Origin of the sequence: Variovorax sp. V35 (assembly GCF_041154465.1) — a bacterium.
Taxonomy (GTDB): domain Bacteria; phylum Pseudomonadota; class Gammaproteobacteria; order Burkholderiales; family Burkholderiaceae_C; genus Variovorax; species Variovorax boronicumulans.
Map to the genome: position 1 here is coordinate 3,897,494 of NZ_AP028666.1, position 54,898 is coordinate 3,952,391.

Annotated in this window: 59 protein-coding genes (2 of these 59 cut by a window edge); 25 read left to right on the forward strand and 34 right to left on the reverse strand. The window is 68.5% G+C overall.

Annotated features, from left to right (window positions below; genetic code table 11):
- The 5 genes in view from ACAM42_RS18025 to ACAM42_RS18045 are tightly spaced (at most 16 nt apart) and all read right to left on the reverse strand, a layout consistent with a single transcriptional unit that may run on beyond the window.
- Positions 1-135 carry the beginning of a LolA-related protein gene (locus ACAM42_RS18025; RefSeq protein WP_369628930.1) on the reverse strand. 501 nt of this gene lie to the left of the window's left edge, so only the first 135 of its 636 coding nucleotides appear in the window; the start codon lies at positions 133-135; its stop codon lies off the left edge, out of view.
- Positions 107-1,117, reverse strand: a complete 1,011-nt coding sequence (locus ACAM42_RS18030; protein WP_369628931.1) for an acyl-CoA synthetase — start codon at positions 1,115-1,117, stop codon at positions 107-109. The genes ACAM42_RS18025 and ACAM42_RS18030 overlap by 29 nt, the downstream gene beginning before the upstream one ends.
- Positions 1,114-2,829: an AMP-binding protein gene (locus ACAM42_RS18035; protein WP_369628932.1), complete on the reverse strand. Its 1,716-nt coding sequence runs from the start codon at positions 2,827-2,829 to the stop codon at positions 1,114-1,116. The genes ACAM42_RS18030 and ACAM42_RS18035 overlap by 4 nt, the downstream gene beginning before the upstream one ends.
- Positions 2,830-2,845: 16 nt before the next feature.
- On the reverse strand, positions 2,846-3,490 hold the full coding sequence (locus ACAM42_RS18040; RefSeq protein WP_070060740.1) for a hypothetical protein: 645 nt from the start codon (positions 3,488-3,490) through the stop codon (positions 2,846-2,848).
- A gap of 3 nt (positions 3,491-3,493) precedes the next feature.
- Positions 3,494-3,805: a phosphopantetheine-binding protein gene (locus ACAM42_RS18045; protein ID WP_062482694.1), complete on the reverse strand. Its 312-nt coding sequence runs from the start codon at positions 3,803-3,805 to the stop codon at positions 3,494-3,496.
- 102 nt (positions 3,806-3,907) lie between these two features.
- Between ACAM42_RS18045 and ACAM42_RS18050 the strand changes: the two genes are divergently transcribed.
- On the forward strand, positions 3,908-5,419 hold the full coding sequence (locus ACAM42_RS18050; protein WP_307693558.1) for a helicase HerA-like C-terminal domain-containing protein: 1,512 nt from the start codon (positions 3,908-3,910) through the stop codon (positions 5,417-5,419).
- Positions 5,420-5,434: 15 nt separating this feature from the next.
- Here the strand turns inward: ACAM42_RS18050 and ACAM42_RS18055 are convergent, their stop codons facing one another.
- Together ACAM42_RS18055 and ACAM42_RS18060 are read right to left on the reverse strand one after the other, a co-directional pair.
- Positions 5,435-6,076, reverse strand: coding sequence for a DUF1109 domain-containing protein (locus ACAM42_RS18055; RefSeq protein ID WP_369628933.1), 642 nt, complete (start codon positions 6,074-6,076; stop codon positions 5,435-5,437).
- Positions 6,073-6,657 carry a sigma-70 family RNA polymerase sigma factor gene (locus ACAM42_RS18060; protein ID WP_369628934.1) on the reverse strand — a complete coding sequence of 195 codons (585 nt, stop codon included), beginning with the start codon at positions 6,655-6,657 and terminating at the stop codon, positions 6,073-6,075. The genes ACAM42_RS18055 and ACAM42_RS18060 overlap by 4 nt, the downstream gene beginning before the upstream one ends.
- Positions 6,658-6,743: 86 nt before the next feature.
- On the opposite strand from ACAM42_RS18060, the gene ACAM42_RS18065 reads away from it, so the two are divergent.
- From ACAM42_RS18065 to ACAM42_RS18135, 15 genes are all read left to right on the forward strand, one after another.
- The gene (locus ACAM42_RS18065) at positions 6,744-7,163 is read left to right on the forward strand and encodes a hypothetical protein (RefSeq protein ID WP_070060743.1); all 420 of its coding nucleotides are present in this window, start codon (positions 6,744-6,746) and stop codon (positions 7,161-7,163) included.
- Between the two features lie 14 nt (positions 7,164-7,177).
- Positions 7,178-7,645, forward strand: a complete 468-nt coding sequence (locus ACAM42_RS18070; protein ID WP_070060744.1) for a DUF6152 family protein — start codon at positions 7,178-7,180, stop codon at positions 7,643-7,645.
- 82 nt (positions 7,646-7,727) lie between these two features.
- A complete protein-coding gene (locus ACAM42_RS18075; protein ID WP_159271758.1) occupies positions 7,728-9,053 on the forward strand; it encodes a GTP cyclohydrolase II in 1,326 nt (441 codons plus the stop codon).
- Complete coding sequence (locus ACAM42_RS18080) at positions 9,050-10,453, forward strand: URC4/urg3 family protein (RefSeq protein WP_369628935.1); 1,404 nt, start codon at positions 9,050-9,052, stop codon at positions 10,451-10,453. The genes ACAM42_RS18075 and ACAM42_RS18080 overlap by 4 nt, the downstream gene beginning before the upstream one ends.
- Positions 10,454-10,504: 51 nt before the next feature.
- Positions 10,505-11,134, forward strand: coding sequence for a uracil phosphoribosyltransferase (gene upp / locus ACAM42_RS18085; RefSeq protein WP_159276920.1), 630 nt, complete (start codon positions 10,505-10,507; stop codon positions 11,132-11,134).
- A gap of 189 nt (positions 11,135-11,323) precedes the next feature.
- Positions 11,324-12,325: a BMP family protein gene (locus ACAM42_RS18090; protein WP_369628936.1), complete on the forward strand. Its 1,002-nt coding sequence runs from the start codon at positions 11,324-11,326 to the stop codon at positions 12,323-12,325.
- A 33-nt stretch (positions 12,326-12,358) separates the two neighbouring features.
- Positions 12,359-15,187, forward strand: coding sequence for a polysaccharide deacetylase family protein (locus ACAM42_RS18095; protein WP_369628937.1), 2,829 nt, complete (start codon positions 12,359-12,361; stop codon positions 15,185-15,187).
- A gap of 5 nt (positions 15,188-15,192) precedes the next feature.
- Positions 15,193-16,158 carry a 5'-methylthioadenosine/S-adenosylhomocysteine nucleosidase gene (locus ACAM42_RS18100; protein ID WP_307588341.1) on the forward strand — a complete coding sequence of 322 codons (966 nt, stop codon included), beginning with the start codon at positions 15,193-15,195 and terminating at the stop codon, positions 16,156-16,158.
- Positions 16,149-16,895 carry an alpha/beta fold hydrolase gene (locus tag ACAM42_RS18105; protein WP_369628938.1) on the forward strand — a complete coding sequence of 249 codons (747 nt, stop codon included), beginning with the start codon at positions 16,149-16,151 and terminating at the stop codon, positions 16,893-16,895. Before ACAM42_RS18100 ends, ACAM42_RS18105 begins: the two co-directional genes overlap by 10 nt.
- On the forward strand, positions 16,892-18,481 hold the full coding sequence (locus ACAM42_RS18110; RefSeq protein ID WP_159276918.1) for an ABC transporter ATP-binding protein: 1,590 nt from the start codon (positions 16,892-16,894) through the stop codon (positions 18,479-18,481). The genes ACAM42_RS18105 and ACAM42_RS18110 overlap by 4 nt, the downstream gene beginning before the upstream one ends.
- Positions 18,481-19,545 carry an ABC transporter permease gene (locus tag ACAM42_RS18115; protein WP_369632781.1) on the forward strand — a complete coding sequence of 355 codons (1,065 nt, stop codon included), beginning with the start codon at positions 18,481-18,483 and terminating at the stop codon, positions 19,543-19,545. Before ACAM42_RS18110 ends, ACAM42_RS18115 begins: the two co-directional genes overlap by 1 nt.
- Positions 19,542-20,465 carry an ABC transporter permease gene (locus ACAM42_RS18120; RefSeq protein ID WP_099789232.1) on the forward strand — a complete coding sequence of 308 codons (924 nt, stop codon included), beginning with the start codon at positions 19,542-19,544 and terminating at the stop codon, positions 20,463-20,465. The genes ACAM42_RS18115 and ACAM42_RS18120 overlap by 4 nt, the downstream gene beginning before the upstream one ends.
- A 7-nt stretch (positions 20,466-20,472) precedes the next feature.
- On the forward strand, positions 20,473-20,937 hold the full coding sequence (locus ACAM42_RS18125) for a hypothetical protein (protein WP_369628939.1): 465 nt from the start codon (positions 20,473-20,475) through the stop codon (positions 20,935-20,937).
- Positions 20,938-20,965: 28 nt separating this feature from the next.
- Entirely contained in the window at positions 20,966-22,246 is a 1,281-nt protein-coding gene (locus ACAM42_RS18130) for an amidohydrolase family protein (protein WP_369628940.1), read from the forward strand.
- Positions 22,247-22,317: 71 nt separating this feature from the next.
- Positions 22,318-22,827 (forward strand): DinB family protein, encoded by a 510-nt coding sequence (locus tag ACAM42_RS18135; protein ID WP_307588350.1) that lies wholly within the window; start codon positions 22,318-22,320, stop codon positions 22,825-22,827.
- A 1-nt stretch (position 22,828) separates the two neighbouring features.
- Here the strand turns inward: ACAM42_RS18135 and ACAM42_RS18140 are convergent, their stop codons facing one another.
- The 7 genes from ACAM42_RS18140 to ACAM42_RS18170 form a co-directional block, all read right to left on the reverse strand.
- Entirely contained in the window at positions 22,829-23,320 is a 492-nt protein-coding gene (locus ACAM42_RS18140) for a RidA family protein (RefSeq protein WP_095745366.1), read from the reverse strand.
- An 86-nt stretch (positions 23,321-23,406) separates the two neighbouring features.
- Entirely contained in the window at positions 23,407-23,727 is a 321-nt protein-coding gene (locus tag ACAM42_RS18145; RefSeq protein WP_369628941.1) for a non-heme iron oxygenase ferredoxin subunit, read from the reverse strand.
- A 16-nt stretch (positions 23,728-23,743) separates the two neighbouring features.
- On the reverse strand, positions 23,744-24,709 hold the full coding sequence (locus ACAM42_RS18150) for a Bug family tripartite tricarboxylate transporter substrate binding protein (RefSeq protein ID WP_369628942.1): 966 nt from the start codon (positions 24,707-24,709) through the stop codon (positions 23,744-23,746).
- Positions 24,706-25,074 (reverse strand): chorismate mutase, encoded by a 369-nt coding sequence (locus tag ACAM42_RS18155; RefSeq protein ID WP_062477800.1) that lies wholly within the window; start codon positions 25,072-25,074, stop codon positions 24,706-24,708. Before ACAM42_RS18155 ends, ACAM42_RS18150 begins: the two co-directional genes overlap by 4 nt.
- A gap of 9 nt (positions 25,075-25,083) precedes the next feature.
- A complete protein-coding gene (locus tag ACAM42_RS18160) occupies positions 25,084-25,566 on the reverse strand; it encodes a nuclear transport factor 2 family protein (RefSeq protein WP_056580648.1) in 483 nt (160 codons plus the stop codon).
- On the reverse strand, positions 25,563-26,822 hold the full coding sequence (locus ACAM42_RS18165) for an aromatic ring-hydroxylating dioxygenase subunit alpha (protein ID WP_369628943.1): 1,260 nt from the start codon (positions 26,820-26,822) through the stop codon (positions 25,563-25,565). The genes ACAM42_RS18160 and ACAM42_RS18165 overlap by 4 nt, the downstream gene beginning before the upstream one ends.
- A 28-nt stretch (positions 26,823-26,850) precedes the next feature.
- Entirely contained in the window at positions 26,851-27,840 is a 990-nt protein-coding gene (locus ACAM42_RS18170) for a 2Fe-2S iron-sulfur cluster-binding protein (RefSeq protein WP_369628944.1), read from the reverse strand.
- A 133-nt stretch (positions 27,841-27,973) separates the two neighbouring features.
- Here ACAM42_RS18170 and ACAM42_RS18175 point away from each other — a divergent pair, with 133 nt between their 5' ends.
- The gene (locus ACAM42_RS18175) at positions 27,974-28,894 is read left to right on the forward strand and encodes a LysR family transcriptional regulator (RefSeq protein WP_369628945.1); all 921 of its coding nucleotides are present in this window, start codon (positions 27,974-27,976) and stop codon (positions 28,892-28,894) included.
- On the opposite strand, the gene ACAM42_RS18180 is transcribed toward ACAM42_RS18175, so the two are convergent.
- Positions 28,891-29,340 carry a 2'-5' RNA ligase family protein gene (locus ACAM42_RS18180; RefSeq protein WP_369628946.1) on the reverse strand — a complete coding sequence of 150 codons (450 nt, stop codon included), beginning with the start codon at positions 29,338-29,340 and terminating at the stop codon, positions 28,891-28,893. The two genes, ACAM42_RS18175 and ACAM42_RS18180, sit on opposite strands and share 4 nt — an antisense overlap.
- Positions 29,341-29,675: 335 nt before the next feature.
- Between ACAM42_RS18180 and ACAM42_RS18185 the strand changes: the two genes are divergently transcribed.
- Positions 29,676-30,290 (forward strand): porin family protein, encoded by a 615-nt coding sequence (locus tag ACAM42_RS18185; protein ID WP_062477817.1) that lies wholly within the window; start codon positions 29,676-29,678, stop codon positions 30,288-30,290.
- On the opposite strand, the gene argE is transcribed toward ACAM42_RS18185, so the two are convergent.
- From argE to guaB, 8 genes are all read right to left on the reverse strand, one after another.
- Positions 30,287-31,393 (reverse strand): acetylornithine deacetylase, encoded by a 1,107-nt coding sequence (gene argE, locus ACAM42_RS18190; RefSeq protein WP_062477820.1) that lies wholly within the window; start codon positions 31,391-31,393, stop codon positions 30,287-30,289. The genes ACAM42_RS18185 and argE overlap by 4 nt on opposite strands.
- A gap of 4 nt (positions 31,394-31,397) precedes the next feature.
- Positions 31,398-32,321 (reverse strand): DMT family transporter, encoded by a 924-nt coding sequence (locus tag ACAM42_RS18195; protein WP_062477823.1) that lies wholly within the window; start codon positions 32,319-32,321, stop codon positions 31,398-31,400.
- A gap of 2 nt (positions 32,322-32,323) precedes the next feature.
- Entirely contained in the window at positions 32,324-33,043 is a 720-nt protein-coding gene (locus tag ACAM42_RS18200; protein WP_369628947.1) for an alanyl-tRNA editing protein, read from the reverse strand.
- Between the two features lie 77 nt (positions 33,044-33,120).
- Positions 33,121-33,951 (reverse strand): AraC family transcriptional regulator, encoded by an 831-nt coding sequence (locus ACAM42_RS18205; RefSeq protein WP_369628948.1) that lies wholly within the window; start codon positions 33,949-33,951, stop codon positions 33,121-33,123.
- Between the two features lie 106 nt (positions 33,952-34,057).
- The gene (gene guaA / locus ACAM42_RS18210) at positions 34,058-35,674 is read right to left on the reverse strand and encodes a glutamine-hydrolyzing GMP synthase (protein ID WP_159271746.1); all 1,617 of its coding nucleotides are present in this window, start codon (positions 35,672-35,674) and stop codon (positions 34,058-34,060) included.
- A gap of 11 nt (positions 35,675-35,685) precedes the next feature.
- Complete coding sequence (locus ACAM42_RS18215) at positions 35,686-36,120, reverse strand: type II toxin-antitoxin system VapC family toxin (RefSeq protein WP_070060761.1); 435 nt, start codon at positions 36,118-36,120, stop codon at positions 35,686-35,688.
- Positions 36,117-36,365 carry a type II toxin-antitoxin system Phd/YefM family antitoxin gene (locus ACAM42_RS18220; protein WP_070060762.1) on the reverse strand — a complete coding sequence of 83 codons (249 nt, stop codon included), beginning with the start codon at positions 36,363-36,365 and terminating at the stop codon, positions 36,117-36,119. Before ACAM42_RS18220 ends, ACAM42_RS18215 begins: the two co-directional genes overlap by 4 nt.
- A 77-nt stretch (positions 36,366-36,442) precedes the next feature.
- On the reverse strand, positions 36,443-37,912 hold the full coding sequence (gene guaB / locus ACAM42_RS18225) for an IMP dehydrogenase (protein WP_062477841.1): 1,470 nt from the start codon (positions 37,910-37,912) through the stop codon (positions 36,443-36,445).
- Between the two features lie 128 nt (positions 37,913-38,040).
- On the opposite strand from guaB, the gene ACAM42_RS18230 reads away from it, so the two are divergent.
- Entirely contained in the window at positions 38,041-38,559 is a 519-nt protein-coding gene (locus ACAM42_RS18230) for a DUF4124 domain-containing protein (RefSeq protein WP_369628949.1), read from the forward strand.
- Between the two features lie 15 nt (positions 38,560-38,574).
- Here the strand turns inward: ACAM42_RS18230 and ACAM42_RS18235 are convergent, their stop codons facing one another.
- Both ACAM42_RS18235 and ACAM42_RS18240 read right to left on the reverse strand, forming a co-directional pair.
- Positions 38,575-38,922, reverse strand: coding sequence for an RnfH family protein (locus ACAM42_RS18235; RefSeq protein WP_369628950.1), 348 nt, complete (start codon positions 38,920-38,922; stop codon positions 38,575-38,577).
- Positions 38,922-39,368 (reverse strand): type II toxin-antitoxin system RatA family toxin, encoded by a 447-nt coding sequence (locus ACAM42_RS18240; protein WP_062477851.1) that lies wholly within the window; start codon positions 39,366-39,368, stop codon positions 38,922-38,924. The genes ACAM42_RS18235 and ACAM42_RS18240 overlap by 1 nt, the downstream gene beginning before the upstream one ends.
- Positions 39,369-39,430: 62 nt before the next feature.
- On the opposite strand from ACAM42_RS18240, the gene smpB reads away from it, so the two are divergent.
- From smpB to ACAM42_RS18270, 6 genes are all read left to right on the forward strand, one after another.
- Positions 39,431-39,907: an SsrA-binding protein SmpB gene (smpB, locus tag ACAM42_RS18245; protein ID WP_062477854.1), complete on the forward strand. Its 477-nt coding sequence runs from the start codon at positions 39,431-39,433 to the stop codon at positions 39,905-39,907.
- A gap of 95 nt (positions 39,908-40,002) precedes the next feature.
- The gene (locus tag ACAM42_RS18250; protein ID WP_159276896.1) at positions 40,003-40,383 is read left to right on the forward strand and encodes a hypothetical protein; all 381 of its coding nucleotides are present in this window, start codon (positions 40,003-40,005) and stop codon (positions 40,381-40,383) included.
- 24 nt (positions 40,384-40,407) lie between these two features.
- Positions 40,408-40,914: an RNA polymerase sigma factor gene (locus tag ACAM42_RS18255; protein WP_307635791.1), complete on the forward strand. Its 507-nt coding sequence runs from the start codon at positions 40,408-40,410 to the stop codon at positions 40,912-40,914.
- A 15-nt stretch (positions 40,915-40,929) separates the two neighbouring features.
- Complete coding sequence (locus ACAM42_RS18260; protein WP_369628951.1) at positions 40,930-41,754, forward strand: anti-sigma factor; 825 nt, start codon at positions 40,930-40,932, stop codon at positions 41,752-41,754.
- A 77-nt stretch (positions 41,755-41,831) separates the two neighbouring features.
- Positions 41,832-42,227: an ATP-binding protein gene (locus tag ACAM42_RS18265; protein WP_062479812.1), complete on the forward strand. Its 396-nt coding sequence runs from the start codon at positions 41,832-41,834 to the stop codon at positions 42,225-42,227.
- A 99-nt stretch (positions 42,228-42,326) separates the two neighbouring features.
- Positions 42,327-43,004 carry a hypothetical protein gene (locus ACAM42_RS18270; protein ID WP_369628952.1) on the forward strand — a complete coding sequence of 226 codons (678 nt, stop codon included), beginning with the start codon at positions 42,327-42,329 and terminating at the stop codon, positions 43,002-43,004.
- Positions 43,005-43,017: 13 nt separating this feature from the next.
- Here ACAM42_RS18270 and ACAM42_RS18275 read toward each other — a convergent pair whose 3' ends face one another.
- The 9 genes from ACAM42_RS18275 to ACAM42_RS18315 form a co-directional block, all read right to left on the reverse strand.
- Positions 43,018-43,935, reverse strand: a complete 918-nt coding sequence (locus tag ACAM42_RS18275; protein WP_369628953.1) for a DMT family transporter — start codon at positions 43,933-43,935, stop codon at positions 43,018-43,020.
- A gap of 19 nt (positions 43,936-43,954) precedes the next feature.
- The gene (gene typA / locus ACAM42_RS18280) at positions 43,955-45,790 is read right to left on the reverse strand and encodes a translational GTPase TypA (protein WP_062479817.1); all 1,836 of its coding nucleotides are present in this window, start codon (positions 45,788-45,790) and stop codon (positions 43,955-43,957) included.
- The gene (gene truB, locus ACAM42_RS18285; protein ID WP_369628954.1) at positions 45,787-46,743 is read right to left on the reverse strand and encodes a tRNA pseudouridine(55) synthase TruB; all 957 of its coding nucleotides are present in this window, start codon (positions 46,741-46,743) and stop codon (positions 45,787-45,789) included. Before truB ends, typA begins: the two co-directional genes overlap by 4 nt.
- A gap of 2 nt (positions 46,744-46,745) precedes the next feature.
- The gene (gene rbfA / locus ACAM42_RS18290; RefSeq protein WP_070060772.1) at positions 46,746-47,117 is read right to left on the reverse strand and encodes a 30S ribosome-binding factor RbfA; all 372 of its coding nucleotides are present in this window, start codon (positions 47,115-47,117) and stop codon (positions 46,746-46,748) included.
- A gap of 21 nt (positions 47,118-47,138) precedes the next feature.
- Positions 47,139-50,126: a translation initiation factor IF-2 gene (gene infB / locus ACAM42_RS18295; protein WP_062479820.1), complete on the reverse strand. Its 2,988-nt coding sequence runs from the start codon at positions 50,124-50,126 to the stop codon at positions 47,139-47,141.
- A gap of 23 nt (positions 50,127-50,149) precedes the next feature.
- Positions 50,150-51,634, reverse strand: coding sequence for a transcription termination factor NusA (gene nusA / locus ACAM42_RS18300; RefSeq protein WP_062479821.1), 1,485 nt, complete (start codon positions 51,632-51,634; stop codon positions 50,150-50,152).
- 17 nt (positions 51,635-51,651) lie between these two features.
- Entirely contained in the window at positions 51,652-52,281 is a 630-nt protein-coding gene (gene rimP / locus ACAM42_RS18305; RefSeq protein WP_369628955.1) for a ribosome maturation factor RimP, read from the reverse strand.
- A 178-nt stretch (positions 52,282-52,459) separates the two neighbouring features.
- Entirely contained in the window at positions 52,460-53,668 is a 1,209-nt protein-coding gene (locus ACAM42_RS18310; RefSeq protein WP_369628956.1) for a YbfB/YjiJ family MFS transporter, read from the reverse strand.
- A gap of 19 nt (positions 53,669-53,687) precedes the next feature.
- A protein-coding gene (locus tag ACAM42_RS18315) for an ABC transporter ATP-binding protein (protein ID WP_369628957.1) crosses the window boundary here: on the reverse strand, positions 53,688-54,898 show its 3' portion. Its footprint extends 430 nt past the window's final position; 1,211 of the gene's 1,641 nt are visible here — the last part of the coding sequence; the start codon falls outside the window, past its right edge — the gene reads right to left on this strand; its stop codon occupies positions 53,688-53,690.

Below are 54,898 nucleotides of genomic sequence, written 5' to 3' on the forward strand. Positions count from 1 at the left end.
GCTCTTCTGCCGGGCCAGCAGGCCCATCAGTTCGGGCAGGTCGAACGCCGCCCAGGCCGGCGCGGCACAGAAAGCCACCGCCAGCACCACCACCCTGCAAAGCCGATCAAGCCGCATCTTCGAGCCAGAAATCATGAAAGTTGAACCAGTTGTACGGGTAGGCGCGGCACAGCGCCTCCAGGCGGGCCACATAGGCTTCGACCGCGCTTCGGATGCGGCGTTCACGCTCCGCGGCGTCGACGAACGGCGTGCCGAAGTCGGCCAGCGGGTCGAACCGGACATCGTAGCGGGCACCGCCGCCGTACATGCCGGCCATGAAGAACACCTTGCGGCGCAGCAGCGCCGCCAGCCGGAACGGGCCGTCGTTGAAGACGGCCGGCTGGCCCAGGAAAGGCAGCACGATGTTGTTGCCGCGCTGGTTTGCCGGCTGTTCCTCGCTGCCCGGCAAGGTGCGGTCGGCCAGCATGCCGCCGAGGCCGCCGCCGTCGAGCCAGTCGCGCAGCGCGAGCATGGAATGCGGCCGGCCCAGCGCGATCACGTGGGGCCGCATCTCGGGCAGCGCGATGGCATTCAGGATGGCGGTGATGCGCTGCGCGTTGTCCGGGTACATCAGCATCGCCAGCCGCATGCGGTTCTGGTGCTTCTGCTGCTTGCAGGCGCCGAGCACCTCGAAGCTGCCGATGTGGGCGCCGAGCAGGAAGGCGCCCCGCCCTTCGGCCGCCTCCGCCTCGATCGGGCCGTTGCCTTCGATCTTCAGCTTGAACAGGTCCATGCGCCCGCGCAGGAAGTACACGCGGTCGAGCACGGTGGAGGAAAACGCGTGCAGCAGGCGGTAGCCGTCGACCCAGCCCGCGCGCGGGCCGATGGCCCGGAACAGGTAGCGCTTGATGTAGCGGCGCGGCGCCGGCGCGAACAGCAGGAAGTACAGGCTGATCGGCGGCAGCAGCAGCCGCGTGACGTGCCGTCCGCACACCAGCGCCATGAGGCAGATGAAGCGCAGCGCCAGCATGTTGCTGCGCTCGGGCGCGCGCGCCCAGTCGCCCTGCTGGGCCGCCGGGCGGGCAGTCTGCCGCGCCGCTTCGTCCACGGCGCGCGTTTCGGCGTCGGTGTGCTTCATCCCGCCGACTCTGGCACAGCCGTCCAGCGGCCGGTGACAGCCGCCACGCCGTCACAGCGCACGTCGAAACGCACGCCGCGGCCGGTTCCGGCCTCGGGATGCAGCTCGATGGACAGCGTGCTGCCGGGCCGCACGGGCGCCAGGAACTTGGCGGCCGCGAGCGTCGGGCTCTGGCCGAGCCGTGCCGACAGCGCCGGCACGCGTCGCACGACCTCCATGACCTCGGCCAGCAGCAACGCGCCGGGCACCAGCGGCTGGCCGGGGAAATGACCCGCAAAGACCGGATGGTCGACCGGCACCGTGTGCGCCATCTGCACCGGGGTCTGGTCGTCGGCCAGCTGCGCCAGCGCAAATTCGCGCAGCGCCCGCACCGTGAGCTTGCCCGTGCCTTCGCGCGGGAAGGCCTTGACCTGCACCACGCGGCGCGGCACGAACACCGGCTCCAGGCGTTGCCGCAGTGCAGCAATGATGTCCGCCGCCGTCAGCGTGGGCGCGACCACGAACGCCACCGGCCGCACCACGCCGTCGGCCACCTCGTCGGGCAGCCAGAAGGCGCCGTCCTCGACGCCGGCGATGCTGTTGAGGTGGTAGTTCAGGTGCGCGAGCGAACTGCGCCGGCCGGCGACGTGGATCAGGTCGTTGGCTCGGCCGAACAGGCGAAAGCGCCGCGCATCGAGCAGCTCGAGCACGTCGGCCATCGGCGTCGGCTCGGGAATGAAGTCGCCGCTGAAGATGAAGCGCTCGGGGCCGTCACCCTCCCCCGGTTCCGCATGCACGCGGATCTCGCCGAAGGTTTCCCAGATTTCGCTCTCGGTCGTGCGGCGCGTGGCCACCTGGCCCGATTCGGTGCTGCCGTAGATTTCGAGCAGCACGCCGCCCAGCGCCTGCTCGGCCTGCGCGGCCAGCTGTGGTGACAGCGGCGCGGTGGCCGACAGGATCAGGTCGACCGGTGGCAACTCGATGCCCGACAGCAGCAGCGTCTTCAGGTGGAACGGCGTGGTCACCAGCGCGCGCGGGCGCGGCACCGAGGCCAGCGCCTTCGCGACGTCGGCCGGAAAGAACGGCCGTCCGGTTTCGAAGGCGGCGCCACCGAGCATCGCAAGCAGCACCGACGACTCCAGGCCGTAGCTGTGCTGCACCGGCACGGTCGCCACCAGCGTGAGCCCTTCGAGCGTGGGCCGCTGCAGCACGCGGCACAGCCGCTCGACCGCCACTTCGACGTCGCCGACCAGCGTGCGCCAGGCCTTGGCATGGGGTTGCGGCACGCCGGTGGAGCCCGACGTGAGCAGGCTGGCCGCATGCCGGCCGCCGTCGATGGCGGGCACCGGCGCATCGCCGGCCGGGCCGGGCACGGCCTCGACCTGCAGGCGCCGCATGCCGGGGGTGTCGAGCTTCGCGTCGTCGGTCAGCGCGAACAGGTGGGCGCCGCCGGTTTCGGTCAGGCGCGCCAGCGTGTCCGGCCGCGCATCGGGCGGCAGCAGGCTGGCGTGGCCGCGCACCAGCGCGGCACCCAGGCTCACGGCGAAAGCGTAACGATCGAGGCACAGATTGACGGCAGGCCCTTCGGCGGGCAGTGCGGGCGCCAGGCGTGCGACGTCGGCCAGGAACTGGCGCGTGCTGACCGGCTGGCCGGCGCGCCAGGCCAGGGGCGCGTCGGGGTTGCGGTCCGCGAGCAGCGGCAGGAAGGAAGAAGAAGCGGTGTCGGGGGTCACGCGGGCTGCGCCTGTGTCATTGGCCGCCAGCGCCGTTGTCCACCGTCGAGGTGCCGTAGAACGCGCGCACCGCATCGACGAGGCGCGTGCGTTCGAATTCGGGATGCAGGCGGTAGCGCACGAGGTGCTCGCCCACGAAAAGCAGCGCCACGCTCAGCGGCGACAGCACGTTGGCCAGCAGCGACCAGGCCGAGAACGGCATCGTCAGGTAGACCACGATCGACGAGACGACCACCACGGCGAAATACACCGTCCACACCTGCGTGAGGTGCGTCGTGTACGACAGCATGTGCCCCTTCAGCGGGTGCACGCGCTGCGCGAACTGGGTGATCAGCGGCAGGCCCTTGCCACGCAGCGTCGAGCCGAACCAGCCGCACAAGGCTCCGTTGATGCCGATGTGCTGCAGCACATACAGGCGGTTCGTGTCGCCCGCCTCACCGAGGAAGACGAGCGAGAAGCCGCCGATGCCCAGCGCCGCCGCAATGGCCAGGCCCCAGCGGCCGAACCAGCTGGCCGCGCAGCCCATGGCCGCGATCCACAACGGGCCGAGCAACACCACCACAGCCCAGGGCTCGGTGGCGTGGAACAGCGTCATCCAGTGGGAGAGGCCGGCATACGTGACCCCTACCAGCAGCAGGAGGACGAGTCGCCATCGGGACATGGATCAGGTGGCGCTGCGGTGCTCGGCGACGTGGGTCGCGAGCGTACGCAGCGACTGGAAGATCTGCTGGTTGCGCTCGTCGTCCGAGCGCAGCTGGAAACCGTAGCGGCGCGAGACTTCGAGCGCGACTTCGAGGATGTCGATGGAGTCGAGGCCCAGACCTTCGCCGTACAGCGGGTCGGTGGGAACGATCTCTTCAGGTGCGACCTCGAGATTGAGCGCGTTCACGAGCAACACGGCCAGCTCTTTTTCGATCGGCGACTGTTCGGATGCATCGCCAGTGGCGGGAATGGGGGGCTGAGCAGTCGATGACAAAAAAACCTCCTGAACTTTTTTCCTGAACGACCGTGCGGGGTCGTGAATTATAGGAGTGGCGGTTGATTAGACTGCGCGCTTCGATACGACCCGGAGCGCCCCATGGCCGACCCCCTTCTGATCGCACGCCACGACACCATCGAGTGCACCCTCCTGCCCGGCCTAGCCAACCGCCACGGCCTGATCACCGGCGCCACCGGCACCGGCAAGACCGTCTCGCTCCAGACCATCGCCGAACAACTGTCGAACATCGGCGTGCCGGTGTTCATGGCCGACGTCAAGGGCGACCTGACCGGCATCAGCCAGAAAGGCAGCGTGGGCGAAAAACTGGCCGCCACGCTCAAGGAACGCGGCATCGACGTGCCCGAACCCGCCGCCTGCCCCGTCACGCTGTGGGACGTGTTCGGCGAACAGGGCCACCCGGTGCGCGCCACCGTGTCCGACATGGGCCCGCTGCTGCTGGGCCGCATGCTCGACGTGAACGAAACCCAGGCCGGCGTGCTGAACCTGGTGTTCAAGATCGCCGACGACAGCGGCATGCTGCTGCTCGACCTGAAAGACCTGCGCGCCATGCTGCAGTACGTGGGCGAGAACGCGAGCCAGTTCACCACCGAGTACGGCAATATCAGCGCCGCCAGCGTGGGGGCGATCCAGCGCGGCCTGCTGCAGATCGAGACCCAGGGCGGCGACAAGTTCTTCGGCGAGCCGATGCTCAACATCACCGACTTCATGCAGACGGTGGGCGGCAAGGGGGTGGTGAACATCCTGGCGGCCGACAAGCTCATGAACTCGCCGCGCCTGTACGCCACCTTCCTGCTGTGGATGCTGTCGGAGCTGTTCGAGCAGCTGCCCGAAATCGGCGACCCCGAGAAGCCGAAGCTGGCCTTCTTCTTCGACGAGGCCCACCTGCTGTTCAACGAGGCGCCCAAGGCGCTGGTCGAACGCATCGAGCTCGTGGTGCGGCTGGTGCGCTCCAAGGGCGTCGGCGTGTATTTCGTCACGCAAAACCCGCTGGACATTCCCGATTCGGTGCTGGCCCAGCTGGGCAACCGGGTGCAACACGCGCTGCGCGCCTTTACCCCGCGCGACCAGAAGGCCGTGAAGGCCGCTGCCAGCACCATGCGCCAGAAGCCCGGCCTGGACATCGAGACCGCCATCACCGAACTTGCCGTGGGTGAGGCGCTGGTGAGCTTCCTGGACGCCAAGGGGCGCCCGAGCATCACCGAGCGCGTGTACGTGCTGCCGCCGGGCAGCCAGCTCGGCCCGATCACGCCCGAGCAGCGCAAGGCGCTGATCGCGGGCTCGCTGGTGGCGGGCGTGTACGAAAAGACGGTCGACCGCGAATCGGCCTACGAAAAGCTCAAGGGCCGCGCCGAGAGCGCGCCCGATGCACCGGCCGCCGGCGCCAAGGGCGGGGCCGCCGCCGAAGAATCGTCCGGCATGGGCGGCATGCTCAACGACATGCTCTTCGGCAGCACCGGCCCGCGCGGCGGCAAGCGCGACGGCCTCGTGCAGACCATGGCCAAGTCGGCGGTGCGCACCATGGGCACGTCGGTGGGCAAGGAGATCCTGCGCGGCGTGCTGGGCGGGATCTTCGGCAGCAAGAAGCGCTAGGAGAAAGCGGCTGCGCTACCAACGCAGCAGGCGCGGCCCCAGTGCCGCGCCCAGCAGCACCGGCACCGCGATCCCGCTCACGTACCAGACCGCGAGGAACGGCGCGGTCAGCTCCATGCAGTGCAGCGCGTAGACCGACGCGCCCACGCCGCCGGCCAGCGCGCCGGCGGCGGCCCCGGCCAGCGCGGGCCGCGTCGGTGCCAGCCCCCGCAGCGCCGCGAAGGTGGCCGCGAACACCGGCAGCGCCATGAAGCCGATGCTCAGGGCACAGATGCGCCACGACTGGCCCATCAGCAAGGGCATGCGCTCCTCGATCGGCACCGAGAACCAGACGAACGCCGCCAGCCCCCAGATCCCCAGCACCGGCAGCACCCCGCCCCACCACGCGTGGCGCATCCGCACGCCGGGCCGGGCCAGCCGCTGCACCGTCACGAAGGCCGCCGCCGCGATGCACAGCGGAAACAGCACCTTGACCCAGAACATCGGCCAGAACATCGCCTGCACCAGGTCGGGCCGCAGCCCGTACTCGCCGAACAGGATCACGAAGGACACCGGCAGCGCGGCCAGCACCGCCAGCCCGATGCGCCCGCTGGCGCTGCGCCGCGGCACCGCCACCTCGCCGGTGGCCAGCAGATTGACGAGGTCGTCGGTCTTCATGGCGCGGCGCCTCCCCCGAACTTCGCGGCCAGGGCCTTCAGGCCCCGGTGGATGCCGACCTTCACCGCCGACTCCGACATGCCCGTGAGGCTCGCCGTCTCGGCCACCGAGAGGCCTTCGATCTTCACGTGCACGATGGGCAGGCGCTGGCGTTCGGGCAGGGTCTGCAGCAGCCCGCCGAGGTCGCGCTTCGCATCGCTGGCTTCGGTGGCCGACGCGGCGAACACGGCCAGGTCGTCGTCCAGGGGGTCATGCAGGTCCTCGCGGACCGACTTGGCGCGCAGCAGATCGATCATCTTGTAGCGCGCAATGGCATACACCCAGGCCGTCAGCGGCTGGTCGCTCTGGTAGGTGTGGCGCTGGTTGTGCATGGCGAGCAGGCATTCCTGGACGAGGTCTTCCACTTCATCGGGCCAGCCGAACAGGCGCTTGCCCAGAAAAGCGCGCAGGTGCGCGCTCAGTTTCTGCAGGAACTCGCGGTACGCGCCGGCGTCGCCGTCGAGGCCGCGAAGGAACAGGCGGCGCAAGGCCGCTTCCGCGTCGCTCGGTGTCGTCCTGCTGCCTACGGTGTTTCGTGCCATCGGGCCGGCCGGTTACAGCCTGGTGAAAAAAGATTGCAAGGGATTGTGCCGCGCCCCCGGGGCGAGGCTTGGGCTAAGCTGCGCCGATGCTGGCCGGACTCGTCTCCCACCCCTGGGCCTACCCGGCGCTGGAGGCGGCGCACATCGTGGGCATCGCGCTGCTGTTCGGCGGCCTGCTGGTGTTCGAGCTGCGCGCCCTCGGCCTGGCCCGCGAGCTGCCGGCGCCGCTGCTGGCGCGCCTCACGCTGCGCCCCGCCCTGCTGGGCTTCGGCCTGTGCGCGCTGACCGGCCTGACCATGTTCGCCAGCCAGCCGGGCGAGTTGCTGAACAACACGGCCTTTCGCGTCAAGCTGCTGCTGATCCTGCTGGCCGGTCTCAACGCCGCCTGGTTCCACCTGCGCGGTGACCTCGGCGGGCAGAGCGGGTTCGCCAGGTTTCAATGCCTCCTGTCTTTGGGGTTTTGGCTCGCTGTCATCATCTGCGGGCGCTGGATTGCCTATGTCTGACCAAGGAGAACGCGATGCTGCATCGACGCATGTTCGTGACCGGTTCGATCGCACTGGCCCTGCCCGCCTGGGCCCACCACGGCTGGAGCAGTTTTGACCAGGAGCGCCCGCTCTATCTGGAAGGCCGCGCCACCAAGGTGAGCTGGCGCAATCCGCACGGCGAGCTGGAGATCGAGCTGCCCGAGAACCTCGCGCTGCCGCCCGACCTGAAGCAGCGGCCCCTGCCCAAGCAAAGCGCCACGGTCGACGGCGCGGCGCTGCTGGCCAAGGCGCAGCTGCCGACACGGCGCGACCGCAAGTGGCAGATCGAGCTGGCCCCGCTCACGCGGCTGCAGGCCTGGGGCGTCGAGGAGATCAAGCCCGGCACGCCGGTGGCCGTGCTGGGCTTCACCTTCACCGGCGAGAAAGGCGACGCGGTGCTGCGCGCCGAGTACCTGTTCGTGCACGGCAAGACCTACGGCCTGCGCTCCTCGCCTGCATGAATGCCAGTGCGGCCGGACCGCGCGGGCCCTCGCTTGCCAGCCGCACAAGTGCTCGGTACATTGCATTTTTTGAGGGCCTCAAATGTCTGCAGACAGTACCGCGCTCCCTTCCGCCTTGCCGACCGCGACCGGTGCCAGCCCGGCGCAGAGCCCTCCGCTCCACCCCTCGTCCTCGACCGGCCACATCCGCCTGACCTCGCATGCCGGCGGCTTCGGCGCGCTGCCCATCCACTGGGGCGCGGCCACCGCCACCGAGCGCGGGCCCGTGGTCGGCACCACCACCAAGCGCGCGCACCGCAACGTGATCGGCACGCACAGCGGCTCGTACAGCGTGTACCGCGCGCTCGCCGTGGCGGCCGGCGCGCTCAAGCGCGAACACAAGGCCGACCTCACCAACACCGCGCCCACCGACGTCATCGGCCCGTATCCCCAGTGGAGCGAGCCCGGGCGCATCGTCTCGCTCGACCCCTGGGGCGCGCTCGTGGCGGACGTGTTCTCCACCGAACTCGCGGCCGGCTACGACATCCGCCCGACCATCGCGATCACCAAGGCGCATGTGATCCTGCCCGAGGTGATCGAGGCGCTGCAGAGCGGGCGCCTGAAGGCCGACGGCCATTTCCTCACCACGGGCGGCGCCGCGATGGTGACCAAGGCAGCCATCGAACCCGTGTGGTACCTGCCCGAGGTGGCGCGCCGCTTCGGCTGCTCCGAGACCGACCTGCGCCGCACGCTGTTCGAGGAAACCGGCGGCATGTACCCCGAACTCGTCACCCGCTCCGACCTCGAGGTGTTTTTGCCGCCCATCGGCGGGCAGACGCTCTACATCTTCGGCAACCCGCGCGACCTGGCCAACCCGGAGGTTGAACTCACCGCCCGCATCCACGACGAGTGCAACGGCTCCGACGTGTTCGGCTCCGACATCTGCACCTGCCGCCCCTACCTCACGCACGCCATCGAAGAATGCATCCAGGGTGCGCAGCGCGGTGGCGTGGGCCTCATCGCCTACTCGCGCAAGGAAGGCCGTGCGCTCGGCGAGGTGACCAAGTTCCTGGTCTACAACGCACGCAAGCGCCAGGTGGGCGGCGACACGGCCGACCAGTATTTCGCGCGCACCGAGTGCGTGGCCGGCGTGCAGGACATGCGCTTCCAGGAGCTGATGCCCGACGTCTTCCACTGGCTGGGCATCAAGAAGATCCACCGCCTCGTGTCGATGAGCAACATGAAGTTCGACGCCATCACCGGCTCGGGCATCGAGATCGGCGAACGCGTGAACATTCCCGACGAACTGATCCCGGCCGACGCCCGCGTCGAGATGGACGCCAAGATGGCGGCCGGCTACTTCACGCCCGGCCCGGTGCCGGACGCAGAGGAACTGAAAAAGGCCAAGGGCCGGGGATTGAGCGAATGAGCCGAAGCACCGACATCGACCTGCCCGCCGACGGTTCCGGCAGCCTGCGCCCCGGCGGCGCGGGCGCTGTCGATCCGTCGATCGAGTTCGCGCCCGACACCGCCCACCCGGCCGGCGCCGCCACCTTGCTGCGCACCACCACCGCCATCCGCCAGCGCGCGGGCGCCCTGCTGGCGCGGGCGCGCCGCGGCGAATCGCAGTGGTTCCGCATCGGCAGCGACGACGCGCTCGAAGACGCGGCGCGCACCGTGGCCGAGGTCACGCGCGAGCGCTACCCCTGGGACACCATCCCGTATCACAGCCGCTGGCGCCACTTCGAGGCCGGCGGCGTCGACCGCCGCCAGCAGCTCGATGCGCTGCTCGGCAAAGGCCTCGACGCCCGCCAGCGCGCCCGCGCCCACATCGACCTCACGCTGGTGAGCGTGCTGCTCGACGCCGGCGCCGGCCCGACCTGGCACTACACCGAACCGGCCACCGGCCTGCGCTTCACGCGCTCCGAAGGCCTGGGCGTGGCGTGCTTCCATGCGTTCACGAGCGGGCTCTTTTCCTCCGACCCGAACCACCCGCTGCAGGCCGACGCGGCCGGCCTGCGCGGCCTCGTGACCGAGCGCCTGGGCGACGCCTTCCAGGTGAGCGAGGTCAATCCGCTGGTCGGCCTGTCCGGGCGCGCCGTGCTGCTGCGCCGCTTGGGCGAGGCCATGAGCGAGCAGCCCGAGACCTTCGGCGACGACGGCCGGCCCGCCGGCCTTTTCGACGCGCTCGTGGCCCCGCTGGGCGCGGCCTCGCCGCCGACGGCCGAGATCACGGCGCACCAGATCCTGTCGCTGCTGCTCGACACGCTGTCGCACATCTGGCCCTCGGCCAACGCCATCGACAGCCTGGCGGCCGACGGCAGCGACAACGCGGGCGGCATCGGCTCGGGCGACCCGGCCTTCGCGCTGGGCGACTGCTGGCGCCACAGCGCCGTCGCCGGCCCCGGGCTCACCAACGGCTGGATGCCGTTCCACAAGCTGTCGCAGTGGCTCACGTACTCGCTGCTCGAGCCCTTCGAATGGGCCGGCGTGAAGGTGCGCCACCTCGACGCGCTCACGGCCCTGCCCGAGTACCGCAACGGCGGCCTGCTGATCGACAACGGCGTGATCGTGCCGCGCGAGCCGGCCTTTCTCACCCGCCGCTGGAAGGCCGGCGACGAGTTCATCGTCGAATGGCGCGCCCTCACCGTCGCGCTGCTCGACGAAATCGCCCCGCGCGTGCGCAAGGTGCTCGACCGCACCGAGGAAGAGCTGCCCCTGGCCTGTGTGCTCGAAGGCGGCACCTGGGCCGCGGGCCGGGTGCTGGCACAGCGCTTGCGAAACGGTGCGCCACCGCTGCAGATCGAGAGCGACGGCACCGTCTTCTAGTCTTTTAGACTCTCCTGTTTTTCCGCAACGGCACACCAAAAGAAGACTCCAATGAGCAACGTCCACCTCGTCGACCACCCCCTCGTCCAGCACAAGCTCACACTGATGCGCCGCAAGGACGCCTCCACCAACAGCTTCCGCCGGCTCTTGAACGAAATCAGCATGCTCATGGCCTACGAGGTCACGCGCGACATGCCGATGCAGGACATCGAGGTCGAGACCCCGCTGGAGACCATGCAGGCCAAGGTCATCGACGGCAAGAAGGTGGTGCTGGTGTCGATCCTGCGGGCCGGCACGGGCATCCTGGACGGCATGCTCACGGTGGTGCCGGGCGCGCGCGTCGGCCACATCGGCCTGTACCGCGACCCCAAGACGCTCACGGCCGTCGAGTACTACTTCAAGATGCCCGGCGAGATGGAGAACCGCGACGTGATCGTGGTCGACCCCATGCTCGCCACCGGCAACTCGGCCGTGGCCGCGGTCGAACGGCTGAAGGAACTCAACCCCAAGTCGATCAAGTTCGTCTGCCTGCTGACCTGCCCCGAAGGCGTGAAGACGATGCAGGCAGCGCACCCCGACGTGCCGATCTACACCGCCGCCATCGACCGCGAGCTGGACAGCCACGGCTACATCCTGCCGGGCCTGGGCGACGCCGGCGACCGCATCTTCGGCACTAAGTAGGCTCGCCCCCAGGCTTCGCGCACTTCGTGTCGCTTCGCCAACCCCCTACCGGGGGCAACACCTGAGGCCCGGCGGAGCCGGTTCCTCGGTGTTTGCTGGAAGGGAGCCGGCCGCTCGCGGCCGGCTCGATTCGGTGGGTGGGCATGGGGATTGCAGGGCTGGTTCTTTCATTTCATCGAGGAGAAGACCGTGACAGCACGCCGTCAATTGATCGTTCGTTCCATCGCCGTTGCCGCAGCGCTTGCGGCGGGCGCCCCGGGCCTTGCGCTCGCGCAGGCCAAGCTCAAGGTGGCTGCCGTGTACACGGTGCCGTTCGAGCAGCAATGGGTGGGCCGCATCCACAAGGCGCTGAAGGCGGCCGAGGCGCGTGGGGAGATCGAATACAAGGCGACCGAGAACGTGAGCAATGCCGACTACGAGCGCGTGATGCGCGAGTACGCCACGGGCGGCAACCAGCTGATCCTGGGCGAGGTGTTCGGGGTGGAAGCGGCGGCGCGCAAGGTCGCGAAGGACTTCCCCAAGGTGGCGTTCCTCATGGGTTCGTCGCTGAAGCCACAGGCGCCCAACTTCTCGGTGTTCGACAACTACATCCAGGAACCGGCCTACCTCAGCGGCATGGTCGCGGGCGGCATGACCAAGAGCAACCGCATCGGCATGGTCGGCGGCTTCCCGATTCCCGAGGTGAACCGGCTCATGAACGCATTCATGGCGGGCGCGAAGGAAACGAACCCGAAGGTGGAGTTCAGCGTGAGCTTCATCAACAGCTGGTTTGACCCACCGAAGGCCAAGGAAGCGGCCTTCGCGATGATCGACAAGGGCGCCGACATCATGTACGCCGAGCGCTTCGGCGTGTCGGACGCGGCCAAGGAAAAGGGCAAGCTCGCCATCGGCAACGTGATCGACACGCAGGCCCAGTACCCCGACACGGTGATCGCCTCGGCGCTGTGGAACTTCGAGCCCTCGGCCGACCGCGCCATCAAGCTGGTGAAGGAAGGCAAGTTCGCCGCCGAAGACTACGGCGTGTACTCGCACATGAAGCACAAGGGCTCCGAACTCGCGCCGCTGGGCACCTTCGAGAAGAAGGTGCCGGCCGACATCGTGGCCAAGGTGAAGGCGAAGCAGGCCGACATCCTGGCCGGCAAGTTCACCGTGAAGGTGGACGACGCCCAGCCGAAGTCCACCGCCAAGTAACCAGCAGACAGACAAGCGAGCAGACCCGAACCCATGAAGCGTGCGCGATGGCAGACCGCAATCCATGGCATGGCCATCGCGGCGTTGGCCGCCGGGCTCGCCGCCTGTCAACCTGAGCCGGCGGCCACGGCCACCGCCCCGGCGGCCGAGGTGCCCGCATCGGCCGCCTCGGCACCCGCTGCCGTTGCGCCGCCGGTGGTCGCGGCGCCGGTCGGCATTCCAACCGCGCTGCAGGCACGCGCCGACGCCCTGCTCGCCGCGCACCGCCAGATGATCGTGCTGATGACCGGCGAGCGTGCGCTCGAGGCGGCCGAGAAGCGCGCCGTCAGCGCCGTCGGGCAGCAGCTGTTCCACGAGATGCAGGAGCGCCAGCAGGCGCTGATCGCCCAGGCCGCGGACATGACGGACCCCGCCGCCGTGGCGGGCCTGAACGCGCTGCTCGACCGCATCGAGAGCGAGCCCAGCTGGTTCGACGCCGACCGGCTGGCGTTCAAGGAATTCCTGTCCGAGCTGAGCACGCGCTACAGCCAGGCGCAGTCGCTGTCCGGGCTCAAGCTCGGCCGGCGCGCCAGCGAGGACCTGGCCGTGCTCGCCGAGATCGAGCAGGCCTACGACCGCGAGCTGAAAGACGTGTTCGGCCGATTCGCGCAGCGCGGCATCGAGCCCAAGCGCGAGAAGTGGGCCGACTACGTGGCCAAGCTGCAGGGCCTGTACTCGCGCGAACAGATCCTGAAAGACTTCGGCGCCATCGTTCCCTACACGCAGCCCCCGGGCGGCGCCAAGGAAAAGGACAGCGCGGACGCACGCGAGATCTTCGGCACCTCGCTGCCCGCCAAGACCGTCGTGCTGACCTTCGACGACGGCCCGCACGCCAAGCACACAGACGAGATCCTGGAGATATTGAAGCGCTACGACGCGCCCGCCATCTTCTTCCAGCTCGGGCGCAACCTGGGCAAGCTCGACGCGCAGGGCAAGGCCCAGCTCAGCGCCACCGGCGCGGCGGCCAAGCGGGTGCTGGCCGCCGGCCACGTGCTCGCCAACCACAGCTTCAGCCACGGCATGATGGCCAAGATGACCGACGACGCGGTGCGCGTGGAAGCCAGCGAGACCGAAGCGCTGCTCGACGCCACCGGCCGGCCGCAGTCCACCCTCTTTCGCTTTCCGTATGGCGCGCGCAACGAAGCCAAGCTGAGCACGGTCGAGGCGCTCAAGCTGCGCTCCATGATGTGGACCGTCGACTCGATGGACTGGGCCGACCCGGTGCCCAAGTCGATCGCCGACCGCGTGCTGGCCGAGGTCGACAAGGCCAAGCGCGGCGTCATCCTGTTCCACGACATCCAGGGCCGCACCGTGCAGGCCCTGCCCACGGTGCTCGACCAGCTGGTGGCCGACGGCTACCGCTTCGCCACTTGGCGCGACGGCAAGTTCGTCGTGAGCGCATCGAAAAAGGCGGCGCCCGACGACGGCGTGGCGGCCACCTCGGGCGACACGCTCTACCGCGAGAGCCACGCGCTGGTGATCGGCATCGACAAGTACGCCAAATGGCCCGGCCTGCACCACGCGGTGCCCGACGCCAAGGCGATGGAGCAGCTGCTCGTGACGCGCTTCGGCTTCAAGCCCGAGAACATCACGGCGCTGTACGACGACCAGGCCACGCGCGCCAACATCCTGCGCGCGCTGAACGAAAAGCTGACCGACGGCAAGCGCGTGAAGCGCGACGACCGCGTGCTGGTGTTCTTTGCCGGCCATGGCAGCACCCGCAAGCTCGCGAGCGGGCGCGACGTGGGCTACATCGTGCCGGTCGATGCCACGCTGGACAACCTGCCGTCCGACGCCATCTCGATGCCGCAGCTGCAGGAGGTGGCCGAGGCGCTGTCGGCCAAGCACGTGCTGTTCCTCGTGGACGCCTGCTACTCGGGCCTGGGCCTCACGCGCGGCGGCGCGGCGCAGGGCAACAAGAATTTCCTGACCGACAACGCGCGCCGCATCGGCCGCCAGATGCTCACCGCCGGCGGCGCCGACCAGCAGGTGGCCGACGACGGTCCCGGCGGCCACTCGGTCTTCACCTGGACGATGCTGCAGGCGCTGTCGGGCAAGGCCGACCTGAATGGCGACAACGTCATCACCGGCACCGAACTCGCGGCCTACGTGGCGCCGGCGGTCTCGGCCATCGCGCGGCAGACGCCGGCCTTCGGCAGCCTGCCGGGCTCGGAGGGCGGCGAGTTCGTGTTCGCGTTGCCCGTCGAACGTGAAGGCCTCAGCGGCGACAGCCTGCAGCTCGACGCCGCCGCCAGCCAGGTCAACAAGCGCATCGACCAGGCCAACGAGCAGGCCGTGCATGCGGCGGCCGTACCCAAGACGGCCAAGGCGGCCAAGGCCGGCCCGGCTGCCGTCGAAGTGGTGGTGAAGAACCTCGAAGGCGCCGACACCAAGCTGACCATGCCGGCCGCCGCGCCGCTCACGCCGCGCGTGGCCGCCCAGCGCGCCAACGACCGCGGCCTGCAGCTGTACCGCGAGCGCCGCTACGACGAGGCCGAAGCCGCCTTCACCGAGGCGCTGAAGCTGCAGCCGCGTTTTGCACTCGCGGCCAACAACCTGGGCTTCGTGTACTTCAAGCGCGGCAAACCGGTCGAGGCCGCGCGCTGGTTCGAGCAGGCCATCGACATGGACGGCAGCCGCGCCCTCGCCTACCTGAACCTGGGCGACGCCTACCTGCAGGCCGGCAACGACGCCAAGGCGCTCGCCGCCTACACCACCTTCGTCGGCCTGGCACCGAAGCACGCGCGCGTCGCCGCGCTGCAAGCCTGGATCGCCACGCCCGACGCCGCACACCGCCCCTCACTCCCGCCCACCAACTCCTGATGACCATGACGAACACTTCCTCGCTTCTCCAGCGCCTGCGCGGCCCGGTCCTGGCCGCCGCGCTCGGTCTCGTGCTGACGGGCTGCGTCGGCGTCTACAAGTCGGACGTCGTCAGCATCAACAGCAGCACGCGGCTGGACGACACGCCGCGCCTGGCCGTGATCTCGGCCTTCGAGCCCGAGCTCAAGCTGCTGCTCACGCGCCTGCAGGGTCCCCGCAAACACAGCGTGAACGGCGTCGAGTTCACCACCGGCACGCTCGAAGGCAAGCCCGTGGTGCTGTTCCTCTCGGGCATCAGCATGACGAACGCGACCATGAACACGCAACTGGTGCTCAACCGCTTTCGCATCAGCGGCATCGTGTTCAGCGGCATCGCGGGCGGCGTGAACCCGTCGCTGCACGTGGGCGACGTGACGGTGCCGGCCCAGTGGGGCCAGTACCTCGAGGTGCTCATGGCACGCGAGACCGCACCCGGCAAGTACAGCGCGCCGCCCTTCATCACCGACGCCACGCTGCCCAACTTCGGCATGAACTTCCCGCGCCCGGTCGAGGTGCGCTCGGCCGCCAAGCCGGGCATCGAGCGCAAGTTCTGGTTCGCGGCCGATCCGAAGATGCTCGAGGTGGCGCGCAGCATCCGCAACGTCGAGCTGGCGAACTGCGGCGCCGGCAAGTGCCTGCCGCGCAAGCCGCAGCTGGTGGTGGGTGGCAACGGCGTCTCGGGCCAGGCCTTCATGGACAACAAGGCCTACCGCGAATACACCTACAAGACCTTCCAGGCCAACGTGCTCGACATGGAAACCGCCGCCGTGGGCATGGTCGCCTACAGCAACGGCGTGCCCTACATCGCCTTCCGCTCGCTCAGCGACCTCGCGGGCGGCGGCGACGGCGAGAACGAGATGGGCACCTTCATGAGCATCGCGGCCGACAACTCGGCCAAGGTCATGCTGGCCTTCCTGGCCGCGTGGAAGTGACGGTGGCGCCCGGGCGCCTGCCTCGTCTGGTCTTGCTGCCGGGCATGGACGGCACCGGCGATCTCTTCGCGCCGCTGGCGCAGGCCCTGGGGCCGCAGGCCACCATCGACGTCGTGCGCTACCCGGGCCGCCAGGTGCTGGGCTACGACGAACTCGAGCCGCTGGTGCGCGCGCAACTGCCGACGCATCAGCCTTTCGTGCTGCTCGGCGAGTCGTTTTCCGGGCCGCTGGCCATCTCCCTCGCAGCCTCGCGCCCACCGGGGCTGCGCGGCCTCATCCTGTGCTGCAGTTTCGCTCGCCGGCCCGCGCCCGGCCTGGCGCTGATGCGCGCAGGCCTGCTCGACCTGTCGATGCGCCTGCTGCATTCGAAGCTCATGCGCGCGCCGATGCGGCACCTGCTGCTGGGCGGCTCGGCGTCGCCGCACCTGTCGGACATGCTCCAGGCTTCGCTGAAGCAGGTGTCGGTCGCGGTCATGACCCACCGCATGAAGGAAGTGCAGCGCGTCGACGTGCGCGACAAGCTGCCGTTGGTGCGTGTGCCGGCGATGTACCTGCAGGCGCTGCAGGACCGCGTGGTGCCGCGCCGCGCGGTGGCCGCCATTCAGCGCGGGTTGTCGGCGTTGCACCTGGTGCAGCTCGACGGCCCCCACGGCCTGCTGCAGGCCTCGCCCGCCGCCTCCGCCCGGGCCATCGAGAATTTCTGCCGCGACCTGCCGTCGCCACCTGTCTGCCCATGAACCCCACCGTGCTCCGCCTCCAGGGCATCACCAAGCGCTTCGGCCCGCTCGTGGCCAACGACGCCATCTCCCTCGACCTGCAGGCCGGCGAAGTGCTCGCGCTGCTCGGCGAGAACGGCGCCGGCAAGTCGACGCTGATGTCGATCCTGTTCGGCCACTACGTCGCCGACGAAGGCCGAATCGAAGTGTTCGGCTCGCCCCTGCCGCCCGGCAACCCCAAGGCCGCGCTGGCCGCCGGCGTGGGCATGGTGCACCAGCACTTCACGCTGGCCGACAACCTCAGCGTGCTCGACAACGTGACGATGGGCACCGAGCCGCTGTGGCGCCCGGTCTCACGCCGCGCGGCGGCCCGTGCGCGGCTGCTCGAGGTGGCGCAGCGCTTCGGCCTGCCGGTGCAGCCCGACGCGACCATCGGCAGCCTCTCGGTCGGCGAGCGCCAGCGCGTGGAAATTCTCAAGGCGCTGTACCGCGGCGCGCGCATCCTGATCCTCGACGAGCCGACGGCCGTGCTCACGCCGCAGGAGAGCGAGGCGCTGTTCGCCACGCTCGCGCAGATGGTGGCGCAAGGCCTGTCGGTCATCTTCATCAGCCACAAGCTCGGCGAGGTGCTGCGCGTGTCGCAACGCATCGCGGTGCTGCGCGGCGGCAAGCTCGTCGCCGAGGCGCGCACGGCCGACACCACGCAGGCGCAGCTCGCGCTGTGGATGGTCGGCCACGCAGTCGAGGCGCCGCAGCGCCGGCCCGCGAAATCGGTGGGCGACGCGGTCTGCGTGCTCGACCATGTGAGCACCGCATCGACCAAAGACGGCGGGCAGGACCGCCTGCGCGAGGTGTCGCTCACGCTGCGCGCGGGCGAAATCACCGCCATCGCCGGCGTCTCCGGCAACGGCCAGGTCGCGCTGGCCGAGCTGCTGAGCGGCACGCGCCGCGCCGTCTCCGGCAGCGCGCAGTTCATGGGCCGCGCGCTGCCGCCCTCGCCCGCCCGCCTGGTGCAACGCGGCGTGGCGCGCATCCCCGAAGACCGGCACGCGGTCGGCGTGGTCGGCGACCTGCCGGTGTGGGAGAACGCCGTGTCCGAGCGGCTGCGCAGCCCCGTCTTTTCACGCTGGTCGTTCATCGTCCGGCGCGCCGCCGCGCGGCTGCACGCCCGGCGCATCGAGAAAGCCTTCGACGTGCGCGGCGCCGGCCTGATGTCGCCGGCCCGTTCGCTCTCGGGCGGCAACATGCAGAAACTGATCCTGGGGCGGGCGCTGCTGGCGCCCGAGCAAGTGGAACAAGACACCGACAACAAGAAGTACCCGAACCGCGCCCCGCGCCTCATCGTGGCGCACCAGCCGACCTGGGGCCTGGACATCGGCGCCGTCGCCTATGTGCAGCAGCAGCTCATTGCCGCGCGCGACGCCGGCGCGGCGGTGCTCGTCATTTCCGACGACCTCGACGAAGTGCTCGCGCTCGGCGACCGCGTGGCCGTGATGCACGGCGGCCACCTCGGCGAGGCGCGCCCGGCCGCGGCCTGGACACGCGAGGCCATCGGCCTGGCGATGGCCGGCGCCACCGCGCCGCAACGCCCGGGAGCCGCCGCATGATGCGCCTCGAACGACGCCACGAAAGCTCGCGCGCTGCGCTGGTGCTGGCCCCGATCGGCGCGGTCGTGTTCACGCTGCTGGTGAGCGCGCTGCTCGTGCGCTGGGCCGGCGCGCCGGTCGGGCGCACCTACGCGCTGCTGCTGCAGGGCGGCTTCGGTTCGGTGTTCGCATGGAGCGAGACGCTGACGCGGGCCATTCCGCTCATCCTCACCGGCCTGGCCGCGACGGTCGCGTTCAAGGCCCGGCTCTTCAACATCGGCGCCGAGGGGCAGCTGTTTGCGGGCGCGCTGGCTGCCGTGGCCGTGGGCGGCATGCACGGCAGCACGGGCTTCGAGCTGTCGCCGTGGGTGCTGTTCCCGCTGATGATGCTGGCCGCTGCGGTGGCCGGCGCGCTGATGCTGCTGGGCCCGGCGCTCATGAAGAACAAGCTCGGCGTGGACGAGGTGGTGACCACGTTGCTGATCAACTTCATCGTGCTGCTCGGCGTTTCCGCATTGCTCGACGGGCCGATGAAAGACCCGACGGCGATGGGCTGGCCGCAGAGCGTGTCGCTGCAGTCCGACCTCGAACTTGGCAAGCTCATCGCCCAAACGCGCGTGCACACCGGGCTGCTGTGGGCCGTGTCGCTCGCGGTGATCGTGTGGGCGATCTTCAAGTACACGGTGCTGGGCTTCGACATCCGCGCCGTGGGCGCCAACGCGCGCGCCGCCGCCTTCGCCGGCGTGCCGGTGACGCGCACCGTGGTCATGGTGGCGCTGCTCTCGGGCGCGCTGGCCGGGCTGGCCGGCGCCATCGAGGTGGCGGGCCGCACGAGCTACGTCACGCTCGACATGTCGCCGGGCTACGGCTACACGGGCATCGTGATCGCGATGCTCGCCGGCCTGCACCCGCTGGGCGTGATCGCCGCCGGCGTGTTCGTGGCCGGCGTGCTGGTCGGCGCCGACACCATGAGCCGCGCCGTGGGCGTGCCGACCTACATCGCCGACGTGATCGTCGCGGCCTCGCTGATCGCGGTGCTGGTGGCCACGCTGCTCACGCAGTACCGCGTGCGGGTGACGAAATGACCGATCTGCTCGACATTCTTTCCAACCCCGCCTTCTGGGTCGCGGTGCTGCGCATCGCCACGCCGCTCATCCTGGGCACGCTGGGCGTGCTGCTGTGCGAGCGCGCGGGCGTGCTCAACCTGGGCATCGAGGGGATCATGGTCGCGGGCGCCTTCACCGGCTGGCTCGCGGTGTACGCCGGCGCGCCGCTGTGGGCCGGCGTCGGCGTGGCCGCGCTCACGGGCATGGTGTTCGGGTTGCTGCACGCCTTTTTGACCGTCGGGCTCGCGCTGTCGCAGCACGTCTCGGGGCTGGGCATCACGTTATTGGCCACGGCGCTGAGCTACTTCGGCTACCGCGTGAGCTTTCCGAAGGTGAACACGCCGCCGACCATCACGCCCTTCGCGCCGATGGACTGGCTGCCCGTGCCCATCCTCAACGCGCAGACCGCGCTCACGCTGTTCGCGCTGCTGCTGGTGCCGGCGGTGGCCTGGGTGCTGTACCGCACGCCGCTGGGTCTGGCGCTGCGCATGGTGGGCGAGAACCCGCAGGCGGCCGAGAGCCAGGGCGTGTCGGTCGCAGCCACGCGCACCGGCGCCATCGTGGCAGGCTCGGCGCTGATGGGCGTGGCCGGCGCGTTCCTCACGCTGTCGGCCTTCAACGCCTTCTTCTTCAACATGGTGAACGGGCGCGGCTGGATCTGCGTGGCGCTGGTGGTGTTCGCCTCGTGGCGGCCCGGCAAGGCCCTGCTCGGCGCGTTGCTGTTCGCGTTCTTCGACGCGCTGCAGCTGCGGCTGCAACAATCGGGCGATGCCGTGCTGCCTTACCAGCTGTACCTGATGCTGCCCTACCTGCTGTCGATCCTGGCGCTGGTGCTGGTGGCACGCAAGGCCAGCTACCCGCAGGCGCTGATGAAACCCTACCGCAAGGGAGAACGCTGACATGCCGATGACGCGGCCCCGCCTCCGTCGCCTGCTGGCCACCGCGCTGCTCGCCCTGGCCGGCAATGGCGCTCATGCATTGGGTGCCGACTACGGCCCCGAGCGCTTCGCCACCCACGACGCCGTCACCTGGGTGCAGACCTGCGGCACCTGGGGCACCGACCACCACGGCACCTACCGCGTGATCCACGCCGAAGCCTTCGCGCAGTCGTTCCTCTACGTGCAGTGGATGGCGCGCGGCGAGGCCGACCGCAGCTACAGCCTGTACGCCGTGCACACCACCGCCATCGCCGAGCTCGACAACGACCATGCGGAAATCTCCCTGAGCGAACTCACCTGCCGCGCCACGCCGCGCGGCATCGTGGTGACGGCCAAGGCCGACTCGGGCCACGACGACAAGCTGCGCCGCGTGACCATCGAGGTCGGGCCGGCCGCAGGGCAATACCGCTTCCGCGCGCAGCGCACGCGCTGAGTGCCCCTCGAAAAAAGACACCCCACCGATGCTCGACCTTCTTATCACCCACGCCACCCTCCCCGACGGCCGCACCGGCATGTCGGTTGCCGTGCAGGACGGCCGCATCGCCGAGGTCACGCCCGGCCTTGCCGCACCCGCGCACGAAACGCTCGACGCGCAAGGCCTGCTGCTCACGCCGCATTTCGTCGACCCGCATTTCCACATGGACGCCACGCTGAGCTACGGCCAGCCGCGCGTCAACCAGAGCGGCACGCTGCTCGAAGGCATCGCGCTGTGGGGCGAGCTCAAGCCGCTGCTCACGGCCGACGCGCTCATCGAACGCGCGCTCGCCTACTGCGACTGGGCCGTGGCCAAGGGCCTGCTGGCGATCCGCTCGCACGTGGACACGAGCGACCCCAGCCTGCTCGCGGTCGATGCGCTGCTCGAGGTGAAGCGCCAGGTGGCGCCGTACATCGACCTGCAGCTGGTGGCCTTTCCGCAGGATGGCGTGCTGCGCTCGCCGGGCGGCGTCGACAACCTCACGCGCGCGCTTGACAAGGGCGTGGACGTGGTCGGCGGCATTCCACATTTCGAGCGCACCATGGCCGACGGCGCGGCCAGCGTGAAGCTGCTGTGCGAGCTGGCCGCCGAGCGCGGCAAGCTGGTCGACATGCACTGCGACGAGTCGGACGACCCGCTCTCGCGCCACATCGAGACCCTGGCCGCCGAAACCCTGCGCCTGGGCCTGCAGGGTCGCGTGACGGGCTCGCACTGCACCTCGATGCACTCGATGGACAACTACTACGTGAGCAAGCTGCTGCCGCTCATTGCCGAGAGCGGCGTGAGCGTGGTGTCGAATCCGCTCATCAACATCACGCTGCAGGGCCGCCACGACAGCTACCCCAAGCGCCGCGGCATGACGCGCGTGCCCGAGTTGCTGGCGGCCGGCGTGAATGTCGCCTTCGGCCACGACTGCGTGATGGACCCGTGGTACGGCATGGGCTCGGGCGACATGCTCGAGGTAGCGCACATGGGCCTGCACGTGGCGCAGATGACCGGCCAGGCCGGTATCCACCAGTGCTTCGAGGCCGTGACCACGCGCGCGGCGCGCGTGATGCACCTGGACGGCTACGGCCTGGAAGCCGGCTGCGACGCCAGCTTCGTGCTGCTGCAGGCGCGCGACCCGGTCGAGGCCATCCGCCTGCGCGCGACGCGGCTCAAGGTGTTCCGCAAGGGCCGGCTGCTGGCCGAGACGCCCGCGGCCACCGCCGCGCTGCACCTGCCGGGGCGCGGCGACCGCACGCGCTGGATGCTCGGCGAGCACTGATCCTGTTTCGGGTGGACAGGCGCCGCGCCTGCCGCGAACATCCGGGTTCCCCGATGACAAGGACACCCGACATGAGCGCCCCACCCCTGCTGCGCACGCTGTTCCAGTACCACGCGTGGGCCAACGACGAGCTGCTGGACCGCATGGCCAGCCTCGACCCCGTGCAGCACGCCGACGCCCGGCATGCCGCGATCCGCGTGGTCAACCATGCCCACGTGGTGAACCGGATCTTCGCGGGCCACCTCACGGGCACGCCGCACGGTTTCACCGACGACAACACGCCCGAAACGCCGACGCTGGCCGACCTGCGCGCGGCCGTGGCCGAGTCCGACCGCTGGTACCTCGCCTACCTGGACACGCTCACGCCGGCGCTGCTGGCCGAGCCGCTGCCCTTCGTGTTCACCGACGGCGACAAGGGCTGCATGACGCGCGAAGAGATGCTGGCGCACGTCGTGACGCACAACGGCTACCACCGGGGCGAAGCCGGCCGGCTGCTGGCGCAATGCGCGGTGCGCCCGCCGCGCGACACGCTGGCGGTGCACCTGCACCGCAGCGAACCCGCGCGCCGCGAGCGCGGCTGACTCAGGCCGCGTCGATAGTCGAGACAGTCATCTCGACCTCGACCGTCGCGTTCTTCGGCAGCGCATAGACGCCGACCGCCGTGCGCACATGCACGCCGGCCTCGCCGAACACGCGGTGCAGCAGGTCGGACGCGGCATCGGCCACCTCGCTTTGCTGCGTGAAGTCGGCCGTGCACTGCACGAACACGCCGACGCGCAGCACCTTCTCGACCGCATCGAGCGAGCCGAGCGCCCGGCGCAGCAACGCGAGGCTGCGCAGCGCGCAGATCTGGGCGCCTTCGCGCGCGGTGTCGAGCGACACGGCATCGCCCACGCGGCCGGTGACGACCACCGTGGTGCCCACACGCGGCACCTGGCCGCTGAGGTAGACGGTGCGGCCGTCGCGCACCAGCGGCACGTAGTGGCCGCCGGCCAGGATCTCGCCGTCGAAACGGTGGCCCAGTTCGGCGGCAATCAGGTCAGCGATCTGGTCGCGGCTGTGTGGTTCTGTCATCGGATGTCCAGGAAAACGGGCCTCGATTGTCGCCAACCGGTCCGGCGTGAACCGATACAGATCGCGCCCGCCGTAGGCAGAACAGTTCAGCCTTCGAACGCCAGGAACACCCGCCCGCCTTCGATCTTCACCGGATAGGTGCGCAGGTCTTCGGTGAGCGGCGCACACATGGCCTTGCCGCTGCGCACGTCGAAGCGGCCCTGGTGCAGCGGGCATTCGATCTCGTGGCCTTCCAGGAAACCGTCGCACAGCCGCGCATGGCCGTGCGTGCAGATGTTGTCGGTGGCGTGGATGCCATCGTCGGTGCCGTACAGCGCGATGTCGCGCCCCTGCACCTCGATGCCGACCACGTCGTCGGCGGGAACGTCTTCGACCGCCGCGGCGTCGACCCAGGTCATCGTGCTCATCGTGTGCTCCCTTTTCTCAATCGGGCTTGAGGCCGGCGCGGTCGATCACCGGCTTCCAGCGGCGCAACTCCTCGTCCATGAACTTCGACAAACCTTCGGGCGTGCTGCCCACGGGGTCGAAATACGCGGTCTGCAGGCGCTTGACCGTCTCGGGGTCTTTCAGCGCGGCAGCAATCTCGCGGCTCATGCGCTGCACCACGTCGTTCGGCGTGCCCTTGGGCGCCATGTAGGCGAACCATGGCACGGCCTGGATGTCGGGCAGGCCCGACTCACGCAACGTCGGCAGCTCGGGCAGCAATGCCGAACGCTCGGCCGAGGTGACGGCCAGCGCCTTCAGGCGGCCCGCCTTGGCCTGCGGCATCACCGTGACCGGCGGCAGGCAGGCGTACTGCACGTCGCCCTGCACGATGGCGGTGACGGCCTGGCCCGACGACGCGTACGGGATGTGCACCGCGAACGACTGCGTCTTGGCCTTGATGAGCTCCACGCCCAGGTGCGAGATCGAGCCGTTGCCGGTCGAGGCGAAGTTGAACTTGCCGGGGTTCTTCTTCATCGCGGCCAGCCAACCCTTGACCGAATCGACGCCCATCGAGTTCGAGACCGCGCAGACGTTCGGCGTGGTCGCGGCCAGCGACACCGGCACGAGGTCCTTGAACGGGTCGTACGGCAGGTTCTTGTAGAGGATGGTGTTGTAGACCAGTGGCGCGTTCACCGACAGCAGGAAGGTGTAGCCGTCGGGCTGTGCCTTCGAGACCGCGTCGGTGCCGCTGTTGCCGCCCGCGCCGGGCTTGTTCTCGACGATCAGCGGCTGGCCGATGCGCGCCGCGAGCTTGTCGTTGACGATGCGCGCCAGGATGTCGGGCGACGAGCCTGCCGCGAACGGCACCACGATGCGCACGGGGCGCTGCGGCCACTCCTGCGCATGGGCGGCGGCGGCCATGGCCACGGCGGTGAAGGCGACGAAAAGGCGTGCGCGCGTCATGGCTGCACCTCCACGTCGACCATGCCCCGGTGGTCCTGCTGCTCGCGCGCGATGAAGCCTGCGATGAGCGCGCGGTAGGCGGCCTCGACCACCTCGGGGTAGGCGCCCTCCTTCTCGGCGAGCGCCTTCACCTTGTCGATCACTTCCTGCTGGCGCTGCGGCGCCGACACCTGAAAGGCGTCGCGCTTGAAGCGCGCGGCGTCCTTCACGTAGCGGCCACGCTCGGCCAGCAGCGCGACGATCTGGCGGTCGAGCCGGTCGATGTTCTCTCGCACCTCGGCCAGGTTGGCGCACAGCGGCACGTAGGCCGGGTCGGTGAAGCGGCGCAACGGGGCACCGTGGGTCTCTGGTTCTTTTTCTGGCATGGCTCGGTTTCAGATGGGATAAATGATGGAGTTCGGGATCATTTCGCTGTCGAACACACACAGGCGCGACGCGAATTTCAAGCCCTCAGGGGTCTGCACGACCTTGTCGATGTAGCGCCCGACATTGAACACGGTCGACGGCCCGTCGAGCTTGGTGCGGAACACCGCGTAGTTGGCCTCGCTGTGGATGGTGCCGTCGTCGTCGACGCGGTGCACCAGCGGCAGGCCCACCACGTGGCGCTGGTAGTACGGGTCGTGGAACAGCGTCTCCTTGATGCCGTAGACACGGTCTTCGAGCATGCCGCGGCTCTCGAACGAGAGCGTGGCCAGCGGCAGGCCGCGCTCGTGGTTTTCTCGCGGCTGCAGGCGATAGCTGCACTGCTCGGTGAAGAACGCGGGCCACAGGTCCCAGTCGCCCGAATCGACGGCGTGCGCGTAGGCCGCATACAGGCGCGACAGGTCGAGGTAGGTGGCGGTGTCGAGCGTGCTCATGCGGCCTCCATCACTTCACGCCAGTAGCGGTACATGCCGCGGATCAGCGTCTCGGTCACCATGTGGTCGGTGTTCTCGACCTCGCGCCCGCCGAGTTCGGCCAGCGTGCGGTGGTAGGGCTTCTGCTCGAAGCCTTCCTGCGAGAACTCGATCACCTCGCCGTCGTCGGCCGACACGAAGCCCGCCGGCCCGAACAGGTTGGCCTGGCGCAGGCGGCGCTGCGTCATCTCGGGCGTGTCGTCCTCGAAGCCGAAATGCGTCCACACGAAATCGAAGGCGTCGTGGCCCACGGGCTGGATGTGGCGCGTCGACACGCTGTTGACCTGCTGCTGCAGGATGAGGCTGGGGAACAGCGTCATCATCACCGCCGTCGGCCCGCCCCACCAGGGCTCGGGCACGATGTCCAGAAAGCGCGGGTCCTTGAGCTGCATGCTCTCCTTGAAGCTCGACACCTGCGTCACCTGCGCGGCCTTGCCGGCGCTGCCGCGCGTGGAGATCATGGCGGCGTGACGGCCGTGCGCGTCCATCTTCAGCTCCGACTTGTTGTCGGCGCGCCAGAGCCCGAAGGTCACGAACCAGGTGTGCAGCAGGCCGGGGTGGTACGGGTCCTTGATGTTCTCCTGCATGAGCTTCCAGTTGCCCGGAATGCGCTGGCGGCTGTAGCCCAGGATGGTGAGCTTGCGGCCGTCGAACAGACGATCGAAGTAATGCAGGATGTCGGGGCCGAGAAAATCTTCGAACGATTCGATGTCATGGTCGAACGACGCGAACACCACGCCGCCGCGCGACGCGACCTTGAGCTTGTTCAGGCCGTGGTCTTCGGTCTTGAAGTCAGGCGGCATGCCACCGTGGACCTTGCCGTCCTGCTTCACGCCGCGGCGGAACGGCACGCCCTGCAGATCGCCCTTGAGCGTGTAGTTCCACTGGTGGTAGGGGCAGACGAACTCTTTCTTGTTGCCGTGGCGCTCGCGGCAGAACTGCATGCCGCGGTGGGCGCAGACGTTCTCGAACACGTGGATCGCGCCTTCTTCGTCGCGCGACAGGATGACCGAGCGCTCGCCGATGGCGGTGCGCTTGAAGTCGCCCGGGTTCGGGATCTCGGCTTCGAGGCCGACATAGCACCAGTGCTTGTCGTAGAAGAAGCGCTGCAGCTCCTTCTTGTGCAGCGCCTCGTCGGTGTAGGCCATGAAGGGAATGCGGCTGGTCTTCTCGCTCTCCCAGCGCAGTTCGATGGGGAAGACGGCTGGCGTGGTCATCGGGTCTCCTTTTCTCTTGTTCGGTTCTTCAGGTGCCTTGCAGGTAGAAGGCATCGGCATGCGTCTGCTCGGGCGCCAGGCCGTGCGCCTGCACCAGCCGGCTCGCGGCCTCCACCATGGGCGGCGAGCCGCACAGGTAGGCGCGCCAGCCGTCGAGCCCCGCGGGCAGGTCGGCGCGGATCGCGTCGGTGATGAGCCCCAGCCGCTGACCGTCGCGCGCGGGGCCGGCGACCACCACGACGTGCACCTTCAGGCCGGGGTGCAGCGCCTGCAGTTCGCGCAGCTCGGGCAGGCCGTACACGTCGGCGTCTGAACGCACGCCGAGGTAAAGGTGGATCGGCTGCATCAACCCCGCCGCGACCGCACCGCGCACGATCGACAGGATGGGCGCGAGCCCCGTGCCGCCCGCCGCGCAGAGCATCGGCCCGCGGTGCTTGGTGCGCAGGTAGGCGGTGCCCAGCGGGCCGCTCACGCGCACGGTGTCGCCCACTTGCAGCTGCTCGAAGATATGGGCGGTGACGCGGCCGCCCGGCACGCGGCGCACATGGAATTCGAGCTCCGCGTCGCGGCTCAGCCCGGCCATCGAGTACGGCCGTGCCAGCTCGGGGCCGAACTGCAGCTGCGCGTACTGGCCCGGCGAGAACTCCAGCGGCTTGTTGGGCTTGAGGCGCAGGCGGCGGATGTCGTGCGTGAGCACGTCGATACCCGTGACCGTGGCCTTGAGCACGCGCGCCGGGTGCACCACCACCTCGTCGGGCTCGGGAATCTCGATGGTGCAGCTTTCGGTCAGCGTGCTCTGGCAGGCCAGCACGTAGCGCTCGCCCTGCCCGTCGGGCCGGATCGCGTCCTGCCCGCCGTCGAGCAGCTGGCCCGACACCACCTTGCAGCGGCAGGTGCCGCAGCGCCCCGACATGCAGCTGTACGACACCGGCACCTGGTGCTCGCGCAACACCTCGAGCAGGTTCGCGCCGGGGCGGACCTCGAGGGTGCGGGCAAGGGGGTGAATGTGCAGGTCCATCGTCGGGCTCTCTTTTTCTGGCGCCGGCGGCAGGGCCGGCTTGTCTCTGGGCACGGATGATGCGCGGCCTCTTCCGATTGACCAATAGAATCTGGTGAATCGGCTGTATCACCAGCATGAATAAAGGTGCGCCATGCAACTCAAGGACATCGACCTCAACCTGCTGCTGGTGTTCGACCGCATGCTGGCCGAGAAACGCGTGTCGACCGTGGCCGAGTCGCTGGGCCTGTCGCAGCCCGCCATCAGCAACGCACTGGCGCGCCTGCGCAAGCTGCTGGGCGACGAGCTTTTTCTGCGCACCGCGCGCGGTATGGAGCCCACGCCCTTCGCGCTGCAGCTGGCCGAACCGGTCGCTTACGCCATGGGTGCGCTGCACACGGCGCTCAACCAGCAGGTGGTGTTCGACCCCGCCACGAGCACGCGCAGCTTCACGCTCGCCATGACCGACATCGGCGAGATCTACTTCACGCCGCGCCTCATGGAAACGCTCTCGGCCGCCGCGCCGGGCGTGACCATCAGCACGCTGCGCAACAACACCGCGACCCACCTGCGCGACGACCTGGAGGCCGGCCATGTCGACATCGCCATCGGCCTGCTGCCGCAGCTCAAGTCGGGCGTGTTCCAGCGCCGGCTGTTCCTGCAGCGGTATGTGTGCCTGTTCGCGGGCACGCACCCGCTGGCGCGCAAGCGCAGCGTGTCACTGAAGGACTTCAGCGCGGCCGACCACGTGCAGGTGCAGGCCGCCGGCACGGGCCACGGCAAGGCCGACGACGTGATGGCGGCGCAGGGCATCCAGCGCCGCATCCGGCTCAAGGTGCCGCACTTCGTGGCCATCGGCCACATCCTGCAGTCGAGCGAAATGATCGCGACCGTGCCCGAGCGGCTGGCGCGCAGCATCGCCGAGCCCTTCGGCTTGGTGTGGCGACCGCACCCGGTGACGCTGCCGCAGATCGCGATCAACCTGTTCTGGCACGCGAAGGTGCACCGCGACCCGGGCAACCAGTGGCTGCGCGGGCTGCTGTTCGACACGTTTGCGGATCAGGACGGCGCCTAGGCGGGCCAGCGGCCCAGCACCTCGTGCACGCCCTCGCCCACGTGGCTGTCGATGAGCACCAGTGAGTGGGCGGCCCACCGCGCGGGCGCTTCGAGCGCGTGCTTTTCGAGCTTGCGCCGCGCATAGGCGACGGTCATGTGCGGCGTGAACGCGCGCGAGGGCTTCAGGCCGACATCGGCCAGCGCCTCGCCCAGGCGCTGCCTGAACGCGCGCAGGGCCGCGACGTTGGCCTCGTCGTCGGCGCACAGCACCAGCGCGCCCTTGGCGTAGCTCATGGATTTTTCGAAAACGACATCGAGCGCCGGCACGGGCACCGCGGCGGCCGCGGTCGATGCCTGGGCCACCTTGTCGGCGGGCACCTGGTCGTGGTTGCCGAGGTCGAACAGCGTGACGTGCAGGCGCTGCGCCTCGACCACCGTGCCCTTCAGGGCGTGTTGGGAGTTCATGCGCGCGCCGAGCGCGGCGATGGTTTCGGCGTCTTGCGGGGTGGGAAGCAGTGCGAAGAAAAGCGAGTGCGGCAGCGGCGCCTTGCGAGGGGCCTGGGTGCCGCGCGGTCGCGGCAGGGGCCGCGGCGGGGGATCGATTCCGGGAAGAAGAAGCTGAGCTGACATGTGTCGATCATCGCCCATGGCAGGGGCCCTTCATGAGGCCTTCAGCAAACGCGAAGCTCGTCTTCAGCTTGGTTTTTGAGAATCGTCGGACGGTGGCGGCAAGGCGAACAACGACACGCCGCCCATCCACGCATTCATTCAATCAATCGATCAACCAACAGGATCTCATCTTGACGAAAACGCAAGCCCGCCTCGCACTCGCAGCCCTCTGGCTCGGCACCGCCTCCGTCGGCGCCTTCGCCGCCGGTCTCGACAAGGACACCGGGCTGTATGTCGGCGGCGCCATCGGCCGCTCCAGCTACAGCCTGTCGTCCTCGAAAAACGCCCCCGTGCCCGTGCCATGGGGCGGCAAGAAGGCCGACAAGAGCGGCACGTCCTACAAGCTGTATGGCGGCTACCGCCTGACCGAGCACTTCGGCGTGGAAGCCGGCTACGCCCGCCTCGGCAGCGTGAGCCAATGGAGCTCGGCCTACGGCGGCTCCCGGCTGCAGACCGGCACCGGCCAGGTCTTCTACGCCGCCGCCACCGCCCGCATGCCGCTGGGCGACGCCTTCGCCCTCAACGGCCGCCTGGGCGTGGCACGCGGACGCATCTCCGGCGACAACAAGTGGGCCCCGGCCAACCAGCGCATTTCGGGCAGCGGCACGGGCCTGATGGTCGGTGTCGGCGCCGAGTACCGCATGACGCAGAACCTCGCGATCACCGCCGACTACGACTACTTCGGCAAGCTGTCGAAGCAGGCCAAGGGCGGGATGTTCACGGTGGGCTTGAAGGCGAACTTCTAAGCGGTCGCCGCCCAGGCGCCGACGCCGGCCAGGAAACGGTCGGCGGCGCGCAGTTCGCTGGCGGCAATCCACTCGTTGGGCTGGTGGGCCTGCGCGATCGCGCCGGGCCCGCACACCAGCGACGGAATGCCGGCCTGCTGGAAAAACCCGGCCTCGGTGCCGAACGGGATCTCACCCGGAGGCCACAGTGCGCCCCAGCGCCTGGCGGTCTCCGCGGCAGCGCCCTCACCTTCCTGCGCGCAGAGCGCCGGCACGCCGGCCAGCTGCGTCATCTCGACGGCCACCTCGGACGAAACGCCCGCGAGCAGCCGCGCCAACTCCCCCTTCACCATTGCCGTACTGGCCGCATCCGTCGGCCGGAACTCCCACGTCACTTCGCAGCAGCCGGGGACGATGTTGATCGCCGTTCCGCCATGGATGCAGCCGACGTTGAATGTCGTGCGGTTGCCTTGCGCGCGCAGCGTGTGCCCGAAGTGCGCAAGCTGCGCGATCAGCTGCGCGGCCGGCTCGATCGCGCTCACGCCCAGGGCCGGGTCGCCCGAATGGACCGGCCGCCCGCTGAAGGTGATGCGGTGGCCGAAGAAGCCGCGATGGGCCAGCCCCACGCGCATCTCTGTCGGCTCGCCGATGACGGCCAGCGTCGGTGTCGGCATATCGGCGCGCATCGCGGCGATGAGGCGTGGAACGCCGAAGCACCCGACTTCCTCGTCATAGGACAGCGCGAGGTGGATCGGACGGCGCAGTTCAAGGCTGCGCCATGAAGGCACCGCTGCGAGGCACGCTGCGATGAAGCCCTTCATGTCAGCCGCGCCACGGCCATGCCACCGGCCCTCGCGCTCAACGAGCTTGAAGGGGTCCGAGTCCCAGGCCTGCCCGTCGACCGGCACCACGTCGGTGTGGCCGGACAGCACGATGCCGCCCGCCACGTCGGGGCCGAGGGTCGCCAGCAGGTTGGCCTTCTGGCCGTCGTCGCTGGGGATCAGTCGCGCCTCGACGCCGTGCGCCGCCAGGTAATCGGCCACCCAGTGGATGAGGCCGAGGTTGGAGCGGTGCGAGGTCGTGTCGAATCCGACCAGGGTGCGCAGCAATTCGACGGTGTTCATCGGCTCAGGCCGCGACCTTCGCGCGCCTCGCCGGCTGGAAGGTCGTGACGAAGAAGCCGAGCAGGATCAGCACGATGCCTGCAATGTGAAAGCCGCGCACGGGCTCCCGCAGCACAAGGAACGCCAGCAGCGCAGTGAACAGCGCGACGAGATGGAACGACACGCCCGTCACCGTCGCCCCCAACGTCGCGACACAGCGGCTCCACAGGATGAAGGCGAACAGCGACGCGAAGAGGCCGATGTACAGCACCGCGCCCACCGAGGCCACGTCGGTCGGAATGCGCGCGCCGCGTGCCAGCTCGATCACCCAGAACGGCATCAGCACCACCAGCCCGGCGGCCATGGTCGCGGCCAGGAACACCAGCGGGCTGAGGGCCGCCGGCTTGCGCCGCAACAGTACCGAGTACACGGCGTAGTTGGCCACGGCCAGCAGCACCAGCAGCTCGCCGCCGCCCAGCCGCAATGCCAGCAGATGCGCCAGTTCGCCGCGCGCCACGATCCAGGTCACGCCGAGGAACGAGATGCCGATGCCGAGCAAGGCCTTCCAGGTGATGCGCTCGACACCGAGCACCACGGCGGCGAGCGGCACCATCAGCGGCAGCGTCGAGTTGAGGAACGCGACGCTGGTGGCGGGCACCGTCTGCAAGGCGAGGTAGCCGAGCGCGTTGTAGCCGGCGATGCCGAAGGCGCCGCACGCCGCGATCAGTCGCCAGTGCCGTGCAAGCAGCCCGCGCTCGCGCCACGCCTGCGCGCCGACGAACGGCGCCAGCACCGCCAGCGCCACGACCCAGCGCCCCACCGCGAGCGACACCGGCGGAAAGACCGGCCCGAGCGCACGCCCCAGCACGAGGTTGCCGGCCCAGAAGGCCGGCGGCACCCACAGCAGCCACACCGGATGCGCCCACAGCGCCAGCAGCGACCTGCGCATGCCTACAGCCCCTGCAGCCCGATGCGCACGCGGCGGTTGGAGCGCCCCTTGTTCTCGATCTTGAGAATCCGCACCGGCCGCGAGGCGCTGGTGGACGCGAGGTGCGTGCCGCCGCAGGCCTGCCGGTCGAGCCCGGCGATCTCGACGATACGGACCAGGCCCTCGGCCGAAGGCGGCGGCGCCACCGAGCGGGAGCGCAGCAGCCCCTGCTCGCCATGGGCGGCGGTGACCGACACGTAGTGCGTCTGCACCGCGAGGTCCTGCGCGATCACGTCGTTCAATTCGGGCTCGAGGGCGCGCAGGCGGTCGTTGTCGGCGCCGGGCAGATCGAAGTCGATGCGCGCAGTGCCGTCGTCGTTCATCTGCACGCCCGTGACCAGCGCGCCGTCGAAGTCACGGAAGACCAGTGCGTTGAGCACGTGCAGGTCGGTGTGCAGTTCGCGCATGCATTGCCGGAAGACCGGATCGACCTCGGCCTGGACGTCGCCCGTGACCTCGATGCGATCGGGCAGCTGGACCCAGACGAGGCCGCCCTCTTCGGAAAAACCGGTGACGGGCACCTCGCCGCCCCGCCAGCGGACGACGCCGCGGTCCGGCAGCTGCCCGCCGCCGCCCGGATAGAAAGGATGCTGCGACAGCCGCACGGCACCGGGTCGCGATTGAAGGACCTGGGCGTCCAGCCGCAGGATGTCGGCATGTTCCTGGCAGAAGAGTCGTGTCATGGGTGGCCTTGCTGAGAAGCCTCAGCATGGCAGGACGACCCGAAACGCTATTGGTTGAAATTGCGCCCGCGGCTCGATCAGTTCGCCCGGGCGCGCACGTACTGCAACGGCGTCATGCCGAAGGTGCGCTTGAAGTGCTTGTTCAACGCGCTCTGGTCGTAGAAGCCCGAGGCCAGCGCGGCCTCGGCCACGGGCTGGCCCGCATCGAGCTGCCGCAGCGCGGCCCGCAGGCGCAACTGGGTCAGGTAGGTGTGCGGCGTCAGCCCGAGCGTGCGGTGGAAGGCGCCGATCAGCTGGAAGGTCGTCAGGTCGGCGGCCTGCGCCATCTGCTCGAGCGTCAGCCGCTCGGCATGGCCGTCGCGCATCAGTTCGAGCACGGGCGCGAGCACGCGCACCTCCGAGGGCGCAGCCGCTACGCGCGACCCGGCCTGTCCGTGCGCGGCGAACAGCGCACCGAAGCTGCGCACCAGCAGTTCCTGGTGCAGCAGCGGATCAGGCTCTCCGTCTAGGGCGTAGTGCAGCGCCAGGAAGCGCGCGATGAGGTCCGGGTCGCGAAAGACGTTCGATGTGAAGTGCCGGGGCTGGTCGATGCCCAGCGACGCGAGCACGCCCTGAAGCCCCTGCCCGGCCAGGTAGAACGACCGGTAGCGCCAGCGCGGACTGCCGGCCATGCGGCCCGAGTGCGGCTCGCCGGGGTTGAAGACGAGCAGCGCCTGCGTGTGGGCCACATCCGTGCGGCCCCGGCTCCTGAACTCCGAGCCGCCCACTTCCGTGACCGCGACCACGAGGGAATCGTGCACGTGCGGAGCGTAGTCGTGCGTCGTGAAGTCGGCATGGAGCAAGTCCATGCCCGGCACGCCGGGTGCGTGCCAATACCGCGAGGTGTTGCGAGGATCGGAGCGGGCCAATGGGCGTCCTTTCGCGCGAAAGGCGGCGCCGCCGGTGGCCGCCGCATCAGGGGCGATTAGATCGCAAGCGGCATGCCAGCGCGGGCCTTGGCCCGCGCGATGGGGCTCACTCCCACTCGATCGTCGCCGGCGGCTTGCTCGACACGTCGTAGGTCACGCGGTTGATGCCCCGCACCTCGTTGATGATCCGGCCCGACACCTTCTTGAGCAGCGCGTACGGCAGCTCGGCCCAGTCGGCGGTCATGAAGTCGCTGGTCTGCACGGCGCGCAGCGCGACCACGTAGTCGTAGGTGCGGCCGTCGCCCATCACGCCCACGCTCTTCACGGGCAGGAACACGGTGAAGGCCTGGCTCGTGAGGTCGTACCAGGTCTTGCCCGATTCGTCGGTGAAGTTGCGCAGCTCTTCGATGAAGATCGCGTCGGCGCGGCGCAGCAGGTCGGCGTATTCCTTCTTCACTTCGCCCAGGATGCGCACGCCCAGGCCCGGGCCGGGGAACGGGTGGCGGTACACCATCTCGGGAGGCAGGCCGAGCGCCACGCCGAGTTCGCGCACTTCGTCCTTGAACAGGTCGCGCAGCGGTTCGAGCAGCTTCAGGCCCAGTTGCTCGGGCAAGCCGCCCACGTTGTGGTGGCTCTTGATGGTGACGGCCTTCTTGCTCTTGGCACCGCCCGACTCGATGACGTCGGGGTAGATCGTGCCTTGTGCGAGGAACGTGGCGCCCTTGTGGCCGCCGTCGCCGGCCTTGAGCTTGGCGGCCTCTTGCTTGAACACGGTGACGAACTCGCCGCCGATGATCTTGCGCTTGGCTTCGGGGTCGCTCACGCCGGCGAGCTTGCCCAGGAACAGGTCGCTGGCATCGACGCGGATGACCTTCGCGTGCAGCTTGCCTTCGAACATCTCCATCACCATGTCGCCTTCGTTCAGGCGCAGCAGGCCGTGGTCGACGAACACGCAGGTCAGCTGGTCGCCGATGGCACGGTGGATGAGCGCGGCAGCCACGCTCGAATCGACGCCGCCCGACAGGCCCAGGATGACTTCTTCGTCACCCACCTGTTCGCGGATCTTCTGCACGGCTTCGGCGATGTGGTCTCGCATGACCCAGTCGGGCTTGGCCTCGCAGATGCCGAGCACGAAGCGATCGATGATGGCCTTGCCCTGCACGGTGTGCGTGACTTCGGGATGGAACTGCAGCGCGTAGTAGCGGCGCGCCTCGTCGGCCATGCCGGCGATGGGGCAGCTGTCGGTGCTGGCCATGAGCTTGAAGCCGGGCGGCAGCTCGGTGACCTTGTCGCCGTGGCTCATCCACACGTTCAGCATGCCGAAGCCCTCGGGCGTGGTGAAGTCGGCGATGTCCTTCAGCAGCGCGGTGTGGCCATGGGCGCGCACGGCCGCGAAGCCGAACTCGCGCTTGTGGCCGCCTTCGACCTTGCCGCCGAGCTGGTGGGCCATGGTCTGCATGCCGTAGCAGATGCCGAGCACGGGAATGCCGAGGTCGAACACGGCTTGCGGGCACTTGTCGGTGGTCTCTTCGTACACGCTGGCGTGGCTGCCCGAGAGGATCACGCCCTTGAGGTGGCCGTCGGCCGCGTATTCGCGCACCCATTCGTCGGTGACGTCGCAGGGATGCACTTCGCTGAGCACGTGCGCTTCGCGCACGCGGCGTGCGATGAGCTGGGTGACTTGCGAGCCGAAGTCGAGGATGAGGATCTTGTCGTGTTGCATGGCGAAAGGACTCAGAGCGTTGAAATGTCGAACAGCTTGACGCCCGCGTGCGGCGCCGCCTGGATGAGGTGCTCGTCGAAGGTGGCGAGCGGAAGGTTGAGCGATTTGGCGAGCCAGAGGTAGCCCGCATCGTAGAGCGAGACGCCCGCGTCGATGGCCACGGCGAGCACGGCCTTGTGCTGGGCCGGCGCGAGGTCGTGCAGCTCCACGCGATGGCGGATGGCGTCGAGCACGCTCCACAGGCCCTCGACGGCCGATGCCGGGATGCGGCCGCTGCGCACGCCGTTGGCGAGGATGTTGGCGCACTCCCATTGCCAGGCATTGGGCGCCTGTGGCTCGACCTCGTCGCGGCGGATGGCGGCGTAGAGCCTGCGGGTGTGTTCGCTGGCCTGGTCGGGCAGCAGCCACGCGGCGGTGACCGAGGCGTCCATGACGAAGGCGGTCATGGCTGGCGTCCCTGGTCCAGGAGCTCGCGGGTGGTGGGGCCGGGCTGGATGGTGGCGTGCAGGGCGTCGATCTGCCCGAGCTCGCGGGCGATCTGCTCGTCGGTGATGACGGGCTTGCGGCGCACCGGCAGCATGCGCACGACTTCCTTGCCGTGGCGGGTGATGCGAACCTCCTCGCCCTTTTCGACCAGGTCGATCAGGGCCGAGAAGTTGTTCTTGGCTTCAGCGATGCCGATGGATTGCATTTGGGCCAGAAAATTTGAATCTGGCCCAAATTTTAAGCCGAGTCTGGCCTGACTTTCAAGGTCTGGCCAGATTGGACTTACTCAGCGCGGTAGTTCGGGGCTTCCTTCGTGATCTGCACGTCGTGGACGTGGCTCTCACGGATGCCGGCCGTGGTGATCTCGACGAACTCGGCCTTGTTCTGCATGTCCTCGATGGTCGCGCAGCCGCAGTAGCCCATGCTGGCGCGCACGCCGCCGGCCATCTGGTAGACGATGGAGACGATCGAGCCCTTGTAGGGCACGCGGCCTTCGATGCCTTCAGGCACGAGCTTGTCGGTGTTGGGGTTGCCGGTGGTCGATTCCTGGAAGTACCGGTCGGCACTGCCCTGCTGCATCGCGCCGATGGAGCCCATGCCGCGGTAGCTCTTGTAGCTGCGGCCCTGGTACAGCACGATTTCGCCCGGCGCCTCTTCGGTACCGGCGAACATGCTGCCCATCATCACGGTGCTGGCGCCGGCCGCGATGGCCTTGGCGATGTCGCCCGAGTAGCGCACGCCGCCGTCGGAGATCAGCGGAATGCCGGTGCCCTGCAGCGCGGTGGCGACGCTGTCGACCGCCATGATCTGCGGCACGCCCACGCCGGCGACGATGCGGGTGGTGCAGATGGAGCCGGGGCCGATGCCGACCTTGACGGCGTCGGCGCCGGCGTCGGCCAGCGCACGCGCGGCATCGCCGGTGGCGATGTTGCCGCCGATGACGTCGACCTGCGGGTAGTTCTTCTTGACCCAGCGCACGCGCTCGATCACGCCGGCGCTGTGGCCGTGGGCGGTGTCGACCACGATGGCATCGACGCCGGCCTTCACCAGGGCTTCGACGCGCTCTTCGGTGCCGTCACCCACGCCGACCGCCGCGCCCACGCGCAGGCGGCCGTTGGCGTCGCGTGCGGCATTGGGGAAGCTGGTCTGCTTGGTGATGTCCTTGACGGTAATGAGGCCCTTGAGCTCCCAGTCGCCGTTGATGACCAGCAGGCGCTCAAGCTTGTGCTTGTTCAGCAGCGCCTTGGCTTCGGCCAGCGTGGTGCCGTCGGGCACCGTGATGAGCCGGTCGCGCTGCGTCATGATTTCGCTGACGGGCACGTCGTAGCGGTTCTCGAAGCGCAGGTCGCGCCCCGTGACGATGCCGACGACCTTGCCGCCGTCGATCACCGGGAAACCCGAGATGCCGAGCTGGTCGGACAGTGCCATCACCTGGCGCACGGAGTGCGTCGGCGTGATCACCACCGGGTCGCGCAACACGCCCGACTCGTAGCGCTTGACGCGGGCCACTTCGGCGGCCTGTTGCTGCGCGGTGAGGTTCTTGTGCACGATGCCGATGCCGCCCTCTTGCGCGATGGCGATCGCGAGGCGGGCTTCGGTCACGGTGTCCATGGCCGCCGAGACGAGCGGCAGGTTCAGCGTGATGTTGCGGGAGAACTTGGTGGCGAGAGACGTGTCCTTGGGCAGGACTTGGGAGAATGCTGGCACCAACAACACGTCGTCGAAGGTGAGCGCTTTGCCGAGAAGGCGCATGGGTGAGGCTCCAAAAGACGGATTGTAACGAGGCCCTCGCCCGCTTCGCCGGCGCGGGTTCTTTTTGACCGTTGCAAAACCGCCTATTCCGGATGTTGCAAAAAGTAAGGCCCAGCTAAACTCCGCGCATGAATCTCCTGCATTGGCTGGTACTGGGTTGTGCATGCGCGCTGCCGCTCTCGGCGAGCGCGCAATGGCAATGGGTCGACAACAGCGGCAAGAAGGTCTTCAGCGACCAGCCGCCGCCCACCGACATCCCCGAGAAGAACATCCTGCGCCGCGCCGGCCCCTCGCCGTCGGCCCGGGCGCCCGCCCCGGTCACGCCGGCCGCCGAGGGAAGCAGCGAGACGGCGGCAGCCCCCAAGGCCGCGCCGCCGCCCAAGCCCACGGGCGTGGACAAGGAACTCGAGGAAAAGACCAAGAAGGCCGAGGCTGAGCAGAAGGCCAAGGAAGCGGCTGAAGCGGCAAAGATCGCCAAGGCCAAGGCCGAGAGCTGCGCCCGCGCACGGGAAGGCAAAGCCACGATCGACAGTGGCATCCGCCTCGCCAAGGTCAACGCCAAGGGCGAGCGCGAAATCATGGACGACGCTGCGCGCGCTGCCGAGCAGAAGCGGGTTCAGTCGGTCATCGACAGCGACTGCAAGTAAGCCCGCGACGGCCGCTCAGTAGCCGTCCTTGCCGCCCTTGCGCTTGTTCGCAAACAGGCCCGTGCCGCGTGCCCCCTGGCGCTGGAAGCGTTCACGGCGCGCCACCTTCGGATCGACCGCGAGCGGACGGCACAGCTCGATGCGGTCGCCGTCCTTCAACGGCTGCTCCCACGCCACCGCCCGGCCCCAGATGCCCGGCGTCATGGCATGCCGCCAGTCCAGGTCGGGGAAGCGCTGCATGAGCGCGCTGGCCTTCACCGCCTCGGCCACCGCGGTGCCGGGCGCGAGCTGCAGGACCTGCTCGAACACCTCGCGCGCCGCCGGCGAACAGCTCAGCGTGACCTCGATGCGGCGATCGGCCATCAGCCTTCGCCGTAGACCTGTTCGGCGCGCTTGACGAAGGCTTCGACCAGGCTCGAGGCGATGGTGTCGAACACCGGCCCCACCAGGGCCTGCAGCGCGAAGTTGCTGAAGCCGTAGCTCATCTGCAGCTCGACGCGGCAGGCGCGTTCGCCCTGCTCGCCCACGGGGTGGAATTTCCAGGTGCCGTCGAGGTTGGAGAACGGCCCGTCGACCAGCTTCAGCTGCACCTCGCGGCCTGCGATGTGCGTGTTGCGGGTGGTGAAACTCTGGTGCAGCCCGGCGAAGGCCAGGCCGACTTCGGCGGTCATGCCGCCTTCGTCCTGCTCGATGACGCGCGACTTGTCGCACCAGGGCAGGAACTGCGGGTACTTCGCCACATCGGTGACGAGCGCGTACATTTCTTCGGCGCTGTACCAGATGAGGACGGACTTGTGGACTGTTTTCATAGAATCGGCACAGCGTGCGCGACGGATTGTATTGAAGCCATGCGCCCCCAACTTCTCGAGCCATGGCCACCAAGAAACAAGACACCTCCTCCCGCATCGCCGACAACAAGAAGGCCGCCTACAACTATTTCTTCGAAGAACGCTTCGAGGCCGGCATGGTCCTCGAGGGCTGGGAAGTCAAGTCGCTGCGCGAAGGCAAGGTGCAGCTGACCGACGGCTACGTGGTGATTCGCGACGGCGAGCTGTTCGTGGTCGGCTGCCAGATCAACCCGCTCAAGAGCGCCTCGACGCACGTCAATCCTGATTCGGTCCGCACCAAGAAGTTGCTGCTGCACAAGGAAGAGATCAAGCGCCTCGTCGGCAAGGTCGAGCAAAAGGGCTACACGCTGGTGCCGCTGAACCTGCACTGGAAGGCCGGCAAGGTGAAGTGCGAGATCGCGCTCGCCAAGGGCAAGGCCGAGCACGACAAGCGCGACACCATCAAGGACCGCGAAGGCAAGCGCGAAGTCGAGCGCGCGATGAAGAGCCGCAACCGCTGATTTTTCTTTTTTTGGGCGGCATGGAATAAAACGCGCTCTGCGGGCGTTTGTGCGGTGTCATCGATCCTCGATGCCATCAACCCAGGAGTCTTTCCATGTCGCCTCTTCGCATGTCTTCCGTCGGCATCGCCGCCGCCCTGCTCGGCAGCCTGCTCGCCCTCCCCGCGTTCGCCCAGCCCAAGGCCGCCGATGGCGCGCTGGTCGGTGCGAACGGCATGACGCTCTACACCTTCGACAAGGACACGGCCGGCAGCGGCAAGTCGGCCTGCAACGGCGGCTGCGCCACCAACTGGCCGCCCTTCATGGCAGCCGACAGCGACAAGCCGAGCGGCGACTTCACCATCGTCACGCGCGACGACGGCAAGAAGCAATGGGCCGCCAAGGGCTGGCCGCTGTACTACTGGGTGAAGGACACCAAGCCGGGCGACAAGACCGGCGACGGCGTCAACGGCACCTGGAAAACCGCCAAGCCCTGACACGGACAGGCTCACGGCCTACCCATGGACGCCCGCCTGCTGGTCGAGCACATCCCGAGCCTGCGCCGCTATGCGCGTGCGCTCACGGGCAATGCCTGGGCGGCCGACGACCTGGTGCAGGACACGCTCGAGCGCGCCTGCGGCAAGTGGCGGCTCTGGGTCGTGGGCACCGACCTGCGCGCCTGGCTCTTCACGGTCATGCACAACCTCTTCGCCAGCCAGGTGCGACGCCGGCCGCCACCGCATGCGGTCGTGCCGCTGGACGACGTGGCGCCCGAGCAGCTGCAGGGTGGCGCCGATCCGGGCCTGGGCCTCGACCTGCAGCGCTGCCTGATGCTGCTGCCCGAAGAGCAACGCGCCGTGCTGCTGCTGGTGACGCTCGAAGACCTGTCCTACGCCGAGGTGGCGAAGGTGCTCGGCATTCCGATCGGCACCGTGATGTCGCGCCTCTCGCGCGCCCGCCTTCGCCTGCAGGAGCTGATGGACGGCGCCGCCGCGTCCAGCCGCCCCGGCTTGCGCCGCCTCAAGTGACGTGAAGCACCCGCCATGAACCGCCCCACCCTGCCCCCCACCGACGACGAGCTGCACGCCTGGGTCGACGGCCAATTGCCGCCCGAACGCCGCGAGGCGGTCGAGGATGCGCTGGCGCGCGATCCGGCCGTGGCGGCCCGCGTGGCGGCCTGGCATGCCCAGCGCAACGCCTTGCGCCGCCTGCACGGCGGCCTGCTCGATGAACCCGTGCCTGCGCCGCTGATGGGCGTGCTCGAGCGGCGCCGTGCCGAGGCTGGTCGCTCGGCCCCCTGGCTGCGCTGGGGCGGCATGGCCGCCGGCCTGCTGGTCGCCTTCGCGGCCGGCTGGCTCGGCAATGCCCAGTGGTCGGGCGCGTCGCAGGCGGCCGGGGCCTCCCTGGCGCGCGCACCGGCTGTGCGCGAGTTCGTGCGCGATGCCTCGGTGGCCCACGTCGTCTACACCCCTGAGAAACGGCACCCCGTCGAAGTGGCCGCCGCCGAGCAGCAGCACCTGGTGCAGTGGCTGTCCAAGCGCCTCGACCACCCGCTCAAGGTGCCCGATCTGTCCTCGCTCGGCTACACGCTGGTCGGCGGACGCCTGCTGCCCGGCGAAGCCGGCGCGCGCGCGCAGTTCATGTTCGAGGACGCGGCGGGCGAACGCATCACGCTGTACATCGGCACGCTCGACGCGCAGGCCGCAGATGCCGCTGCCGCGCGCGAAACCGCCTTCCGTTTTGCTTCGGACGACGCCGTGCCGAGCTTCTACTGGGTCGACCGGGGTTTCGGCTATGCCGTGGCCGGTCGCCTGCCGCGCGATGCGCTACTGAGACTCGCGACCCTGGCCTACCGCGAGTTATCGTAGCGACGGCATAAACTGCCGGTTCGCGCATTCACCTGGCTTGTTTTCGCGATTGATTTTTCAACTGAAGGAGAAACTGCATGAAATTGCTCAGCGCCTCGATCCTCGCAGCGGCACTGCTCGCCGGCTGCGGCGGCATGTCCACCAAGACCGCTGGAGCGCCCGACACGCCCACCCGCACCGCCGACGGCGTGCTGGTCGGCCCGAACGGCATGACGCTCTACACCTTCGCCCGCGACACCGCCAATGCCGGAACCTCCGCCTGCAACGGCCAATGCGCCACCAACTGGCCGCCGCTCGCCGTGGCCGACGCCGCCAAGCCCATGGGCGGCTACACCATCATCGTGCGTGAAGACGGCAAGAAGCAGTGGGCCTATAAGGGCTGGCCGCTGTACTACTGGGCCAAGGACACCAAGGCCGGCGACAAGACCGGTGACGGCGTGGCCAACGGTGCCTGGAAGGTTGCCCGTCCCTGATGCCGCTGATGTGATGGCGTCGGCCTGACCGGCGCCGCCACCCACGAAAGCCTCGGCATCCGCCGGGGCTTTTTTCATGGTGCACGGCAGAATGGCCCGATGACTTTTGCCGACACCCACCCGGATGCCTTCCACGCGCTTGTGTCCCACGGCCTCATCACCGACGCGCAGCACGATGCCGCGCTCGCGCACCCCGAGGCCCCCGCCCTGCCACCGATTCCCGGCCCCGCGCATGCGCTGGCCTGGATGCGCCTCAAGAATCTGATCGCCGAGGAAGAACTGGATGCGGCTGTGGAACGCCTCGAAGCCGCCTCGCCGGCCGTCGCGGCGTTCACCGAAGCGGAAGACATCGCCTACGACGCGGACGACCTGCTGGACCTCGGCAAGACCGGCATCACGCACGAGGCCGTGATCGCGCTGTTCAACGAAGGGCTGATCGACACCGAGACCCGCGACTTGGCGCTGCGCGCCGCGCCCCTGACCGGCGCGCCCGTCGCCCTGGGCCGCACGCTGGGCTGGTTGGTGACCGACGGCCTGCTCGACACGGCGCCGTTCGAAGCGCTCCGCGCCCGTGTTGCCGCCGAGCCGGCCTTCGCGACGGCAGCCGACCACCGACGCATCCTCGACGAAGCCCAGGCGATCGTCGCCGCCGACGAGCAGGAGACCGCCGACATGCTCAAAGAGTTCGCGCGCAGCCAACAAGCCAGCTGGCGCAACTTCGGAATGATCGCGGTGGCCGTCGTGATCGTGATCGGCTGGTACCTCTTCGGCCGCTGAGGGCCGCGAAAGGTCAGTGCGCGCCCGGCAGCGCGCTGTCCGCCAGCGTGGTGCGGCGCCCGCGCAGCGCGAGCAACTCGTTGAACACCAGCGCGCCGATCACGAGCACGCCGCCCGTCAGCACGCTGGCCGCGGGCGTCTCGCCGGCGCCGAGCCAGGCCAGTGCGATGCCGAAGATCACCTCGAGCAGCGCCAGCAACGCCACCTCGGGCGCCTTGAGCACCTGCGCGCACAGCACCGAGAGCACGCACGGAATCGCCAGCTGAAACACACCCAGGAAGGCCAGCAGGCCCAGGTCATGGGGGCCGGCATGGAACGGCCAAGCCAGCGGCAAGGTGACGAGTGCGGAGAGGGTCGCGCCGATCAGCACCGCAGGCACGAGGTCGACATCCTGCCCCTTGGCGTGCGCATGCTGGACCACGGTCCATTGCGTCGCGCCGGCCAGCGGCACGCACAGCGCCACCAGCGTGCCGACGAGCGACCCACCGCCACCGCCCAGCAGCTGCGTGCCGTACATCCAGCCGATGCCCAGCCCGGCGACCACGATGGCCGCCCAGGTGCGCACGGGAAGCTTGTGCCCGATGAAGAGGCGCGCGGCCAGTGCGGTGAACAGCGGCCCGAGCGACATCGTGACCAGCACGCTCGCGGTGGAGGTGAGGGTCAGCGCCACCATGAAGGCCGTGAACATCACGGCCCAGCAGACGCCCGATATCCACAGCGAGCGCCCGCCGCGGCGCAGCAGCGAGAACACCGCCCGCCCCCGCCAAAGCGGCAAGATCACCAGCAGCGCCAGCATCGTGAAGAGGCTGCGCCAGAAGGTGATCTCGAAACTGTGCGCCTGCGCCAGGTGCCGCGTGACAACGCCCGCCGTGCCCCACATGAGGGTCACAGCGACCATCAGCCCGACGGCTGCGCCATGCGTGAGGCGCATGAAGCGACGGCGCCGGCGATCAGGCGGCCGTTTCGCGGCCGGCGCGCTTGCGCTCGTTTTCCTTCAGGAAACGCTTGCGCAGGCGCACGCTCTTGGGTGTGATTTCGACCAGCTCGTCGTCCTCGATGAACTCGACGCCGTATTCCAGCGTGAGGTCGATCGGGGGCGTGATCTTGATCGCGTCTTCCTTGCCGCTCACGCGGAAGTTGGTCAGCTGCTTGGTGCGCGTGGCGTTCACGACCAGGTCGTTGTCGCGGCTGTGGATGCCGACGATCATGCCTTCGTAGACCGGATCGTTCGCCTTCACGAACATGCGGCCGCGGTCGTCCAGCTTGCCCAGGGCGTAGGTGAAGATTTCACCGTCGTCCATGGAGATCAGCACGCCGTTCTTGCGGCCGCCGATGTCGCCCTTGTGCGGCTCGTAGCTATCGAAGATGTTGCTGATGAGGCCCGAGCCGCGCGTCAGGTTCAGGAATTCGTTCGTGAAGCCGATCAGGCCACGCGCCGGAATGCGGTACTCCAGGCGCACGCGGCCACGGCCGTCCGGTTCCATGTTGACCAGCTCGCCCTTGCGCTCGCCCAGTGCCTGCATCACGCCGCCCTGGTGGCCTTCTTCGATGTCGGCCGTGACCATTTCGATGGGCTCGTGCTTCTCGCCGTTCACGGTGCGGAACACCACGCGCGGCTTCGAGACGGCCATTTCATAGCCTTCGCGGCGCATGTTTTCCAAGAGGATGGTCAGGTGCAGTTCGCCGCGGCCCATGACTTCGAAGATGCCTTCTTCGTCGGTCTCGTTCACGCGCAGCGCCACGTTGTGCTGCAGTTCCTTCTGCAGGCGGTCCCAGATCTGGCGGCTGGTCACGAACTTGCCTTCGCGGCCGGCCAGCGGGCTGGTGTTCACGCAGAAGTTCATGGTCAGGGTCGGTTCGTCGACCTTGAGCATGGGCAGCGGCGCGGGGTTGTCCTTGTCGGTCACGGTAACGCCGATGCCGATGTCGGCGATGCCGTTGATCAGCACGATTTCGCCGGGGCCGGCTTCGGTCGATTGCACGCGGTCCAGGCCCTGGAAGGTCAGCACCTGGTTGACGCGGCCCTTGATGCTCTTGCCGTCCGGGCCTTCCATGACCAGCACGTCCGACATGGGCTTGAGCGTGCCCTGGCTGATGCGGCCTACGCCGATGCGGCCGACGAAGGTCGAGAAGTCGAGCGCGGAAATCTGCAGCTGCAGCGGTGCGTTCGGGTCACCCTTTTGCGACGGCACGTGCTTCAGGATGGTGTTGAACAGGGCCGACATGTCGGGGCCCCACTGCTCGCCCGGTGCGCCTTCTTCGAGCGACGACCAGCCATTGATGCCCGAGGCGTACACCACGGGGAAGTCGAGCTGTTCGTCGGTCGCGCCGAGCTTGTCGAACAGGTCGAAGGCGGCATTGACCACCTTGTCGGGGTTCGCGCCGGGCTTGTCGACCTTGTTCACGACCAGGATGGGCTTCAGGCCCAGGGCCAGCGCCTTCTTGGTCACGAAGCGCGTCTGCGGCATCGGGCCTTCCTGCGCGTCGATCAGCAGCACCACGCCGTCGACCATCGACAGCGCGCGTTCCACTTCACCGCCGAAGTCCGCGTGGCCCGGGGTGTCGACGATGTTGATGTGCGTGCCTTCCCAGGTCACGGCGCAGTTCTTGGCCAGGATCGTGATGCCACGTTCCTTTTCGATCGCATTGTTGTCCATCACCGTGTCGACGACCTTCTCGTGCTCGGCGAAGGTGCCCGACTGGCGCAGCAGCTGGTCGACCATGGTGGTCTTGCCATGGTCCACGTGGGCAATGATGGCGATATTGCGGATTTGCTTGGTACTCATGGTGTCGCTTCGGTCTGTGGTGCGTTCAAAAGAATTTGCTGAATTTCGATGGGGTTCAGCAAGCGCCCCGGGATCAGTTCGCCGGCGCTCACATGGGCGGTGCCCAGGAACGCCTGCGGGTCGGTGCCGAACACGGCCACCGCCTCGGCATCGGCCCAGCCGCCGCGGCGGCGCAGGCCCGAGAGAAAACGTGCGGCATCTTCGGCCGCGAGCGTGACGCGGCTGTGGCCGTCGACCAGCGCTTCGGGAGGCAACAGGCGTGCCAGGCGCTCGTCTTCGGTCATGGCTTCGAGCGCTTCGATGGTGACGCACTGCGCCTGCCCGAATCCGCCCGTGGCCGTGCGGCGCAGCGAGGTCAGGTGCGCGCCGCAGCCCAGGGCCTCGCCGATGTCCTCGCCCAGGGTGCGGATGTAGGTGCCCTTGCTCACGCTCGCCACGATGCGGATGCTGGTGTCATCCAGCCGGGTCAGCGTGAGTTTGTGAATGACGACGTCGCGCGGCGCGCGCTCGACCTCGATGCCTTCGCGCGCGTACTCGTACAGCGCCTTGCCATCTTTCTTGAGCGCGCTGTGCATCGGCGGCACCTGGCGGATCGGGCCGGTGAACAGTGCCTCGACGCGAGCCAGGTCTTCTGGCGACACCTGGACCGGCCGTTCGGCGATCACCTCGCCTTCGGCGTCACCCGTGGCGGTCTTGACGCCCAGGCGCGCGACCGCCTCGTAGGTCTTGTCGGCGTCCAGGTGCAGTTGGCTGAATTTGGTGGCGGCGCCGAAACACAGCGGCAGCACGCCTGTGGCGAGCGGATCGAGCGTGCCGGTATGGCCCGCTTTTTCGGCGCGCAGCAACCACTTGGCCTTTTGCAAGGCCTGGTTGCTGGAAAACCCCAGCGGCTTGTCGAGCAGCAACACCCCATGCACAGGGCGCCGCTGCACCCGTGTGCGTGGCGCGTTCATCGCTAGTCGTCTTTCGAGCGCGAAGCAACGGCCTGTGCGATGAGCGCATTCATGTCGGCCGCACGCTCGGTGGTGCGGTCGAACAGGAAGTGCAGCGTCGGCACGGTGTGGATGTGCAGGCGCTTGAACAGGCCGTTGCGCAGGAAGCCCGCGGCCTGGTTCAGCGCTTCGGTGGTCTCGGCCACGTCGCCCGTGAGCAGGCTGAAGAAGACCTTCGCATGCGCATAGTCGGGCGTGACTTCGACCGCCTGGATCGTGACCATGCCCACGCGCGGGTCCTTCAACTCGCGCGCGATCAGCTCCGTCAGATCGCGCTGGATCTGGTCGGCGACCTTGAACGCGCGGTTGGGTGCGGCTGCTTTTCTTTTCGGCATGGCCTCTTTCGCGTCGAACGCTTACAGCGTCCGGGCGATTTCCTTGATCTCGAAGAATTCGAGCTGATCGCCTTCCTTGATGTCGTTGTAGTTCTTGAGCTTGATACCGCACTCAAAACCTTCGCGGACTTCGCGGACATCGTCCTTCATGCGCTTGATCGAGTCGACTTCGCCGGTGTAGATCACCACGTTGTCGCGCAGCAGGCGGAAATGCGCGCTGCGGTTGACCGAGCCCGAAGTGACGTACGAGCCGGCCACGGTGCCGATCTTCGAGGCCACGAACACCGTGCGAATCTCGGCCGAGCCGATGATCTCTTCGCGGCGCTCCGGTGCCAGCATGCCCGACATCGCGACCTTGATCTCGTCGACGGCGTCGTAAATGATGCTGTAGTAGTTCAGCTGCACGCCATTGCCTTCGGCCAGCTTGCGCGCACCGGCATCGGCCCGCACGTTGAAGCCGATGACCACTGCCTTCGACGCGATCGCGAGGTTGATGTCGCTTTCGCTGATGCCGCCGACGCCGGCGTACACGATCTGCACCTTGACTTCTTCGGTCGCCAGCTTGAGCAGCGACTGGGCCAGTGCTTCCTGCGAACCCTGCACGTCGGCCTTGATGATGATGCGCAGCGTCTGCACTTCGCCCGCCGACAGGTCGGTGAACATGTTCTGCAGGTTCGCGGCTTGCGCCTTCGCCAGCTTGGTGTTGCGGAACTTGCCGGCACGGTAGGTGGCGATTTCGCGCGCACGGCGCTCGTCGGCCATCACCATGAACTCGTCGCCCGCCTGCGGCACTTCGGTCAGACCCTGGATTTCGACCGGGATCGACGGACCTGCCGACTTGGTGGCCTTGCCGTCTTCGTCCAGCATGGCGCGCACGCGGCCATAGGTCGAGCCGGCCAGCACCACGTCGCCGGTCTTGAGCGTGCCGGACTGCACCAACACCGTGGCGACCGGGCCGCGGCCCTTGTCGAGCTGGGCTTCGATGACCAGGCCCTTGGCGGCGGCATCCACCGGCGCCTTGAGTTCCAGCACTTCGGCCTGCAGCAGCACCTGTTCGAGCAGGTCGTCGATGCCCTGGCCGGTCTTGGCCGACACCGGCACGAACGGCACGTCGCCGCCGTACTCTTCGGGCACGACCTCTTCGGCCACCAGTTCCTGCTTCACGCGGTCCAGGTTGGCGTCGGGCTTGTCCACCTTGTTGATCGCAACCACGATCGGCACACCCGCCGCCTTCGCGTGCTTGATGGCTTCCTTGGTCTGGGGCATGACGCCGTCGTCGGCCGCCACCACCAGGATCACGATGTCGGTGGCCTGCGCACCGCGGGCACGCATGGCGGTGAACGCCTCGTGACCCGGGGTGTCGAGGAACGACACCATGCCGCGTTCGGTTTCGACGTGGTACGCACCGATGTGCTGCGTGATGCCGCCGGCTTCGCCCGCGGCGACCTTGGCGCGGCGGATGTAGTCCAGCAGCGAGGTCTTGCCGTGGTCGACGTGACCCATGACGGTCACGACCGGTGCGCGCGGCAGGGCTTCGGCCTGCTGCGCCGACACGTCCTCGTCGGTGAAGGCTTCGGGGTCGTCCAGCGCGGCAACCACCGCGTTGTGGCCCATTTCCTCCACGATGATCATCGCGGTGTCCTGGTCGAGCGACTGGTTGATGGTCGCCATCATGCCCAGCTTCATCAATTGTTTGATGACTTCCTGCGCCTTCACGGCCATCTTGTGCGCGAGCTCGGCGACCGTGATGGTCTCGGGCACGTGCACTTCGAGCACGCGCGCCTCGACCGGTGCGGCCGGTGCGTGCTGCTCGTCATGACCGCCACGGTCGTTGCCGCGACGGCCGCGCGGGCCTCCGCGCCAGTTGCCGCGGCTGACACCGCCGCTGGCATCGCCGCGGGTCTTGATTTCCTTCTTCTTGGCAGGATCGCCGGCCCAGCTCGACGAGAGCTTGGCGGACTTGACTTCCTTGCCTGCACCGGCGGCGGCCGGCGCTGCGGCGCCAGGAGCCGCAGGGGCACCCGGGCGGCCCGGCGGCGTGGCCGGCTTGTGCAGCGTGCCCTTGACCGTCGACTTTTCAGGCTGCGGCTTCTCGGGCGCCTTGTGCGGCACCAGCACGCGGGCCGGTGCGTTCATCATGGCGCGGATGGCTTCGGCTTCGGCCAGGGCCTTGCGGCGACGCTCGTCGAGGTCCTTGGCGCGGGCGGCTTCTTCGTCGGCACGGGCCTTCGATTCGGCGGCGGCCTTGGCCTTGGCGTCTTCCTTGGCTTGCGTGGCGGCGTTCTGGGCGGCCAGCTTGGTGTCGGCAGCCTGCTTTTCGGCGACGGCAGCGGTTTCTGCGGCCGCAGCGGCGGCGGCCACAGCGGCCGGTGCGGCTGGGGCAGCCACCGGCTGCTTCGCGGCTTCCTTGGCCGAGGCAGCGGCGGCTTCAGCGGCCTTCTTCTCGGCGGCGATGCGTGCAGCTTCCTGCTCGGCCTGTTCGGCGCGCTCGGCCTTTTCGGCCTGCTCGCGTTCGCGGGCTTCGGTTTCTTCGCGCTGGCGACGCTTCTCGGCCAGCTCTTCTTCCTGGCGGCGGATCAGCTCGGCCTGTCGGCGTGCGTCTTCCTCGCGGCGGGCCAGTTCGGCTTCGTCGATCTGGGGCGCGGCTGGTGCGGCGGACGTTTCGGCCGCCTGCTGCTGCGCGCCTTCGGCCGTGGCCGGGTGGCCTTCATCGCGCTGGATGAAGGTGCGCTTCTTGCGCACTTCGACCTGGATGGTGCGGGCGCGACCGGTGGCGTCGGCCTGCTTGATCTCGCTGGTCGACTTCTTGGTCAGCGTGATCTTCTTGCGCTCGGGCTCGGCCGTGCCGTGGCTGGCCTTCAGGAAGCCGAGCAAGCGCTGCTTGTCGGCCTCCGTGAGTGCATCGGTGGCGGCCGCTTTGGGCACGCCTGCGCTCTTGAGCTGGTCAAGCAAGGTTTCGGGAGTCTTCTTGAGCTCGTTCGCGAACTCGGCGACAGTGGTACTGGACATATTGCTTTCGTGCCTCCATACCGTCACTCTTGGCCGGCGAACCAATGTTCGCGGGCTTTCAAGATGAGGGCTTTGGCGTCATCGGCGCTCAGGCCGGTGATTTCGGTGAGTTCATCGACCGCGAGGTCGGCCAGGTCGTCACGGGTGTTCACACCCGCTTCAGCCAGCTGCGGAATCAGGTCGGGATTGAGGCCTTCGAGGTCGCGCAGGTTCTGCGAGACGGTTTCGACACCTTCTTCCTTGGCGATTTCCATGGTCAGCAGCGCATCCTTTGCACGGGCGCGCAGCTCATTGATGGTGTCTTCGTCGAAGGCCTCGATCTCAAGCATCTCGGAGATCGGCACGTAGGCCACCTCCTCGAGGCTGTTGAAACCTTCCGAAATCAGGATGTCGGCGATTTCCTCGTCGACATCGAGCTTTTCCATGAAGAGCTTGCGGCTGGCATCGGTCTCGGTCGCCTGCTTCTGGGCCGACTCGTTCGCGTCCATGATGTTGATCTTCCAACCGGTGAGGTCGGAAGCCAGGCGCACGTTCTGGCCGCCGCGGCCGATGGCGATCGCGAGGTTTTCCTCGTCCACCACCACGTCCATGGCGTGTTTTTCTTCGTCGACCACGATCGACGAGACATTCGCCGGCGCCAAGGCGCCGATCACGAACTGGGCCGGATCTTCGCTCCACAGCACGATGTCCACGCGCTCGCCGGCGAGTTCGTTCGTGACGGCGTTGACGCGGGTGCCGCGCACGCCGACGCAGGTGCCGATCGGGTCGACACGCTTGTCGTGCGAGAGCACGGCGATCTTGGCGCGCGAACCGGGGTCGCGGGCGCAGCTCTTGATTTCGAGCAGGCCTTGTTCGATCTCGGGCACTTCCTGGCGGAACAGCTCGATCATGAACTCGGGGGCCGAGCGCGACAGGATGATCGGCGCGCCGCGCAGCGTCAGGTCGACCTCCATGATCATGGCCCGCACGCGGTCGCCGTTACGCAGGTTTTCCTTGGCGATCATCTCGCTGCGGCGCAGGCGGCCTTCGACGCGCCCGGCTTCCACGATGATGTCGCCCTTGTCCAGGCGCTTGACGGTGCCCACGAAGATCTTGTCGCCGCGCGACATGAAGTCGTTGAGCAGCATCTCGCGCTCGGCGTCGCGGATCTTCTGCAGGATGACCTGCTTGGCAGCCATGGCACCGATGCGCCCGATCGGCACCGAATCGACGGATTCCTCGATGTATTCGTCGACCTCGATGTCGGGCATCTCCTCACGAGCCTCGAAGAGCAGGATCTCCTGGTCGGGCAGTTGCAGGCCGGCTTCGTCGGGAACGACGTGCCAGCGGCGGAAAGTTTCGTAGTCGCCGCTGTCGCGATCGACCGCCACGCGGATATCCACGTCACCCTGATGGAGCTTCTTGGTGGCTTGCGCCAGTGCGGATTCGACCGCGCCGAAGACCACGTCGCGCTCGACGTTCTTCTCGCGCGAGATCGCATCCACCAACATCAACATTTCGCGATTCATGCCACCACTCCTCTTGTTCAGTCCGGAACGTTCATTCCGTCGTCAATATCCGAAAAACCCGGTTGGGTTTTGGCCTTGCGGCCCTTGAAATCCACAATCGGCGCGAGCCGCGCATCGCGCAGCTCGTCCAATACGAAGCCCAGCGCATGCAACGGTGCAGGCGCGCGCTTCTTGCTCACTTTTTGACCCGGCTTGGTCTCGGGCGCATCGCTCCAGACGATCTGCCAACCCGAACCGCCGTCAGCACGCTCCAGCGTGCCGCGAAACTTCTTGCGATTGGCCGACACCTGGCCCGCCGCGGCAGCACCCATGGGAGCCTTGAGGGTGATGTCGATCACCGCGCCCACGAATCGCTCGAAATCCTGTTCATTGCGCAAGGGGCGATCGATACCGGGCGAGGAGACCTCGAGCCGCTTGTAATCGACCGCATCGACTTCCAGCGCGAATTGCAGCTGGCGCGTGACCTTCTCGCAGTCTTCCACCGTCACGAAGGGTTCGGGCACGCCGGCCGCCACATCTTCAGAGGTGGGGGGCGTCCAGGGCAAATCAATCGTCACGCGCAGCAATCCACCGGCCGAGCGCTCGACCTCGACCAGGTCGTAGCCGAGACCGGCCACGGTTTGTTCTACTGTTTGCTGCAATGCCACGTGTTTGAAAGCGCCTTCTGAATCAATGCCCAAGCCGCAGCACCCGCCCACCACGACGCCAAATAATTGCTGCTTGAGAATGCATAGACCAAAAAAAACGGGCGGTTGGTACCCGCCCGTTTGGTCGTGAGCCTCGAATTATATGCTATTCGCGTGCATAAATGAAGGACATCGGTATTCAGGCGGCCACAGGGCGCCGGTATTTCGACCAGACCACGGCAAACAGCACCGCGCCCAGGGCCAATGCGGCCGCCGCCACCAGCAAAGGCAGCTCGAAAGAACCGGTGCGCTGGGCCAATGGCGCCGCAAACAGCGGCCCGATGATCTGCCCCACCCCGTAGCACGCCGTGGCATAGCCGATCAGCCCGGCCGCGGCATTGCCGCGCAGCCGTCGGGCTTCCCGCATGGCGAAAAGCGTGATGGCGGTGAAAGGCATGCCGAGCAACAGGCTGCCGAGCGCAAAACCCGCAATGGTCGGCCAGGCCACTGAAAAAACGACGCCGAGCGCCTGCAATGCATAAGCGGCGGCCAGCAGCAGCCGGTTGTCCCAATGCACCGGGGCGCGGGCGCCGATCAATGCGCCCGGAATGATGGCCGCGCCGAACAGCGGCCAGAAGAAATCCGGCCATGGCGATCCCGGCAGCGCCTGCCGGGCGATCACGGGCAGGAAAGTGGCAGTAATGATGTAACCAAAGCCTGCCAGCCCATAGAGCGCGACCAGCCAGATCGCATCGCTGCGGGCTGACGCCGATCCCGAGGCGCTACCCGTTGCAACAGCCGGGCTCGCCACCGCCCCGCCCACCGCCGCCCCCACCCGCTCGCCATCGTCGAACACCCGCCAGATCACCGCGACCAGCACCACGGCCAGCAGCCCGAGGCCAATCCAGCCCGCCTCCGAACCCCATCGACCCAGCGCGCCGCCCAGCAGGCCGGTCATTGCGATCCCGATGCCCGGCCCGGTGTAGATCACGCCGGCCAGCATGGGCGAATTCGTCTCGGCCAGCCGGCGCAGCCCCCAGCCCGAGGCGAACACGAAGACCCAGGCGCTCATCACCCCGGCCGCCGCACGCAGCACGCCCCAGCCGACGAAGCTGTGCAGCAGCCCCATGCCGACCAGCAAGGCCGCCGTGGCCAGCAGCCCGCCGCGCACCATGCTCGACGCCTTGATGCCGATGGCCGCGCAGCTGACCGCGCCGAAGAAATAGCCCAGGTAATTAAGAGACGCCAGCAAACCGCCGCCGGCCAGCTCGAGCTTTCCCTCGCTCAGCATGATGGGCAGCATGGGCGTGAAGGCGAAGCGCCCCAGGCCCATGGCCACCGCCAGCGTGACCATGCAGGCCAGCGCCGCGCGCCAGGCACCGCGCCGGCCGTGTCCGATATTCGACATTTCTACCCGTCTCCGTTTTTTATTCCAGCAGCGCCGCCGCCACCAGCTTCTGTGTGTAGGGATGCTCGGGGGCGTCGAGGACCCGCAGGGCCGGCCCGGATTCGAGGATCGCGCCGTCCTTCATCACGATGACCTGGTGCGCCATGGCACGGATCACCTCGACGTCGTGGGTGATCAGCAGGTAGCTCAGCCCCCGTTCGCGCTGCAGCCGCTGCAGCAGGCCGAGCACCTGCTTCTGGATGGTCACGTCGAGCGCGCTGGTGGGCTCGTCGAGCACCAGCAGCCGCGGATCGACGATCAGCGCCCGGGCGATCGCCAGCCGCTGGCGTTGCCCGCCCGAGAACTCGTGTGGATAGCGGTCGAGCAGCGCGGGAAACTGCGCCTCGCTCAGCCCCACGTCGGCCAGCGCCGTGAGCGCGCGCGCCCGGCGGGCCGCGGCGTCGAGCTCGGGCGCATGCACGCGCAGCCCCTCGCCCACGATCTGCTCGACCGTCATGCGCGGCGAGAGCGACGAGAACGGGTCCTGGAACACCACCTGCATCGTGCGGCGCAGCGCGAGGTCGGAGGCGCGGCCCACCGCCCAGCCCTTCCCCGTCACCTGCAGCTCGCCCCGGTGCTTGAGCAGGCCGAGCGCGGCCAGCGCCAGCGTCGACTTGCCCGAGCCCGATTCGCCGACCACGCCCAGCGTTTCGCCCGGCGCGATCCGGAAATCGGCGCCCTGCACCGCGACGAACTCGCCCTTGCGAAACCAGCCCGCGAACCCGGGGCGCGACACCGGATAGCTCACGCGCAGCGCCCGGGCCTCCAGCACCGGCGGCGCCGCGCCATCGGCGGCCGCCTCGGCCACGTCGCGCGCCGGATGGCTGTCGATCAGCTTGCGGGTGTAGGCATGCTGCGGCGCCTCGAACACCGTGCCCACCGGGCCGTGCTCGACGATGTGGCCGCGTTCCATCACCGCCACCCGGTCGGCGAAACGGCGCACCAGGTTCAGGTCGTGGGTGATGAGCAGCACGGCCATGCCGTACTTGCGCTGCAGGTCGGCCAGCAGCTCGAGGATCTGCGCGCGCACCGTGACATCGAGCGCCGTGGTCGGCTCGTCCGCCAGCAGCAGGCGCGGCTTGCAGGCCAGGGCCATCGCGATCATGGCGCGCTGGCGCTGCCCGCCCGACAGCTGATGCGGATACGACCTCGCCCGCCGCGCTGGCTCGGGAATTCCGGTGTCGGCCAGCA

Coding starts and splice junctions, on each gene's coding strand:
- ACAM42_RS18030 (WP_369628931.1), bottom strand. CDS start 1,117: ATGAAGCACACCGACGCCGAAACGCGCGCCGTGGACGAAGCGGCGCGG.
- ACAM42_RS18040 (WP_070060740.1), bottom strand. CDS start 3,490: ATGTCCCGATGGCGACTCGTCCTCCTGCTGCTGGTAGGGGTCACGTAT.
- ACAM42_RS18050 (WP_307693558.1), top strand. CDS start 3,908: ATGGCCGACCCCCTTCTGATCGCACGCCACGACACCATCGAGTGCACC.
- ACAM42_RS18055 (WP_369628933.1), bottom strand. CDS start 6,076: ATGAAGACCGACGACCTCGTCAATCTGCTGGCCACCGGCGAGGTGGCG.
- ACAM42_RS18060 (WP_369628934.1), bottom strand. CDS start 6,657: ATGGCACGAAACACCGTAGGCAGCAGGACGACACCGAGCGACGCGGAA.
- ACAM42_RS18065 (WP_070060743.1), top strand. CDS start 6,744: ATGCTGGCCGGACTCGTCTCCCACCCCTGGGCCTACCCGGCGCTGGAG.
- ACAM42_RS18070 (WP_070060744.1), top strand. CDS start 7,178: ATGCTGCATCGACGCATGTTCGTGACCGGTTCGATCGCACTGGCCCTG.
- ACAM42_RS18075 (WP_159271758.1), top strand. CDS start 7,728: ATGTCTGCAGACAGTACCGCGCTCCCTTCCGCCTTGCCGACCGCGACC.
- ACAM42_RS18080 (WP_369628935.1), top strand. CDS start 9,050: ATGAGCCGAAGCACCGACATCGACCTGCCCGCCGACGGTTCCGGCAGC.
- upp (WP_159276920.1), top strand. CDS start 10,505: ATGAGCAACGTCCACCTCGTCGACCACCCCCTCGTCCAGCACAAGCTC.
- ACAM42_RS18095 (WP_369628937.1), top strand. CDS start 12,359: ATGAAGCGTGCGCGATGGCAGACCGCAATCCATGGCATGGCCATCGCG.
- ACAM42_RS18100 (WP_307588341.1), top strand. CDS start 15,193: ATGACGAACACTTCCTCGCTTCTCCAGCGCCTGCGCGGCCCGGTCCTG.
- ACAM42_RS18110 (WP_159276918.1), top strand. CDS start 16,892: ATGAACCCCACCGTGCTCCGCCTCCAGGGCATCACCAAGCGCTTCGGC.
- ACAM42_RS18115 (WP_369632781.1), top strand. CDS start 18,481: ATGCGCCTCGAACGACGCCACGAAAGCTCGCGCGCTGCGCTGGTGCTG.
- ACAM42_RS18120 (WP_099789232.1), top strand. CDS start 19,542: ATGACCGATCTGCTCGACATTCTTTCCAACCCCGCCTTCTGGGTCGCG.
- ACAM42_RS18125 (WP_369628939.1), top strand. CDS start 20,473: ATGACGCGGCCCCGCCTCCGTCGCCTGCTGGCCACCGCGCTGCTCGCC.
- ACAM42_RS18130 (WP_369628940.1), top strand. CDS start 20,966: ATGCTCGACCTTCTTATCACCCACGCCACCCTCCCCGACGGCCGCACC.
- ACAM42_RS18135 (WP_307588350.1), top strand. CDS start 22,318: ATGAGCGCCCCACCCCTGCTGCGCACGCTGTTCCAGTACCACGCGTGG.
- ACAM42_RS18140 (WP_095745366.1), bottom strand. CDS start 23,320: ATGACAGAACCACACAGCCGCGACCAGATCGCTGACCTGATTGCCGCC.
- ACAM42_RS18145 (WP_369628941.1), bottom strand. CDS start 23,727: ATGAGCACGATGACCTGGGTCGACGCCGCGGCGGTCGAAGACGTTCCC.
- ACAM42_RS18150 (WP_369628942.1), bottom strand. CDS start 24,709: ATGACGCGCGCACGCCTTTTCGTCGCCTTCACCGCCGTGGCCATGGCC.
- ACAM42_RS18155 (WP_062477800.1), bottom strand. CDS start 25,074: ATGCCAGAAAAAGAACCAGAGACCCACGGTGCCCCGTTGCGCCGCTTC.
- ACAM42_RS18160 (WP_056580648.1), bottom strand. CDS start 25,566: ATGAGCACGCTCGACACCGCCACCTACCTCGACCTGTCGCGCCTGTAT.
- ACAM42_RS18165 (WP_369628943.1), bottom strand. CDS start 26,822: ATGACCACGCCAGCCGTCTTCCCCATCGAACTGCGCTGGGAGAGCGAG.
- ACAM42_RS18170 (WP_369628944.1), bottom strand. CDS start 27,840: ATGGACCTGCACATTCACCCCCTTGCCCGCACCCTCGAGGTCCGCCCC.
- ACAM42_RS18175 (WP_369628945.1), top strand. CDS start 27,974: ATGCAACTCAAGGACATCGACCTCAACCTGCTGCTGGTGTTCGACCGC.
- ACAM42_RS18180 (WP_369628946.1), bottom strand. CDS start 29,340: ATGAACTCCCAACACGCCCTGAAGGGCACGGTGGTCGAGGCGCAGCGC.
- argE (WP_062477820.1), bottom strand. CDS start 31,393: ATGAACACCGTCGAATTGCTGCGCACCCTGGTCGGATTCGACACGACC.
- ACAM42_RS18195 (WP_062477823.1), bottom strand. CDS start 32,321: ATGCGCAGGTCGCTGCTGGCGCTGTGGGCGCATCCGGTGTGGCTGCTG.
- ACAM42_RS18200 (WP_369628947.1), bottom strand. CDS start 33,043: ATGACACGACTCTTCTGCCAGGAACATGCCGACATCCTGCGGCTGGAC.
- guaA (WP_159271746.1), bottom strand. CDS start 35,674: ATGCAACACGACAAGATCCTCATCCTCGACTTCGGCTCGCAAGTCACC.
- ACAM42_RS18215 (WP_070060761.1), bottom strand. CDS start 36,120: ATGACCGCCTTCGTCATGGACGCCTCGGTCACCGCCGCGTGGCTGCTG.
- ACAM42_RS18220 (WP_070060762.1), bottom strand. CDS start 36,365: ATGCAATCCATCGGCATCGCTGAAGCCAAGAACAACTTCTCGGCCCTG.
- guaB (WP_062477841.1), bottom strand. CDS start 37,912: ATGCGCCTTCTCGGCAAAGCGCTCACCTTCGACGACGTGTTGTTGGTG.
- ACAM42_RS18230 (WP_369628949.1), top strand. CDS start 38,041: ATGAATCTCCTGCATTGGCTGGTACTGGGTTGTGCATGCGCGCTGCCG.
- ACAM42_RS18235 (WP_369628950.1), bottom strand. CDS start 38,922: ATGGCCGATCGCCGCATCGAGGTCACGCTGAGCTGTTCGCCGGCGGCG.
- ACAM42_RS18240 (WP_062477851.1), bottom strand. CDS start 39,368: ATGAAAACAGTCCACAAGTCCGTCCTCATCTGGTACAGCGCCGAAGAA.
- smpB (WP_062477854.1), top strand. CDS start 39,431: ATGGCCACCAAGAAACAAGACACCTCCTCCCGCATCGCCGACAACAAG.
- ACAM42_RS18250 (WP_159276896.1), top strand. CDS start 40,003: ATGTCGCCTCTTCGCATGTCTTCCGTCGGCATCGCCGCCGCCCTGCTC.
- ACAM42_RS18255 (WP_307635791.1), top strand. CDS start 40,408: ATGGACGCCCGCCTGCTGGTCGAGCACATCCCGAGCCTGCGCCGCTAT.
- ACAM42_RS18260 (WP_369628951.1), top strand. CDS start 40,930: ATGAACCGCCCCACCCTGCCCCCCACCGACGACGAGCTGCACGCCTGG.
- ACAM42_RS18265 (WP_062479812.1), top strand. CDS start 41,832: ATGAAATTGCTCAGCGCCTCGATCCTCGCAGCGGCACTGCTCGCCGGC.
- ACAM42_RS18270 (WP_369628952.1), top strand. CDS start 42,327: ATGACTTTTGCCGACACCCACCCGGATGCCTTCCACGCGCTTGTGTCC.
- ACAM42_RS18275 (WP_369628953.1), bottom strand. CDS start 43,935: ATGCGCCTCACGCATGGCGCAGCCGTCGGGCTGATGGTCGCTGTGACC.
- typA (WP_062479817.1), bottom strand. CDS start 45,790: ATGAGTACCAAGCAAATCCGCAATATCGCCATCATTGCCCACGTGGAC.
- truB (WP_369628954.1), bottom strand. CDS start 46,743: ATGAACGCGCCACGCACACGGGTGCAGCGGCGCCCTGTGCATGGGGTG.
- rbfA (WP_070060772.1), bottom strand. CDS start 47,117: ATGCCGAAAAGAAAAGCAGCCGCACCCAACCGCGCGTTCAAGGTCGCC.
- infB (WP_062479820.1), bottom strand. CDS start 50,126: ATGTCCAGTACCACTGTCGCCGAGTTCGCGAACGAGCTCAAGAAGACT.
- nusA (WP_062479821.1), bottom strand. CDS start 51,634: ATGAATCGCGAAATGTTGATGTTGGTGGATGCGATCTCGCGCGAGAAG.
- ACAM42_RS18310 (WP_369628956.1), bottom strand. CDS start 53,668: ATGTCGAATATCGGACACGGCCGGCGCGGTGCCTGGCGCGCGGCGCTG.